We start from the raw sequence: 56,778 nt of genomic DNA on the forward strand, positions 1-56,778 counted from the left end.
CAGTTGCAACCAAGCTCAACGGCGAATCGTTCATCGTTGTTCGTTCGGCTGGTGAAACCGGTCAGCTGTACGGTTCGGTTTCGACCCGCGACATCGCTGACATCATCACTGCAAATGGCTTCAACCTGCACCGCAACCAGGTTGAACTGAAGCAGCCAATCAAGGCAATCGGCGTGCATGACATCGTCATCTCGCTGCATCCTGAAGTCGAAGTTACGGTTTCCGTAAACATCGCTCGTTCGACTGAAGAAGCCGAACGTCAGGCAAAGGGTGAAGACCTGACCTCAATCGAAGCCATCTACGGCATCGAAGAAGCACCTCTTGCTGAAGAAGTCTTCGACGAAGGCGAAGAAGGCGAAGATCAGGCTTAATCTGCCCTGCTCTTTCCTCCAAGGAAGCAATGCTCTTCAGCCATGTTTCCAATGGTGGTAAACTTTATATGATCATGCCCGGCGGTCTCCGTCGGGCATTTTCTCTTTTCAGATCGGAAATTTTGCCTATTCTCTTCATTAGTATTGGATTGGAGAGGTGCTGACGGAAACGTCCGCGTTTGCTCAGGCGAATAGCCAGAAGCCAGCCAGGAATCGACTGACCGAAGGGAATAGCCTGAAAATCTGATGACAGAGCGGCTTGAATTCAGGCAACAAGCCGCCTGCCATGCAACCGCATGGATGTTTGCACTTGCTCCAATCTCAACAAGGAGATGGGGCCAATGTATGGAATGCTGCGTACTGTTCTTTCGCATATGATCAAAATCGGCGACCTGACGGTTACTGATTCTGGTGGAGCTGCTAATCAGTATGGAGACAAGACCGGTAACCCGGTTCATATCCGTTTTAATACACGTCATGCCGAGCGCGCCGTAGCGCTCGACCCTGAACTGAAGCTCGCAGAATGCTTCATGGATGGCGAAATCGATTTTGTTGAAGGCGATATCTATACACTGCTCAAAATCGTCTTTGAGAACACTGGCCCAACGGCTGCCACCGAACCTTGGATGAAGGCAGCGGGCAAATTCCGCGTATTGTTTCGCCGCTTCCAGCAAATGAACACGATTGCTCGATCATCGAGCAATATCAAAAGCCATTATGATCTTTCAGGTGCGCTTTACGATCTGTTTCTGGACCCCGACAAGCAGTACTCCTGCGCATATTTCGATCCACCCAATGCGACACTTGCCGAAGCACAGTTGGCCAAGAAGCGGCACATTGCAGCAAAGCTTCTCGTCAAGGACGAGCATAAGGTGCTCGACATCGGCTGCGGCTGGGGTGGCATGGGTCTTTATCTTGCCCGTTTCCTCAAAGCCAATGTGACGGGTGTCACGCTCTCGGAAGAACAACACGCCATCGCCAATAAACGGGCCATCGAAGAAGACCTTGCAGACCGTGCAAATTTTCAGCTCACCGATTATCGCAATATCGATGATCAGTTCGACCGACTTGTTTCAGTCGGTATGTTTGAGCATGTCGGCGTTGGACACTTCGCCGAGTATTTTCAACATGCGGCACGCTTGTTGAAAAAAGACGGCGTTTTCCTGCTTCATGCGATTGGCCGCGCCGATGGACCCGGCGCGACCAACCCATTCATCCGCAAGTATATCTTCCCAGGCGGCTACATTCCGGCTCTTTCAGAAGTATTGCCACACATTGAGAAAGCCGGGCTTTACGTTACCGACATTGAAATCCTGCGGCTTCATTATGCAGAAACACTGAAAGAATGGCGGCTTGCTTTCATGGAGCATCGCGAGGAGGCAAAAGCACTTTATGACGAACGCTTCTGCCGCATGTGGGAGTTTTATCTGGCAGCCTCCGAAAGCGCCTTCCGCTGGCAAAACATGATGGTCTTTCACATCCAGATTGCTCACAAGCAGGAAGCTGTGCCACTAACGCGAAATTACATCGAGGCGGAAGAAAAGCGATTAAAACGGCTAGACAGCGCGCCGAAAGGGGCCAACAGCGAAACGCAAGCACCCAAAAAACGGGCCAAAGCTCAATAATGCTGAGATACAAAAAAGGGCTGTGTGAACATTCACACAGCCCTTCATGCTTATTCAGCGTTAGGAACACCAGCTTCCCATTTATCCCAATGGGTCGTGATTTCATCGACGACCGGAGCGCCGACGAGGTAGATATTCTTGACCGTTTCCGCAAAACCGCCAGCGGTTTCGCCCGGTGCTGGATCAAGATGCTGCAACGTCGTTTCGCTTGGATTGCCCTGATCGAAGTTCACGGCTCCACGCAAGCTGAGAATACGATCCGTGCCGAACTGGCGCTTGATAACGAGTGTGATCGAAGCTGCTTCCATTTCGGTGATCAGATAGTCATCCGCGCCATAGAGCTTTGAAATATACTGTGCTTCTTTTGACAATCCCGGGCCGTGAAAGAAAGTATCACCCGTCATATGGGTGCCTTCCTTCAAAGACGGTGCTGATTGTGCAGCTTTGTCCGGATAACGCATCCGGTAGGCTTGCGCCTCTGTCGAATCCTCAAGCTTCACGTCTTTTCCAAGACGTATGGCGGCAGCAACAAGATCGGGGTTGAGCTTGAAGACGCGATAGTCCTCATAGCCCTTGCGTGGCATGAATACCGGCTCGCCCGGCTTCCCTTCTTCGGGTGCCCAACGATGTCCGAGGTCATAATCGACAAGCCAGGTCGCCCAGCTCACATCGCCGATGGTTCCGCGCGAAGGCGGTGTACCTGCAACGCCCGACAGAACATAATAGCTCTTCGAGAAGTTAAAAGCCGGATCAAGCAGAATGGCTTGCATGCTGGCGGATGAGTTGACCTTGCCCATGCCAAGAACCGCACCGCAAACACCCTCGTCATTGCAATAGACCGGCTTCAAAGCGCCCTTTACCTCAATAGGCTTCGCGTCTTTCCAATAACGTTCATACCAGTTTTGAAACTCGCCGACGCGATCACCGCTGTTCTCGCCAATTTCAAACATGGCAGCGATGAAAACCTTGACCTTGATGGGCTCGGACGCAGCCGCCGGAAAAGACAGGAACGACAAAGCGGCGATAGCTGCCAGCCATATTGGTAAGAAACGAGAACGCATGAAAGACTCCCTCTGAACACGATATCGGGTTTCGTATCAGCAGCCATTCTGCATCACAACGTTCGTCAAGTCCCGGTGCAAAAGTTTAAACCCCAAACTGTGGATGCCTGTGAATCATGGTATAGCTTATCTCTCCCGGCAGGAATCACCTTGAGGCTGCGTTGCGTTTAGCTTCACTTCAGGTCTAGCTGGGAAGATCAGAGACAGGACCAGAGAATCATGGCGGAAGCGGCGGTACGCAAACTTGATGATGCGCGCGAGCAAAAAGATGCGCTTTATCGTGAAGCACCCCACAATATTGAAGCGGAACAGGCACTCCTCGGTGCTATTCTGATCAACAATGACGCTTTTTACCGGGTTTCGGACTTTCTGAAGCCAACCCATTTCTTCGAGCCTTTGCATCGTCGTATCTACGAAATTTCCACCGACCTTATCCGTGTCGGCAAGATGGCCAATCCGGTTACGATGAAGACCTTCCTGCCCAATGAGGGCAAGATCGGTGATCTGACCGTATTCCAGTATGTGGCACGCCTGGCGACCGAAGCTGTGACCATCATCAACGCCGAGGATTATGGCCGCGCGATCTATGATCTTGCGACACGCCGCGCGCTCATTGGCATTGGCGAAGACATGGTCAACGTCGCCTATGATGCGCCAGTCGACAACGCCCCACAGGAGCAAATCGAGGACGCGGAACGGCGCCTGTTCGAGCTTGCAGAAACCGGGCGGTATGACGGTGGCTTTCAGCCGTTCAAAGATGCGGTCACTACCGCGGTCGACATGGCGAATGCTGCTTTCATGCGCGATGGTCATCTCTCCGGTGTCTCTACCGGCATTCATACGCTTGATGGCAAGATGGGCGGCTTGCAGCCTTCCGACTTGATCATCCTCGCCGGTCGTCCGGGTATGGGTAAGACTTCGCTTGCCACCAACATCGCTTTCAACATCGCCAATGCTTATGAAGCCGAACAGCAGGCTGATGGCACGATGAAAGCCAAGAATGGTGGCGTTGTTGGCTTCTTCTCGCTCGAAATGTCGGCGGAACAGCTCGCAACACGTATCATTTCCGAGCAGACGGAAGTTTCATCGTCAAAAATCCGTCGCGGCGACATTACCGAGACCGATTTTGAGAAGCTTGTTGCCTGTTCGCAGGTCATGCAGAAGATACCGCTTTATATCGACCAAACGGGTGGTATCTCGATTGCACAGCTTGCAGCGCGTGCGCGCCGCTTGAAGCGCCAGCGCGGCCTTGATGTTCTGGTTATCGATTACGTCCAGCTGATGACCGGTTCGTCCAAGGCTTCAGCACAAAACCGCGTGCAGGAAATCACAGAAATCACCACCGGCTTGAAGGCGCTCGGCAAAGAGCTCAATGTTCCGATCATTGCGCTGTCACAGCTCTCTCGTCAGGTAGAAAGCCGCGAAGACAAGCGCCCGCAGCTCTCCGATCTTCGTGAATCAGGTTCTATCGAGCAGGACGCCGACGTGGTGCTGTTCGTGTTCCGCGAAGAATATTACGTCAAGAATCTCGAACCGCGTGACGAATTCGATCCTAAATACGAAGAATGGAAGCAGCACTTCGAAAAGGTGCGCGGCACGGCCGACGTTATTGTGGCCAAGCAGCGTCACGGACCGACCGGCACCGTTAAGCTCGCCTTCCAGGCTGAATTCACGCGATTTGCAGATCTGGCCGAGGGGTCTTATATCCCGGAGCAGTATGAATAAAATCACGATTAAGACGGAGCGTGCCTGATGGCCAAGGCACGTGTTCAGTTCATCTGCCAGAATTGCGGCGCGGTTCACACGCGCTGGGCGGGTAAGTGCGACTCCTGCGGCGAATGGAACACGCTTGTCGAAGAAGGCACCAATAGCGGCATCGGCTCCGGTCCCGGCTCCATGCTTTCCAAACGCAAGGGCCGAGCTGTTGCTCTCACCTCGCTTTCAGGCGACATCGAAGACGCGCCACGCATCATCTCCGGTATCAGCGAGCTTGACCGTGTAACGGGCGGCGGGTTCGTGCGCGGTTCCGCAGTCTTGATTGGTGGCGATCCGGGTATCGGCAAATCAACACTGCTGACTCAAGCAGCTGCAGCTCTTGCAAACCACGGCCATCGCATCGTCTATGTGTCGGGTGAAGAAGCAGTCGCGCAGATACGTCTGCGTGCACAAAGACTTGGCGTGGCGTCCAGCGCAGTCGAACTTGCAGCGGAAACCAACGTCGAAGACATTCTTGCCACCGTTTCCGACGGCAAACGGCCTGATCTGGTCATTATCGATTCCATCCAGACATTGTGGACCGACATGGCCGACTCAGCCCCCGGAACCGTTACTCAGGTTCGGTCGTCCGCTCAGGCAATGATCCGCTATGCCAAGCAAACGGGCGCTGCAGTGGTTCTCGTTGGTCACGTGACCAAGGAAGGGCAAATAGCCGGTCCGCGCGTTGTCGAACACATGGTCGATGGCGTTCTCTATTTTGAAGGCGAAGGCGGGCACCAGTATCGGATCTTGCGCACCGTCAAAAACCGCTTCGGCCCAACCGATGAAATCGGCGTGTTTGAAATGTCTGATGGCGGTTTGCGAGAAGTCTCGAACCCGTCCGAGTTGTTCCTCGGCGAGCGTAACGCGAAATCTCCGGGTGCAGCTGTCTTTGCTGGAATGGAAGGCACTCGCCCTGTTCTTGTTGAGATACAGGCACTTGTTTCCCCCTCATCGCTTGGCACGCCGCGCCGCGCTGTTGTCGGGTGGGATGGAAGCCGCCTCGCCATGATTTTGGCCGTGCTCGAATCACATTGCGGCGTCCGTTTTGGCCAACACGATGTCTATCTCAACGTCGCTGGCGGCTACCGCATCAGCGAACCTGCAGCCGATATTGCTGTGGCTGCAGCACTTGTTTCGTCCATTGCCGGTATTGCCCTCCCGGCAGATAGTGTTTATTTCGGCGAAATCAGCCTTTCTGGCGCTGTTCGTGCGGTGTCACATGCAGTACAGAGGCTAAAGGAAGCTGAAAAACTCGGCTTCCGGCAAGCAGTTGTGCCCGGTGGAAGTAGCGAGCTTTGGAAAGAGCGCAACTTTGGGCTTATGGAAACAACTGCCCTGTCGGACCTTGTTGTGCGCATTGCCGCATCGGGTCCGGGCAAGAAATAACCCTCGCCTGCAAACATCAGGTTGCAGATCATTGAATTTAATGGGATTTAACGGCGGAAGATTTCGTCAACTTTCCGGTGTTATGCTCCCGCAAGTTTGACTGCCCCGCAGGTGCTCGAATGCAAAAAGCCACGCTGCGTATAAATTAAGGACAGGCCAGAATGCCGATTACGTTACTTGATGGAATTCTACTCGGAATAACGCTGGTTTCGGCCGTTCTTGCGATGGTCCGCGGTTTTTCTCGCGAAGTGCTTTCGCTGGTTTCCTGGGCTGCAGCGGCTGCAGCGGCATATTTGTTCTATATGCCCGTGCTGCCATTCCTTCAGCCCTATATCAACAACGAGACCATCGCAAAGATCGCAGCCGCAGGTGCAGTTTTCCTCGTGGTTCTGATCGTTGTTTCGCTGATCACCATGAAGATCGCCGACTTCATCATCGACAGCCGCATCGGTGCGCTTGACCGCACGCTCGGCTTTTTGTTCGGTGCAGCACGCGGTGTTCTTTTGGTTGTTGTCGCTATGCTGTTCTTCAACTGGTTGGTTCCAACCAACCAGCCTGCTTGGGTGAACAATGCGAAATCCAAGCCAATGCTTGATTCCTTCGGCCAGCAGTTGATCGATCTCCTGCCAGCCGATCCAGAATCGGCAATCAAAAAGTTCAAGCCTGGGCAGGAAACTCCGGCACCAGCTGGTGGCCAGCCAGGTGATCAGACCGAGACGCCTGTACCGGACGATACACCGGCTGCAAACTGATCTCGAATACACCTTTTTGAAACCGGCAGCATAAAGCTGTCGGTTTCATCTGTTTTTAGTCAAAGTCTTACACTATATCAGCGGCTGAAACGCACAGCATGCAAGGGATCGCTTTTAAAACGCGGCCTTTTCCTGTAAATGTTGCTTTTAGTAACCGCAATCGAAAGGCCTTGCGGACAATGTTCCAACAATCGCATGACGAAAACTCCTTTATGCTAGACGATGATACGTTGCATGAAGAGTGCGGTGTATTTGGCATTCTTGGCCATGAGGACGCCGCAGCGCTGACCGCTCTGGGCCTGCATGCCCTTCAGCATCGCGGACAGGAAGCAGCGGGTATTGTGTCCTACCACAACCGTCGCTTTCATTCTGAACGGCATATGGGACTGGTGGGCGACCACTTCACCGATGCCTCGACGCTGAACCGCTTGCCCGGCGATCGCGCCATCGGTCATGTACGCTATTCCACGACTGGTGAAACAATCCTGCGCAATGTGCAGCCATTGTTCGCAGAGCTGGAAGTTGGCGGCATCGCGATTGCGCATAACGGCAACTTTACCAACGGCATTACGCTGCGTAAGCAGCTCATCGCCTCCGGCGCAATCTTTCAGGCGACGTCCGACACCGAAGTTGTGTTGCACATGATTGCGCGCTCGCGTCAGGTCTCATCAAGCGCACGCTTCGTCGATGCTATCCGTCAGGTCGAAGGCGGCTATGCCATGCTGGCGCTGACCCGCACCAAGCTGATTGCTGCTCGTGATGCAGTTGGGATTCGCCCTCTCGTTATGGGCGAACTCGACGGCAAGCCAATCTTCTGTTCTGAAACCTGTGCGCTCGATATCATCGGCGCGAAATATATTCGCGACGTCGAAAACGGCGAAGTCATCATCTGTGAAATTCAGAAAGATGGCTCCATCACCACTGAATGCATCAAGGCAGACAATCCACAGCCTGAACGGCTTTGCTTGTTTGAATATGTCTATTTCGCACGTCCGGACTCGGTTGTCGGCGGACGCAGTGTCTATGTCGCCCGCAAAAACATGGGCATTAACCTGGCTGCCGAAGCCAGCGTCGAGGCCGATGTGGTCGTGCCAGTGCCCGATGGCGGAACGCCTGCGGCACTCGGCTTTGCACAGGCCAGTGGCATTCCGTTCGAATATGGCATCATTCGCAATCACTATGTTGGCCGTACCTTTATCGAGCCAACGCAGCAAATTCGTGCCCTTGGTGTGAAGCTCAAGCATTCGGCCAATCGTGCGATGATCGAAGGCAAGCGCGTCGTTCTGGTGGATGATTCCATCGTGCGCGGCACCACCTCGGTCAAGATTGTGCAGATGATCCGCGATGCAGGTGCGAAGGAAGTGCATATCCGCGTTGCAAGCCCGATGATCTTTCATCCGGATTTTTACGGCATTGATACGCCGGACCGTGAAAAGCTGCTCGCAAACCAGCATGACAGCCTTGAGTCCATGTGCCGTTATATCGGTGCGGATTCACTGGCTTTCCTTTCGATTGATGGTCTTTACAAGGCTGTTGGCGGTGAAGCGCGGGATCCGAAGGCACCCGCCTTCACCGATCACTATTTCACGGGTGAATACCCAACCCGCCTCCTGGATCAGGAAGGCGAAAGCAACGTTCATACGTTGTCCCTGCTCGCCAGCAACGGCTAATCATTCATCTTCACGCAGGCGGCCCCAAAGGCCGCCTCGCTTTTATTGTAAATCTCATGACTGAAATTGGGGACTGGAATGAGCATCGACCTTACAGGCCGTCTGGCTTTGGTAACGGGCGCATCGCGCGGCATCGGCTATTTTCTTTCACTTGAACTGGCAAAACGCGGTGCGCATGTGATCGCTGTTGCGCGTACCGTTGGGGGACTGGAAGAACTCGACGATGATATTCGCAAGCTTGGCGGCAGCTCTACGCTCGTGCCGCTCGACATTACCGACATGGAAGCAATTGACCGTCTCGGCGGCTCTATTCATGAGCGCTGGGGCAAACTCGATATCATGGTTGCGAATGCTGGCGTTCTTGGTACGATTTCCCCCATCGGCCATGTTGAAGCCAAGACTTTCGACAAGGTCATGAACGTCAATGTTACCAGCGTATGGCGTCTGATCCGCACCACTGACCCGCTGCTGCGAGCGTCCGATGCAGGACGTGCAATCCTGCTTTCATCGGGTGTCGCCCATTCCTGCCGCGCATTCTGGGGCCCTTATGCGGCTTCCAAGGCTGCTGTCGAAGTTATGGCGCGGAGCTGGGCTGAAGAAACCAAGCAGATGAAACTCAACGTCAACTCGGTCAATCCGGGCGCAACCCGCACGGCCATGCGTGCACAGGCGATGCCGGGGGAAGACCCAGACACTCTGCCAACACCGCAGTCTGTGGCTGAGAAAATCGTCAAACTCGCCGATCCGGCGCTTGATGTATCAGGTAAGCTGTTTGACGTCCGTCAGGACCGCTTCCTCGACTATCATATGCCGTCCTGATTTTTACTTTTCCGGCCTTGCATAAAACCAGGGCCGGATTTAATTTATATGCGTCACAGCGGCTCCAGTTAAAAATAAACCGCTGTAACTATTTATTTTTACGCATTACCCTACGCAAAACAGCTTGGCACTTTTGCTGGAAATGCTTTATTCCGCTCTCGCCGCATCTTTGAGCCTATTTTTAAAGCGGACTTTCCCCCTCGCCTGACCAACGTGTTTCGCTGCGTGCATTTGCGCGCGCTTTTCCCAATTTGATTGGATGAACAATGTCTCACGACTATCAACATCTCATTGTTATTAGCGGTGGACCCGGATCGGGTAAAAGCACGCTGATTGATGCACTCGGACAACAAGGCTTTTCCCGCACGTTGGAAGCAGGCCGTGCCATTATTCAGGATCAGGTCGCAATCGGTGGTACGGCGCTGCCATGGGCTGACCGCGCACTCTTTGCAGAGCTGATGCTATCATGGGAAATGCGCTCTCACAAAGCCGCGCAAGCCTTTGCAGGTCCGGTCTTTTTTGACCGTGGCGTGCCGGATGTGATCGGCTATTTGAGGCTTTGCGAATTGCCTGTACCACCGCATATGTATGAAGCTGCTAAAGTGATTCAATATAACAGAACAGTGTTTCTGGCTCCGCCGTGGTCGGAAATTTTCGGAAAGGACGCCGAGCGCAAACAGGACTTCGAAGAAGCCTTGCGCACGTTCGATGCCATGGAGCAAACCTATAGGGAGCTTGGATATGAAATCGCGCTCCTGCCGAAATCATCAGTTCAGGAGCGCGTGAATTTCATCGGCAAATACCTGCCGTCAGACTTCCTCTGACGGCTGACTTTCAAGAGCAGCCTTGCGATCAGCTGCTTCACGACGATTCCATGCGACCAGACTAAGTGGCAGGAAAGCCACATAGCCCAGAGCAGTCAGCGTCAGCGTGTGCCATGTGAAGCTCATCAGGAAGGCCACATAAATGACGACCGCCAGAATAAGCGGCATGACGATATCGCGGCGCACCAGACTGCCCGCAGACTTGCCATTGTAAACCGGAAGACGGCTGACAAGCAGAAAGGCAATCGCCACCGTATAAATTGCAACGCCGAACGCCAGACCCTTGCTCGGTGTAAGACCAAGAAAGCCCAGATAAACCGGCAGGAGCACCAACATGGCACCGGCGGGTGCCGGAACACCAATAAAGTAATTGCTCTGCCAAGGGGGACGATTAGGGTCCTCCAGCATCACATTGAAGCGCGCTAGACGCAGGCAACAGGCAATCGCATAGAGAAGTGCTGCGATCCAACCGAAAGACCGGGCCTGATCAAGCACATAGACATAGAGGACCAATGCCGGTGCAACGCCGAAATTGACGATGTCAGCCAGTGAGTCCATCTGTTCGCCGAACTTGGACGAGCCCTTCATCATGCGGGCAACGCGGCCATCAATGCCGTCAAGAAAGGCGGCAATCAGCACCATTGTCACAGCAAGCTCGAAGCGGTGCTCAAAGGCCAGACGAATGCCGGTCAGGCCTGCGCAAATGGCAAGCACCGTAATGACATTCGGAATTACTATACGCAGAGGGATCTGCGAAAGTCTTGGGCCGCGGGATGAATCCACGCGGCCATTAGGCTCGAAGGGTGGGAACGGTGTTTCCATCGGCTCAGGCGATCCGCACCACAGGTTCAACGCGCTCGCTTCCGAATTCAGCAAGAACTGTTTCGCCAGCCACAGCCGTCTGACCAACAGCGACACGGACCGATGCACCTGCAGGCAGATAAACATCTACACGTGAGCCAAAGCGGATCAGGCCGAAACGCTCACCCACCGACAGATTGTCGCTTTCACGCGACCAGCAGACGATACGGCGTGCGACCAGACCTGCGATCTGCACAACGCCGACCTTGCCATTGGCACTATCGATCAAAACGGAATTACGTTCATTCTCGGTGCTGGCTTTGTCGAGTTCAGCGTTCAGAAACTTGCCCGGACGGTGAAACATCTTCTCGATGCGGCCACGGACCGGGGCGCGATTGATGTGCACCGAAAACACATTCATGAAAACTGAAACGCGCATAAGCGGTTCTGCGCCGAGATCAAGTTCTGCAGGCGGGATAGCCGGACCTACAAAGGACACCTTGCCGTCAGCGGGACTGATGACGAGATCGTCAGCAATCGGCGTAACGCGCTCCGGGTCACGGTAGAAATAGATGCACCAGATAGTGAGAACGAGACCGATCCAGAACAGCGGGTTCCACAGCCAGCCCAGAATGAGCGAAACCACGAAAAAGCCCGCAATAAACGGATAACCTTCACGATGGATCGGCACGAAAGTGTTGCGAATTGTATCAGACAGGCTCATCGGTTTTCCTTCTGGAACGCGGCATGCTGCAGTGGCACGCCATGCGCTCTAGTGAATTATGTGCGCACCGCTTTGCCGAAAATCTCCCCTGATCAACGGCACGATGCGACAGCTTGGCCCGGTTTTAACTCATCCGGCTGGAAATCGAAACGTATTTCGCAATTTATTCACGACTGTCAGGGTTCGTGAAGACACCCTGACAGTCGTCTGGTTATTCAGCCGCAGGAGCGCCGCGTATGACCACGCCCATATCGTCACTTTCGCGAACCTGACGCAGGCGTTCCTCTGCTTCGTCGGCTTCACGCTGACGGTTCCACATCGAAGCATAGAGGCCATCTTGCTTGAGCAATGCCCGATGCGTGCCACGCTCGGCAATCAGGCCATCTTTAAGTACGATGATTTCGTCTGCACCGATTACCGTGGAAAGGCGGTGAGCGATGACAAGCGTTGTGCGGCCACGGCTGACGATATCGAGCGCCGACTGGATTTCCTGTTCTGTCGCAGTATCGAGTGCCGACGTGGCTTCATCGAGAATGAGGATCGGCGGAGCTTTAAGGATTGTGCGGGCAATCGCCACGCGCTGCTTTTCGCCGCCCGAAAGCTTCAGACCGCGCTCGCCAACCATAGCCTGATAGCCATCCGGAAGATGCTTGATGAAGCCAGAAATCTGCGCCATTTCGGCAGCTTTTTCCACTTCCTCGTCTGTCGCATCCGTGCGTCCGTAGCGAATGTTATATGCAATCGTGTCGTTGAACAGCACCGTGTCCTGCGGCACCATGCCGATTACTTTACGCAAGCTTTCCTGCGTCACATCACGCACATCCTGCCCGTCGATTGTAACGGAACCGGACTGCACATCGTAAAAGCGGAACAGCAGTCGCGAGATTGTAGACTTGCCTGCACCCGATGGGCCGACAATCGCCACCGTCTTACCCGCTGGCACTTCAAAGCTGATGCCTTTGAGGATTGGGCGGTTGGAGTCATAGGCAAAATGCACATCGTTAAAACGGATCGCGGCCTTGTCCACATTCAGAGGTCGCGCATCAGGCTTATCCTGCACTTCCTGCTGCACGTCGAGAAGATCGAACATCTGCTCAATATCGGTCAACCCCTGACGGATTTCACGATAGATAAAGCCGATAAAATTGAGAGGGATGGACAGCTGCATCAACATCGCATTGATGAAGACGAAGTCACCCAGCGACTGTGTGCCTGCCTGCACTTCGCGCGCCGACATCACCATGACAATCGCCATACCAACACCGAAAATCACGGCCTGACCGAAGTTCAGCCAGCCAAGCGACGTCCATGTCTTGGTTGCCGCATCTTCATAACGTGCCATGGACGCATCGAAGCGTTTGGCTTCCATCGTCTCATTGCCGAAATATTTGACGGTCTCAAAGTTGAGCAGCGAGTCGATAGCCTTGGTGTTGGCATCAGTGTCGGAATCGTTCATCTCGCGGCGAATATTGATGCGCCAGTCACTCGCCTTGATTGTGAACCAAGTATAAGCGCAGACGGTCGCAGCCACGACCAAAAGATAAGAAAATCCGTAGGCAAAGGCGAAAATCACCGCGGTCAGCGCAAATTCCAGAATGGTCGGCAACGTGTTGAGAATGGTGAAACGGACAATCGTTTCAATGCCCTTGGTGCCACGTTCAATCACACGCGAGAGGCCGCCCGTGCGCCGCTCCAAATGGAAGCGCAACGAAAGCTGATGCATATGCACGAAGGTTTTATAGGCAAGCTGACGCACGGCATATTGGCCGACGCTGGCAAACAGCGCATCACGAAGCTGGTTCAAACCTGCCTGAATGATCTTGGCCGCATTATAGGCCAGCACGAGCATAACCGCGCCGGTTAGTATAAGCGGAATGTAATTTGGTGCATCAAGCTGACCGTTCAGCGCATTCGTTACCCACTTGAAGAAATAGGGTACGAGGATCAGCACAATCTTCGAAATCACCAGATAGAACGTTGCCCAGACCACCCGCATACGCAGGTCCGGCCGTTCGGTTGGCCACATATAGGGCCAGAGATTTCGCAATGTTTTGAATGTCTCGCCGGAATCGGCAGAAACAGTTTTGGGGGAGCTCATGGTGTTTCTTTCAAATCAGACAGTTTTTTCGCAGCAGCCATTACGAAAGGCTGCGAGATGCGAACGAATGATGGTCAGCTGCTGCCAGTTGACGCTGTAGCGCGAGGTCTGGCGATCGGGCCGGTAGTCGATGAGGCCCGCTTGTACGAGAACTTTGAGATGTTGCGATACGGTGGACTGGGCAAGGTCGAGACGCCCGACAATGTCCTTACAACAGCAGGCATCCTCAAGGATCAGTTGCCTAAGTATGTGAATACGAACGGGATGCCCGAGCGCAGCATATATGCGCGCCGCAAGATCATCATCCACGCCCGGAAAAATATCGGACATCGTTTCAATAGAAATCTTCATCGTAAATCGACGATATACGATTATACTCAAAAAATCAATATAACGCAGCGCCCATACTAATGGACGCTGCGTTCATAAAATGAAGATAACGAATTTATATCAGTTCGAGGAATCCTGCAGGCGGCGCTGCACTTCGTCATCGCCCAGCGGCTGCTGTGGCATGACAAAGACTTGCCCAGGCAGAATCAAATCCGGATTACGTATCTGGTCGCGATTGGCAAGGTAGATCGTGGTGTAGCGTGTACCTTTACCGTAAGTGCGCTTCGAAATAGTCCAGAGATTATCACCTTTGCGGATAATTACCGAGCCTTCCACCTTCTGTAATGGCGCACTGGTAGCAGGATCCTCTGTACCACCATTTTGGCCACTCGTTTCGGATGCGATCGCAGAAACATTCTCGCCAGCTTCGCGACGGAAAGGTACGCGCGCCGTTGCGATCACCCGTCCGCTGCTATCCACCAGATCAGCTCGGATGATATAATCACCAACCGCAAGCGGCTTCTGGCTTTGCACCAGAAAGCGACCTTCAGGCGAAATCGCGCTTGAGCCAAGCATGATATCGTTAGCGTTCACAACAACGGTGGCACCTTCTTTGGAACCCTTGGCATTGCCTGCAACGAAAACCTTGTCGCCTTCAATTTCTACGGCCTCGATAGCAATCGGCGCATCCGGATCGGCTTTCACCTGCGGCACTTGTTCAGTCGTCGTTGTGCCAGCTTCTGGTGAAGATGTTGTCTGCTGTGCTGGCGCTTCTGGCTTGGTGATCAGGCGGCTTGCCTGACCCGGCTCTTCAACGAGGGCCAGAACCTGACCAGTACTGCTATCCGGCACCGAAACGATAGCTGTTTGCGCCGAAGTGGCAACATTACCACCTGCACCACCTGCCCGCAGTACCAACTGGTGATCGCCCGGCTCAAGCGGCTCATCAAGAACAATGGCAAAATCGCCATTCTCACCCGCTTTGGTCGTTCCTAACACCTTTGAACCAGAGATGACCTCGACGGCGACATTGGCTGCAGCCCGACCTGCAATTACGACAGAGCCATCTGGTTCGACGCGCAGAATGTCGAATGCCGGGACGTTTGCCTCTTTCGGAGCTTCTTGAGGCGTTTCGGGGGCAGCCTGTTCAGTGGTCTGCTCTGACTTCACTTCGGCAGGGTTTTGCTGCTCTTGAACAGCCGCAGGCGCTTCAGCTGGCTTTGCTGCGCTGCTCGCTTCAGGAGTCGTCGCCACCACGTTTGAATCAGACGTTGCGCCCTGCTCTTTAACAGAATTCCAATAATATGCGCCCCCGCCTAGAACGAGGACGAGAAGAACACCGATAACCCCATATCTGTAGTTTTGCATTTCGGCCCGGCACCCACATGAGACAATTTAATCACTGGGTTTATCGCCTTTTGCTTTGACCTACAAGAAATCAGAGCAGAATTGCGCAAGTTATGAGGTGTTTATTGCAGAAAAATTACTGTTCAACACAGCTGATTGGCTTTTCCTGCTCTGGATCGTCCATCAGATTATACAAATCCGCGGTTTCGCCCTTGGTCCACCAGATGTAAATGCCGCCGGCATATTTAGCACCAGAGCCTGAAATGACGTTCGCAGCCACCACCGTGTGGTCTTCCATTTCCAGTTCGGCCAAAGAAACATCACCAGCATTATAGTAAGTGGCCGAGACATTCTTATCGCCGCAAGTGTAGAGGACGGAGTTGGTCGTCACCTCGATATCGTCGGGCAACGTGATGTTGATTTCACCTGCCGACGCGCTGGAAGCCGCCAGCGAAAGACCAAGCAATAAAATCCATTTGCGCATGTACAGTTCAGCTCCCTGTCAAAATTCAACCTCTTCAGAGATATAGTTATGCTCGAAAATGTCCAGCTAAACCGACCAATACACTCACACCAAAGCTTGACGCTGAAACGGCAAAAGAGCACAAGAAATCATGTCTGAGATTCGATCCATTTGTGTTTATTGCGGCTCTTCAACGGGCCTGAACCCTATCTATCGTGAGGCGGGCTTGACGCTTGGCCGTTCGCTCGCAGAACACGGCATTCGCCTTGTTTATGGCGGCGGCACGCGCGGCATCATGGGCGCGGTTGCGCAAGGCGTAATGGAAGCTGGCGGCGAAGTCACCGGCATCATTCCGACCTTCCTACTCGACAAGGAAGCAAGCCTCGAAAAGGCACAGGAGCTGACCGAACTCATCATCGTCGGCGATATGCACGAGCGCAAGCATCTGATGTTCCAGAAGTCTGACGCTTTCGTCACCCTTCCCGGCGGCATCGGTACGGTTGAAGAAATCGTGGAAATGATGACCTGGGCGCAGCTCGGCAAGCATCGCAAGCCAATGGTCTTTGCGAACATCAACAATTTTTGGCAGCCGATGCTCACACTTCTTGAGCATATGACAAATGAAGGCTTCCTGCATACTGCGCATCAGGTGAAGCCACTGGTTATCGATCAGGCGGAAGACATCGTTCCCGCAATCCTCGCTGCCAATGGCAAAGCGCATGAAGGCGACCCGAAGATTATCGAAAAGATGTAAGTGCGGCTCTAGCCCACAATTCGTGATTAATTGACAAGGGCGGAGCAATCCGCCCTTAACTGTATCCGGGAGGTATTGATGAAGACAATCGGTCTAATAGGAGGGATGAGCTGGGAGAGCTCGCAGGAATATTATCGCATCATCAATCAGGAAATGCGCGCCCGGCTTGGCGGTGCACATTCAGCTAAAAGCCTGATGTGGTCGATGGATTTCGGCGAGATCGAGCAGCTACAGCATGAAGGCAAATGGGAGGAGCTGACGAAGCTGATGATCGAGGCCGCGCAGAACCTTGAAAACGGCGGCGCGGATTTCATCCTGATCTGCACCAATACCATGCATAAAATGGCTGCTGACGTTGAAAGCGCCACATCGATCCCGCTCATTCATATTGCCGATCCGACTGCTGAAAAGATCAAAGCCGCTGGCCTCACGAAGGTTGGACTTTTAGGCACTGCCTTCACAATGGAACAGAATTTTTATAAAGGACGCCTCGTTTCAAAACACGGCCTTGAAGTCCTTGTGCCTGATGACGCTGACCGTAAGACTGTGCATGACATCATTTATCATGAGCTGGTAGTCGGCGAAGTGCGCAACGCTTCGCGCGAAAAGTATCGCGCGATTATCAACAGCCTCGCAGAACGCGGCGCTGAAGCCATTATCCTTGGCTGCACGGAAATCATGCTGCTCATAGGCCAAGAGGACAGCCCCGCGCCTGTGTTCGACACGACACGGTTACATGCGGAAGCAGCGGTGGATCTCGCCCTTTCTGCTCAGTGATAAAATTGGCCGCGGATATTCGCCATATCAGCAAGCTCGGATTGCTTCCGGTGCGCAGCTATGGCAAAGATTCACAATATTCAACCGTACGGTTGACTAATAGTCTGAATAATATATATTCAACCTTACGGGTGAATAATGAACGATGATGCTCTGTCACATATTCTCAAGGCCGTCGGAGACGTTACACGTCGGCATATCTTGACGCTTTTGGTTCAGGAAGGCGCCTCAAGAGTGACTGCACTCGCCGCTCATTTCGACATGTCGCTCAACTCAGTCTCCAAGCACATCAAGGTGTTGGAAGAGGCAGGATTGGTCACCCGCAAGACTTTGGGCCGCGAGCATTTCATCGCTGCCGAACTTGAACCGGTGCGAGAAGTGGAAGCCTGGTTTGCGGAGCTGAAGTCTGTCTGGGAAATGCGCCTTAAGGCGCTTGAGGATGTACTCGTTTCGAAGGAATAAGAAAATGAGTGAGCTTGAACTGACAGTCAATCGCAGGATCGCCGCCCCCCGGGAGAAGGTCTTCAATGCATGGCTCTCGCCATCTACCCTTGCCCAATTCATGCGGGTACCAACCGACAGCGCCAAACCGTCGGATGTGCAGACGGATGCGGTGAAAGGCGGGCGTTTTTCTATTCTGATGCACACGGTCGACCGCGACGTGATGCATTCAGGTACATATCTGGAGATTGATCCTCATTCGCGGCTATCGTTTACCTGGGGTTCTCCCCATTCGCTGGATGATAGTGTGGTAACGGTCGATTTGACGGAAGTTGACCCGAATACAACAGAAATCACGCTGAAACAGGTCAAGTTCCGCAACCCTGATTCACGCGATGGCCACATCAAGGGCTGGAAGGCTATTCTCGCCAATTTTGACGAATTAGCAGGCTGATTTTATAAAAAAGCCGGGCTGAAAAGCCCGGCATTTTCATTGAAGATTACTTCTTTACCAACGTTACAACCGCTTCGACATGAGATGACCAGAGAAACTGGTCAATCGGCGTGACGCGGGTGATGCGATAGCCGCCCTTCACCAGAATGGCGAGGTCGCGGGCGAGCGTTACAGGATTGCACGATATCGCGACAACCTTCTCAACCTTCGATTTTGCCAGTTCCTGTGCTTGTTCTTCTGCGCCTGCGCGTGGCGGATCAAAGACCACGGCATTGTAAGGCAGCAATTCCTTTGGCATCAGCGGACGGCGGAACAGATCACGCCGTTCGATCGAAACAGGCTTCAGTCCCTGCACGTGGCGCACGCCGCGATCAAGGGCGGCAAGAGCCGGTGCATCGTTTTCAATCGCGTGGACCGCACTCTTTTCAGCAATGCGCAATGCAAATGTTCCGACACCGCAGAAAAGATCTGCAACACGCTTTGCTTTGCCTAGATGCGAAAGGACCAGCGACACCATCACTTCTTCCGCCTCAACCGTTGCCTGCAGGAAGCAGCCAGGCGGAACAGGAACCGGAACCTTGCCAAAATGAATGACCGGCTTTTTTGGCTCTACGATGATTTCGCCCTCGTGCGAAAGTCGCGCGAAGTCCTTTTTCATCATAAGTGCGGTGAGTGCACGGCGCTGCTCATCGCTCAGCTTGCCACATCCACTTGCTGCAAGATCAAGTCCGGATTCGGTTACAGTAGCAGCGAGCTTGAACGGCTTTGAGCCGGGAGCAATCAGTGCGCCCACTTCGCGCAGATCATCAAGCCGGGCAATGATTTCCGGCACCGTGACAGCACATTCAACAATATCGATGATCTCATGGCTCTGGTGGCGATTGAAGCCGAGCAGCACGCCTTTTTCCGTTTTGCGGGCGGCAAAGGTCGCACGGCGACGTGAGCGCGGCTGACAGGCGACCAGTGGGTCCACTTCAATATCGAGCCCTTTGCCTCTAAGCGCCGAGACGACCAGCTCACGCTTCCAAGCGCGATAAGGCTCATCCTGCCAATGTTGCAGGGCGCAGCCGCCGCAATCCTCAAAATGCTGGCAAGCGGGGTCCTGTCGCTCGTCTGAGGTTTCGAGCAGGGCCATAACCGTCGCGCGGTTCTTGTCACGCGCAACATTGGCCACTTCGCCCGGCAGTGTGAAAGGCACAAAGAGTTGGCCATCGGGAAGATTGGCGACGCCATCGCCGCCCGCACCTATCGAGCGGATTGTAATTTGCGTCGTCATTAGTCCTTCTTTCCTGCCAATAGATATTCACGATTGCCGTCACCGCCCTCGATGGGCGATGGGCAGAGACCGAGCGCTCGCCAACCGGGTTGCGTCTCAAGCCATGATCTCAGTTCTTCTGCTATGCGTTCGCCATCTGCCGGGTCACGCAAAATACCGCCCTTACCGATAGCCTCGCGGCCAGCTTCAAATTGCGGCTTCACGAGAAGCGCGCAGATAGCACCTTTTTGCGCAAAGGCCAATGCCGGGGGCAAAGCGAGTTTCAGCGAAATGAAGCTTACGTCCGATACGACACAACCGATATCACGTCCATCAAGGTGGCTGAAGTCCAGCGCACGCGCATTGACGCCTTCCTTGTTGGTGACGCGGGCGTCATCGCGCAAGCGCTCATGCAGTTGGTCGTGGCCAACATCAATGGCAAGCACGTGATCAGCGCCGCGCTCCAGCAGCACTTGCGTAAAACCACCGGTCGACGCGCCGATATCGAGTGCAGTCAGGCCCTTCACATCAAGATCGAAGTAATCAAGCGCTGCTATGAGTTTTAGTGCGCCGCGAGAAACATAGCCGCTGGCCGGATCATCGACTGCGATTTTCGCCGTACGGGCGACGTTCTGGCCCGGCTTGGTGACGGGCTTGCCGTCCACCGAGACTGTACCTCGCTGGACCGCGTCGCGCGCACGTGAGCGCGTCGCAAACAACCCAAGCTCGACCAGCAACTGGTCAAGCCGCAAGCTTTTATCAGACGAGATATCAGGCACGGAACGACGCGGTCAGCTCTTCGCGACCGAGTGCTGCAAAAACCGTATTCACAATGCCTGCCCGGTCGAGACCAGCATTGGCATACATGACTTCCGGCTTGGCATGATCCTGATAAACATCAGGCAGCGTCAGGACACGAACTTTGAGGCCGCGATCCAGCAGACCATCGGTTGCAAGGAATTGCAGGACATGCGCCGCGAAACCACCAGCAGCCCCTTCCTCAACAGTCACCAGCACTTCATGTTCGCGCGCAAGACGGCGGATCAGATCATGATCCAGCGGCTTGGCAAAACGCGCATCAGCAACAGTGGTCGAAAGACCAGCAGCGCCCAATTCATCAGCGGCGCTCAGGCACTCCTGCAAACGCGTGCCAAAGGAAAGAAGTGCAACCTTCGAGCCTTCACGCACAATGCGGCCTTTGCCGATTTCAAGAGAAGAGCCGCGCTCCGGCAGTTCGACGCCGACGCCATCGCCACGCGGATAACGGAAAGAGATTGGGCCTTCGTCGTAATCAGCAGCCGTGCGCACCATATGACGCAATTCCGCCTCGTCAGATGCAGCCATCACCACGAAGCCCGGAAGGGCTGCGAGGAAGCCAGTATCGAAGGAACCGGCATGGGTTGGGCCATCGGCACCGACCAGCCCAGCGCGGTCAATCGGGAAGCGCACAGGCAGGTTCTGGATCGACACATCGTGCACGACCTGATCATAGCCGCGCTGAAGGAAGGTCGAATAGATCGCGCAGAACGGCTTATAACCTTCTGAGGCCAGGCCAGCGGCAAACGTTACAGCATGCTGTTCAGCAATGCCCACATCGAAAGTGCGCTTTGGAAACACTTCGCCGAAGAGGTCCAGCCCCGTGCCGGTTGGCATCGCAGCCGTGACCGCGACGATCTTGTCGTCGTGACGCGCTTCTTCGATCAGGCTGGTGCCGAAAATCTTGGTATAGCTTGGCGCATTTGCAGGCGGCTTCGACTGCTTGCCGGTGATGACGTCGAACTTGTTGACGCCGTGATATTTATCGGCAGCAGCCTCTGCAGGCGCGTAGCCTTTGCCCTTCTGCGTCACCACATGGATGAGCACAGGACCTTCCTGCGCATCACGAACATTTTTCAGGATCGGCAGCAGGTGGTCAAGGTTATGTCCATCGATGGGACCGACATAATAAAAGCCCAGTTCTTCAAACATCGTACCGCCGGTAAAGAAGGCACGCGTGAATTCTTCCGATTTACGGGCTTTGTCCTGCAAAAATTTCGGTAGTTTCTTAGCAATCTGCTTGGCGGCTTCACGCACGCTGCGATAGGTCTTTCCAGAAACAAGGCGCGCCAGATAAGCGCTCATCGCACCGGTTGGCGGCGCAATCGACATATCGTTGTCGTTGAGGATGACGATAAGGCGCGCATCGAGCGCACCGGCATTGTTCATCGCTTCGTAAGCCATACCAGCCGACATGGAACCGTCGCCGATTACCGCAATCACATTGCGCTTTTCGCCAGAAAGATCGGCGGCAACGGCCATGCCAAGGCCCGCAGAAATAGACGTGGAAGAGTGTGCCGCGCCAAACGGATCGTATTCACTCTCGGCGCGTTTGGTGAAGCCGGAAAGCCCGCCTTCCTGACGCAATGTGCGAATACGGTCCCGGCGGCCCGTCAGAATCTTATGCGGATAGGTCTGATGACCGACGTCCCAGATGATACGATCATGCGGCGTGTCGAAGACATGATGCAACGCTACAGTAAGTTCAACCACACCCAAACCTGCGCCCAGATGCCCGCCTGTTGTGGAAACGGCATCGATCATCTCGGCGCGCAATTCCTGCGCAAGCTGCGGCAGGTCCGCTTCCGGCAATGCACGCAAAGCATCCGGCGTGGGTGCCTTGTCGAGCAACGGGGTTATGGGTCGGGACATTACTTACCCTATCTATCCGGTTAGGTGTTTAAAGCGCGTTTTGATCTGGTTTAATCTGATCGGCGCTCCAAGCGTGGTCGGTATAACAGTATCGAGCCTCAGATCAAGCAGGGCGGGACATCGTGTCCTATGCAACGGGATGCAAAATCATTCAGGCAAAGGTACGAATTCGTCTTCGTCACCGGGCACTATATCGAAGCGGCCCGTGCGCCATTCTTCTTTTGCCTGTTCAATGCGTTCTTTGGAAGACGACACGAAATTCCACCAGATATAACGCTTGGAGCCGAGGGCCGCACCGCCAAAAAGCATGAAATGTGCGCCTTCCGGCCCGGCTCGCACGATAATATCATCGCCCGGTCGAAATGCCAGCAGACGGTCAGGCGGAAACACCTCGCCACCAATGCCAACATTGCCACGCAGTGTATAAATTGCGCGTTCTTCTGTGGTGGGTGGAATATGGAACCGCCCACCCGGCAGCACTTCAATATCCGCATAGAGCGTTTCAGCGTGTTGGATCACCGGCGAGTTAACGCCATGCATCGAACCAATGATTAGACGCCCTTTGAACTCACGATCCTCCATCAGCGGCAAATCCGGCGCGTTGGTGTGGAAGAATTCCGGGTTGATTTCTTCAAACTGCTCCGGCAGGGCAAGCCATGTCTGCACACCCGAAATCGATAGCGGACCGCTACGCTCTTCTTCAGGCGAGCGTTCAGAATGGACAATCCCCCTCCCCGCCGTCATCAGGTTCACATCACCGGGCTGGATCACCATTTCGGTGCCAAGGCTATCACGATGCCGGATATGGCCATCAAAAAGATAAGTCACGGTCGAAAGGCCGATATGTGGATGTGGACGAACATCAAGTGCATCGCCATCCCGCAGAACCGCCGGTCCCATTCGGTCAAAAAAGATGAACGGCCCGACAAGACGACGGCGAACCGTGGGAAGCGCACGCCGCACCTCCAGCCCGCCAATATCGCTCGTCCGCGGGATAACCAGCGTTTCGATGGCATCCACGGTGGTCTTGTCGCCAAGAACCGGATCAGGGCATGGAAAGAAACTCATGAAGCCACTACCAAATAAAAATGCACCAGCGGAGAGCGCCGGTGCTGCCGTCATGTCGAATATGATAGCCCTTAGAGCGGTTCCAGTTAAGATTGAATCATTGAAACCGCTCTAATTATTTGCTTTGGCGCATTTCCATACGCAATGCCGGTTCCCGCTTTTGCGGGAAATGCTTTAACGATTGTGCAATAGTCGCGACAATTCGTTCGTATCAGGCACCTGACCGTTGGTCGTCAGCTTGTCCACTAGTCCCGGAAGAACCTGCGAGAGCTGATTGAGCAGTTCCTGCTGGTCAATGCCGGCGTGGGCCGCGATTTCGCTCAGTGTCTTCTGACCAAGTGCATCGCCTAGCTGGCCCGGCTCAATCTGGTGATTGTTACCCTGCCCTACCCAGGAATCCACTTTTTCCCCAAGACCTGCCTGTTTCAGCTGGTCGAGCAAGCCACCAAGACCACCACCGAGCGGACCGGGTGCCGCAGGCGCAGAGGATGCCCCGCCACTTGCAAGCGTTCCACCAAGCAAGCCACCAAGGCCACCTAGAATACCGCCGAGTAGACCACCGCCGCTATCTGCCTGCTGAGGTGCGGACTGGTCTGGGATGGACGCAGGTTGTTCAGGCTCCTCGCTGTGCCCTTTCAGCATCTTGCCGACCAGAAGCGCACCGAGTGCAATCAGAACCGGCTTGGCAAGGCTGCCGCCGGGGATCGGCGAATTCTTGGAATTGTCGTCATAGCTTCCCATCACGCGATACTCCCTGTTGGACGCTGTGATTTTCTCACATGCGATAAGTTAAGGTGAAATAAGTTTCTGCTTTTGACAAGCATTATACCTTGCCAAATCGAAACTATTGTGAAAATTTTCTAACTGCCTGATGCAAAAACTTATTTGCGCAATAGGAGATATTAGATGTCTGTTATAAGCTGGATTATTCTAGGTCTGATCGCCGGCTTCATCGGCAGCAAGATTGTCAATAAAAGCGGCCAGGGACTGTTCTTCGACATTGCGCTAGGCATTGTCGGGGCAATCGTTGGCGGCGTTCTTTCTTCATCTCTTTTCGGTCGCGGCGTCACTGGCGCCTTCGATCCAATCAGTCTGATTATCGCCATTATCGGTTCAATTATAGTTTTGTGGGCTTACCACAAGATCACCGGCAAGCGTTCCATCGGCTGAAAAAACCATTTATATATGCTGGCTCCGGTTCGCGCCGGAGCCTTTTCATATCTTGTCTTCTGAAAGTGCCACCTTTTAATGATGAGCTTCATCGAGCCCTACATCACCGCCTACGGCGCGCTGGCACTTTTTATTATTGTCTATTTTGAATCTTTCGGCGCACCGCTTCCCGGCGAAAGCGCTCTTATCGCTAGTTCTCTTCTGGCTCTTCATGGCACGCTGAATATCGAAATGGTTATTCTGGCCGTATTTGTTGGCGCAGTCTTAGGCGACTGCACCGGCTATGCCATTGGACGCTTTGGTGGAAGAGCACTCATCCTTCGCTACGGAAATTATGTGAAGCTTACGCCCGAACGGTTCGACAAGTTCGAGAAGATGTTTGAGAGCAAAGGTATCTACGTGGTCGCAACGGCGCGCTTCGTCGTACTTCTAAGGCAATTGAACGGCATTGTTGCAGGGTCCGTGAAAATGAATCCGCTGCATTTTTTATGCGCCAATGTGGTGGGTGCTGCCGGGTGGACGCTTGTGTGGGGACTTGGCCCCTATCTTCTGAGCGGCGTGCTTGCGCCCTACGCCGCTCAACTCAAGGCAATGTTTTAATTATTCAGCGTCCAGCGGTTCAGTGCCAGCAGGCTGACCATCGCGACCGATGCGGATTTTCTCGACCTTGTCTTCAGCTGATTTCAGTAGCGTGTCGCAATGCTTCTTCAGCGCTTCGCCGCGCTCATAGATGCGGATAGATTCTTCCAGCGGCACGTCGCCCCGCTCCAGATCATCGACGATCTTCTCAAGCTGCTTCAAGGCGTCCTCGAAGCTCATAACTGCAATGTCGGTGTTGGACGGTTCGGTTACCATTGTTTATCCTTTCAACAGCCGCGTAATATGAGAAGACGCGGACTGCGACAAGCCCTCAAGATCATATCCACCTTCAAGCACGCTCACCAGTCGGTGATTGCAGAACCGTTCTGCACGTTCCATGAGCTTGCCCGTCGCCCAATCGAAATCCGCCTCATCTAGATTGATCTCGGCCAGCGGATCGCGGAAATGCGCGTCGAAGCCAGCTGAAATAAGGACCAAATCAGGCCGGAAGTTGTCCAAAGTGGGCAATACACGACTATTAAATGCCTCACGAAATTCGCGACTACCGGTATTGGGCGAAAGTGGTGCATTGACGATGTTGCCTACCCCAACCTCATCTTTCCTGCCCGTGCCTGGAAAAAGAGGAAACTGATGCGTCGAGCAGTAGAGAACGCTTGGATCGTCTTTGAAAATATCCTGTGTACCATTGCCGTGATGCACGTCCCAATCGATGATTGCGACGCGCTCGGCACCGTGATTGCGCTGCGCATGACGGGCAGCGATAGCAACATTGTTGAAAAGGCAAAAGCCCATTGCTGTTGAAAGTTCGGCATGATGACCGGGAGGACGCGACGCGACAAACACATTGTCCGCCTGCCCGGAAAAAACATCATCGACAGCAGCGTTCGCGGCACCAATCGCCAGAAGGGCAGCTTCCCAGCTTTTCGGGCTCACATAGGTATCCACACCGAGTTTATTGATTGGCTGCGGTGCTTCTTCGTCGTCAATCGGGTCCGGTATCTCATTCCGGACCGTTTCGACATAACTCCCGGGATGCGCGAGCAAAATGGCATCTTCCGAGGCCATTTGCGCTTCCACACGATCAAGACGATAAAAATCCGGCCCTTCCAGCTCGCTCATCAATGCACGAATGCGATCGGGCCGCTCGGGATGACCGGGCGGCACGTTATGTTCAAGATAGATTGGATGCCAGTAAAGCCGTGTGGTCATGTACTCACTTTAGAGTGCCGTGCGCCCTTCTGGGCGCTACACAAGATCGCTCTATGCTATTGATGCTACAGCATCGCGACATTCAGATGATTTCAGTGCGCGCGATGTTGATACCGAAACCTTCGAGCCCGACATAGTGACGCTCACGCGATGCCAACAGCGCGATCGAAGTGATACCGAGATCCTTCAAAATCTGGGCTCCCAAACCGATCTGACGCCACTCTTCCTCGCGGGCTACGGCCTCGGCATGGGCTTCATGTTCACCGAGCAGAGCTTCGCGTGCACGCGCATCACGATGATCACGACGCACACCAACCGAGCCTTCACGCAGATAAACCAGAACGCCGCGGCCTTCCTTGCCCATACGTTTCATGATCTCGTCGAGATTGTTGCCACCTTTTCCAAACACATCGCTCAGCACATCTTCGCGATGCAGGCGGACAGGCACATTTTCGCCATCACGAATGTCACCAAAGACCACCGCCACATGCTGCATAGGCTCCCATGGGAGTTCGTAAGTATAAGCATGGGCCTCACCAGCACAGGTGTCTATTTTAGCGTCACCAATCCGCTTGACGAGTGTTTCCTTACGCTGACGATAGGCGATTAGGTCAGCAACCGTCACGCGATGCAGCTTGTGCTGTTCAGCAAAAGCCGTCACATCAGGCCCACGCATGACAGTTCCATCATCATTAATCAGTTCGCAAATGACGCCGATGGGTGGCAGATTTGCGAGCTTGCAGAGATCGACAGCCGCTTCGGTATGGCCGGAGCGCATCAGCACTCCACCTTCACGCGCAATGAGCGGGAAAATATGGCCTGGGCGTACAAAATCAGCAGCACCAGCATTGGGATTTGCCAGATTACGCACCGTGAGCGTGCGGTCGTCAGCCGAAATGCCGGTCGTCGTGCCATGGCGATAATCAACCGTGACAGTGAATGCAGTTGTATGAGCGGATTCGTTTTCAGCGACCATTGGCGCAAGATTGAGGCGCTTGGCTTCTTCACGTGGCATAGGCGTGCACACGATGCCAGACGTATAGCGCACGATGAAGGCCATCTTTTCCGGCGTGCAATGCACTGCTGCAACGATCAGATCGCCCTCGTTCTCACGACCGTCATCATCCATGACCACAACGATTTCGCCACGCTCGAAAGCCCGCAGCGCATCAACGACCTGTTTCTGATTATAGCTCATTTCAGCCTCAATGGTTGTACCACAGCTTCAGTCGAAAACCGGCCCTCAGTTCCTGAAACTATTCTCTTTATACCAAGGCACTAAGATGCTGACGCATCACGCCTCGAAAATGTTCAGTCGCCATAAAGGCTTAATCAATACCCAATGAGTTGCACCCCGGGGTATTGGTCTTACCCGTCACACGCGGCCTGTCTGACCACGGTGGCGCAAATAATGATCAGCAATTGCGCAGGCGACCATAGCTTCGCCAATTGGCACCGCACGGATACCCACGCAAGGATCATGACGGCCCTTGGTCATTACATCAACTTCCCTGCTGTCCTTATCGATGGACTTGCGCGGAGTGAGGATCGATGAAGTCGGCTTGACCGCAAAACGCGCAACAACTGGCGCGCCCGTCGCGATACCGCCCAGAACGCCGCCCGCATGATTGGACAGGAACATCGGCTGTCCGTCATTGCCGATACGCATTTCGTCAGCGTTTTCTTCACCGGTCAGGCGTGCGGCCTCAAAACCATTACCGATTTCAACGCCCTTGACGGCATTGATCGACATTAGCAGGCTTGCGATATCCTGATCGAGCTTGCCATAGATCGGCGCGCCGATGCCTGCTGGCACGCCTTCAGCCACGATTTCAATAATCGCGCCAATGGAAGAGCCATTCTTGCGAATGCCGTCCAGATAATCGGCGAAAACCTCAACCGAACCGGCATCAGGCGTGAAGAACGGATTGTTATCGACTTCATCCCAGTTCCAGCGCGTGCGGTCGATGTCGTGAATGCCCATCGAGACCAGCGCGCCGCGCACCTCAAGACCTGGAACAACTTTTCGAGCAATCGTCCCAGCAGCAACACGTGCTGCCGTTTCACGCGCAGAGGAACGTCCACCACCGCGAAAGTCGCGAATGCCATATTTGACGTCATAGGCGTAGTCGGCATGGCCCGGACGATACTGCCGCGCGATATCGCCATAATCCTTGGAACGCTGATCAGTGTTTTCGATCATCATCGAAATCGGCGTGCCGGTGGTAGTCATGGTCACGCCATCATCGCCAAGCAGAACGCCAGACAACACGCGTACCTGATCCGGTTCGCGGCGCTGGGTTGTATATTTCGACTGGCCGGGCTTACGCTTGTCGAGATAGGCTTGGATTTCGGCTTCAGTGAAGGTGATGCCGGGAGGGCAGCCATCCACCACACAACCAAGCGCCAGACCATGGCTTTCGCCCCAGGTTGTTACGCGGAAGAGATGACCAAAACTGTTATGAGACATTGCTAAGCCCGATTAAGGAATGCGCCTTTTCAGGCAGGATACGCGCTGGTTTTATTGGCCTTTTCAGCCATGGTCAAATTATAGCTCGGAATAGGTTCATCGAGATCGCAAAATTTCCTTCGGATCATCCACATACCGCATTCTTTTTGACACATTCCGCCCACTAAAATGGGGTCAATAATCACATTGCGCTGCCCATTTTCTATCCGTACAGTCAGACTATACAACCAGAGGGAAAGTGATTGCGCAAAATGCAATTCGTGTCGAATCAGTCAAAGGACAGACTGGCACACAAAAGGAGGATGACAGCCATGCAGTATGTGGTGGGACTGATCTTCATCATTGCCTCGCTTTTCTCGACCGTCGCCATGGCGGATGATGTCGAGGGCAAGATCACTGGTATCAATCAAGACAAAGAAACTATCACGCTGGATGATGGCAAAACCTATAAATTGCCCGGCGAGTTTGACTATTCCGCGATTTCCAAAGGTATGAAGGTCATCATTCTCTATGATGAAGCTGATGATACCCGCTTCATTACCGACATTCAGGAAGCGCCGTAAATATCATTTCACCTCAAGCACAATACCCGTGTCGTATTGGCGAACAAAATCGACGCGGGTTCCGTTCCAGTGATAGCTGTAATGCCTCCCCTGGACGGGAATCGTTATAACATTCGGCCAGAAAATCCCGATGCAAAAGCCACCGCGCATCCGCACGCTCGGCCAGAGAAGTCCCTGACTTCCCTGAGCGCGCAGTTCTCGCCCCTCGACATGCGAAGCCGTATAATCGACCGGATCAAGCACGTCCGGCACCTTGCTCACATCATCGAGTTCCCGATCGACACTCCCAATCAGCGCCCGAAAGTCTGAAGTCCATCCGGGCTCTTCATTTGTTGCGCGCATGAATTTTTCATGATGGTGGATGGTTTCAGCAACCGCCACATTTTCACGGTCCGCAGCATAATAAATACCGTAGCTTCCGTCGCTAAAGCGACCGGGTCGCTGCGTGGAGCAATGCACGAACGGCGCCATCACGTAAGATGCGCCGTGGCCCGCTACTCGCCGGTCGGCAGGCACTTTTCCAAGATCGCCAATCTCGAAACGAATACGCGGATTGGTCTTTTCTTCAACTGAAGCCAGAGCCTCCCAATCGCGGGGATCAGCAATATCTTCAAACAGATCAATGGGGGGGATGGATGGAGCGGATGATGCGATAAGTCTGCGGCCAGTGAACTTGGCGCTTTACAGCCAGCTCACTTACCATGCGCCGCGCTCCGCATTTAGCCAGTCGCGAAGGGCAGCAAGATCGGAAATTTCACCACGCAGCATGAGATCAAGCGCCGAAAGCCCGCCAAAAGCGGCATTGGGCTTTCTGATCCAGGCGTAGCCGCGCGCGGCATCACGAAACAGATAACGCAGGCCTTTGTGAATGCCCATAAGATGCGCCATCCGCATCCGCAAATCGCGATCGATGCGACCGATAGTACCTTCTTTCCAACGCGCCCATGTGCGCGCTGACATATCGCCCAAGAGCGTACAGGCCTCCGTGTCCGACAGCTTCCAAGCCTTAAGCAAGTTGACCGTGGTGCGTGCAAGTGCGCCCGCTTCCTCGTCAGTGATCACGCTTATCAGACCGCCTGCGGGCGTTATGCTGATTGGTTGAAGTTCCATCGCTCACCTTCCTTATGGCGGAAAGATAGCATATTTTTGCCAAATGGCAATAAAGGCGTTTTATGACCTACGACCCTATGCCTTCCGAAGCCATCCGCTGCGGATGACCTGTGCCCATTCCTCCCTATTCGCTTGCTCGGCAAGCGTGATCATACGTGTGGTATCATAAGGAATACTACGGAACGTGACCTGCCATCCCAGAGCACCATCTTCGATAATGGCATAGGAGGCATTCGGTGTTCCTGTCTCGACAATATGCGGCACCGGTTGATCATCATCATAGCCGGGGCACCCCACACTTCCTGGATTGACGATCTGGCGACCGTCACTCAAACGCACCACGCGCGGCGTATGCGTATGACCGCAGAGGATAAGCGAAGCGGCAACATCTTCTGCCTCCGCTTCGATTTCATCACGACCACGCAGAACGACATCGCCGGTTCGTTTGACCGTTTCTAGCCAATAAGTCATGTCGCTCGTCGGCGTACCATGACAGATAAAAATTCGCCCGTCCGCGAGTGTTAGGGTTGCGGGCAAATTGCGCAGCCAAGCAAGATGCGGCTCTTCAAGTTGCTCAAAAGCAACGCGATCCGATGGCCCCATCTCGGCGATAGACTTTTCGACCAACCAGCGGTCATGATTGCCACGAATGGAGATCATCGCGCGCGCCATCAGCTTATCCGCCGTCTCACGGGCTGCGAGCGGCCCGCTCAGATGGTCACCTAGATTGATAATGGTTTCGATACGCAACGCATCGATATCAGCGAGTACAGCTGCCAGCGCATCGCTGTTGCCGTGAATATCAGCAATAACTGCAAAGCGTTTGAAGAGCATACTATTCTCGCAAGGTGAGCTTTCAGTGCGGGTATTACAACGCCTCTTCACAGACCTGAAAAGTTACCCGGCTTTTTAAACCCACTCAAGCTTGCCGTTTTCAAACTTCAGAATCTTATCCTGCGGAATGGAGAGATTTGCGGCGGCGTGACCATCCATATCGCCATAGAGATAGAACAAGGTGCGGATGCAGCCGCCGTGCGTCACGCAAACGGTTGGCCATTCCACGGCCTCAACCCAGCGACCAATCCGCTGTGAAAGCCGCATGTAGCTTTCGGCAGTATCTCCCGGTGGGATGAAATTCCATTTATCGCGGGCACGGGCTTCAACGAGATCGACGCTTTCCTTGGCAATGTCTTCCATCATGAAGCCTTGCCAGTCGCCGAAATTCACTTCCATCAGTTGTGGATCGGTGCGGAAGTCGTATGGGTCGAGCCCCGTGCGCAAACGAATACGCTCCATAGTTTCGCGCGTACGGCGCAGCGGGCTTGCCACGAAATCGTAGCCTGCCCCATTGCCGATAAGCGATTTCAGCACATCGCCGTTTCGATCAGCCTGCGTACGGCCATGGGCGTTGATATCAATATCGAGCTGCCCCTGTATGCGCTGCGAAACATTCCAGTCGGTTTCACCGTGACGCGAAAAGTAGATGATCTCCCGAGCCAAAACCCTACCTCTATCTGCCGCTTGATTTCATCGTTTGATGCGCAGTGTTGCGCATGTGCTCTTTCTCGATAGCCTTCCCGCACGGGAAAGACATAAGAAAAATCCCGAAAAGTCGGTCAACTTTTCGGGATTTGGTATTATCTGGCTCAGTCCTTGACGACCGAGATATCCGGCGCATCGACCGCCTTCATGCCAATGACGTGATAACCACTGTCGGCATGATGTACTTCTCCGGTAACCGAGCGAGACAGGTCGGAGAGGAAGTAGAGACCAACGTCGCCTACTTCATCGATGGTCACGGTACGGCGCAGCGGCGCGTTATATTCATTCCACTTGAGAATATAACGGAAGTCGCCAATGCCGGATGCAGCCAGCGTCTTGATCGGGCCAGCAGAAATCGCGTTGACGCGAATGTTCTGTGGTCCAAGATCGACTGCGAGATACTTTACGCTTGCTTCAAGTGCTGCCTTTGCAACGCCCATGACGTTGTAGTTCGGCATAACTTTTTCAGCACCGTAATAGGTCAACGTCAGAATAGAACCGCCCTCAGCCATCAGCTTTTCTGCACGGCGCGAAATTGCCGTAAGCGAATAGACTGAAATCAGCATCGTGTTCTGGAAATTGGCTTCGCTTGTGTCGACGTAACGGCCAGTCAGTTCATCCTTGTCGGAGAAACCAATCGCGTGCACGACGAAGTCGAGCTTGCCCCACTTCTTTTCAAGTGCTTCAAAAACAGCATCAATGCTTGCACCGTCAGAGACATCGCAATGTCCAGCGACGAAAGCGTCCAATTCTTCAGCCAGTGGCTCGACGCGTTTCTTCAACGCATCACCCTGATAGGTGAATGCAAGTTCCGCTCCAGCTTCACGAGCGGCCTTGGCAATACCCCAGGCGATGGAACGGTTGTTGGCTACGCCCAGAATCAATCCGCGCTTGCCCTGCAACAAACCAGACTTTGCGGTCATTAAGGGTCCTCATTGAAATATAATCAACTAGATGCCCTATCGCACAGGCTTGCACAGGCTTCAAGCAATTGCGCGTAAAAAGCCGGGTATTGTGATTTTATCGCACAGCACAGTTGTGCTCGTGCATCGGCTGCGGGTGGGAAATGTGCCAGCATAGATGGTTTCCAGGGCTGAATGCAGTAACCGCTTCCAGCCCCGGTGCCGTTTAGTCAGTCTTGCGCTTGCGCAAAAACTCTTCCAGCTCCGTGTCACCGCCTTCCGGCAGCATAATACGGACGTGAACATAAAGATCGCCATGGCCACCGGCCTTGAGCGGCAAACCTTTGCCTTTCAGCCGCAGTACCTTGTCGGAACTGGACCATGCAGGAACCTTGACGGCTATGCGGCCATTGAGCGTATCCACTTCCGCTTTGCCTCCAAGAACCGCATCGGCAAGCTCGACAGGAAGATCAACGTGCACATCGCGGCCTTCAAGTTTGAAGCGCGTGCTCGGCTTGAAGTGGATCGTCACCAAAGCATCGCCCGGCGTGCCGCCCACAATGTGTTCGCCTTGCCCTTTAAGCCGGATGGTCTGACCATCCTCAACAAACTGCGGCAGCTTGATCTTCAGATGTTTACCGTTCGGAAATACGGCTTCAACCTTGTCGGCACCAGCTGCCTGTTCAAGCGTGATGTTGATAGACGCAGCAAGATCACTGCCCTTGACGGGTCCGCGCTGCTGACGTGCCCCACCGCGAGCACCGCCGCCAAAAGCACCGCCGAACAGATCGTTCAATATGTCTTCCGCACCGCCAAAGCCGCCTTGCTGACCACCACCGGCACCACGAAATTCAAAATTGCCGCTCCCGCCACGCTGGCGAAAACCGGCGAACGGATCGCCACCGGCACCACCAAAACCGCCCTGCCCGCCGAAACCCTGCCCACCGAACCCCTGAAAGGCTGGCTTGCCTTCGGCATCAATTTCGCCTCGATCAAATTGGCCACGCTTGTCTTTGTCGCCAACAATCTCGTAAGCCTGATTAATCTCCGAAAAACGCTCCTGCGCCTTTGGGTCATCCTGGTTCTGATCCGGATGGTGTTTTTTGGCCAGCTTGCGAAAAGCCGATTTTATTTCTTCGGGCTTCGCCGTTTTGGCGACGCCCAACACGCTATAGGGATCGCGCATAAAAGTCCTCATTCAGGAAAAATGACTGTAATCTCAGTCTTTAGACTCAGTTTGCCATAATATGCGCACTAAGCTCAGAAACTTCCAGAGTTATAGAGGACTGTTTCCCAGAAAGCTTAAATTGGTGCAAAAGAAGTCAGGGTCCACTGGCCGCCGCGCTGCATGCACGTCTCACCACGATAAATGGAAACGCCGTCAAATGCTTCGCGCGAAGTTTCAAACTTCCGACATAGGCCATCATCGGATTTTGTCTCGGCAATCGTAGTGATCGTTCCCTGACTGCCGGTATCGGGATTGGCCCAAGGCACCGGCTTTTTACCCCATTGGGTGAAATCAAGCGCAGAGACGACACTCTTAATCGTAGACTGATCCGAAAGCTTGCCGGTATCTGTTTCAACCTTTTGGGCTGGCTTTACTGAACCGGTGATCGTCGAAGAATCAGGCACCGCTTTTTCGATACTGAACCCGCCCATGGCGCAACCAGCCAATGACATCACAACCATAGCAAGAGCTGCATGGCGTAGAAGCGCCACGCTTAAAACTGCAGAGTCGTCATATTTTTCGCGGCGAGCGGATAAAGCAGCCAACGGTCTTCCCTTAAATACACCCTAAAGATGTAGCGAATATGGGGGATATGGAGTTAACAAGCGGTTCGCGGGCAAGGTAAACAAATCAATACCAAAGGACAACGGTATAAAACTGGCGGGCACAGCTTCCTTCGTTCAAGCTGTTTCCCGGCATGCAAACAACTGAAATGCGATTTGATCTAATGGTGTTTAACGGGCATCGAAGCCGAACCCGTTTCACACTTTTCGGGATACGCTTTAAATCTGCCATGTTTGGATTTTCAGATTGCACGAATATCGAACCGGGGAGGAATATGTGATTTCCCGTCGTGGGTTACTGATTGGTGGTGCAGTTTTGGCCACCGCGCTAAACATGCCTGTTTTGTCCGCAAGGGCACAAAGCACCCGGATTCCGCTCTGGCCAGCCTTCCCGCCCGGTGGTGGCGGCCCCAGTGGTTCTCAGCAAATCAGTGCAAAAGGCGCAATCACTAACATTGCCGCGCCAAGTCTTGAGGTTTTCGCGCCCAAACGTCCAAACGGTGCAGCGATGATCCTTGCAGGGGGCGGCGGATATAAGCGCATCGAGGAAGGCAAAGAGTCCAATCCTGCCGCTCGCTGGCTTGCAGAAAGAGGCATCTATGCTTTTCTGCTGACCTATCGCTTGCCGATTGAGGGCTGGACGAATGGACCGCTTGCACCACTACAAGATGCGCAACGTGCTTTTCGTGTTGTACGTGCGCAAGCTTCAAACTGGAGTATCGATCCAAACAAGATCGGCGCGCTTGGCTTTTCAGCAGGTGGCCATCTGATGGGCCTCACCGCCACGCGCTCGGCTTTTCCGTCTTACCAGCCCATCGACAGCATCGATGTACAATCCGCACGGCCAGATGTTGCGGCACTCATTTATCCCGTCATCACGCTCGCAGCGCCCTATGACCACACCTCAACACGACGCTCACTCGTGGGGAAACACCCCACAGATGAAGCAGTGAAACAATGGTCGGTCGAGAGCCATGTGGGCAAGGATTGCCCTCCGATCTTTCTCACACAGGCCGATGACGACCCCATTTCAAATCCGGCCAACAGTCGCATCATGCAGCAGGCTTGTGAGCAAGCAGGCGTAGCGGTGGAATTTCACGCAATCGCATCAGGTGGCCACGGTTTTGGCATGGGTCGCCCTGGCACTCCGACGGCAGAGTGGCCGATCTGGTTTGAAAACTGGCTCCGCGCGCAAAACATGCTTGTGTAATCTGCCGCAACAAGCGGGCATGGACAAAGCTTACGAATTGGACGAGGTTCCTAACCACAAACAAGCGAACATGCTTTCCAATCGAACTGCGAAACAAACAAATGACCAGCGCCACCGACGATTTTACCCAAAGCTCAGAACCGTTCAACCTCTTCGCTGAATGGCTCAATGATGCAACCAAGAGCGAGCCGAACGATCCGAATGCACTGGCTCTGGCCACTGTCGATCCAGATGGGCTGCCCAATGTGCGCATGGTGTTGCTCAAGGATTTCGATGAGCACGGCTTCGTCTTTTACACCAATTATGAGAGCGCAAAGGGACAGGAAATCCTGTCTGCCGAAAAAGCTGCAATGTGCTTTCATTGGAAGTCGCTGCGCCGTCAGGTGCGAGTGCGCGGCCCTGTAGAAAAGGTTAGCGACGCAGAAGCCGATATTTATTATGCCTCACGCCCGCGTGGTAGCCGCATCGGTGCCTGGGCATCCAAGCAGTCGCGTCCGCTTGAAAGCCGCTTTGCACTGGAAAAGGCTGTTGCTGAATATACGGCCCGATATGCAATTGGCGAAATCCCTCGCCCTGCTCATTGGTCTGGTTTCCGCATTCGCCCAACTTCCATTGAGTTCTGGCATGACCGTCCATTCCGTCTGCATGATCGCGTGTTGTTCACGCGACCCACGCCGGAAGGCGACTGGAACAAGGACAGGCTCTATCCATAGTCGAACAACAAAAAGGCCACCGTTTCGGTGGCCTTTTTGACCTTCTAGACCAGCGGCTTGACCGCGACCCAGAGGCTTCCAAGTACAAGACCTAAGAAAATAATAAGCCCGACGATGTTGTTCGATTTGAACAATCTCAGGCACTGGTCCGGATTATCGATATCGAGCACGATGATCTGGCGATAAAGATGTGCACCTGCGGCAAGCAGACCTGCCAGCGCGGGCATTGGTACCTGAGCCACTGCAAAAGCTGCCGCGAAAAACCCGATCGCACCACCATAAAGCACCATGAGCGCCGTCTTGGTATGCTTTCCGAAAAGGCGCGCAGTCGAGCCAACACCGACCAACGCATCATCTTCCTTGTCCTGATGTGCATAAATGGTGTCATAGCCGATCACCCACAGAATCGCGCCGATATAAAGCAGCACAGGTGGAAGCGCGAGCGAACCTTCGACTGCCGCCCAGCCCATCAGCGCACCCCATGAGAAGGCAAGCCCAAGTACCAGTTGTGGCCAATTGGTAAAACGCTTCATGAATGGATAGGCCGCGACGATCAGCAGCGAGCCAACTCCAAGCCCGATAGAGAACCAGTTGAACTGCAACACAACGACCAGACCAACCAGAGCCTGCAAGACCAGAAACAGCTTGGCCTGTTTGCGCGTCACTTGCCCTGACGGCAGTGGCCGCGACCGGGTGCGGTCGACCTTATCGTCGATGTCCTGATCGGCAAGGTCATTATAGGTGCAGCCAGCACCGCGCATAGCCACAGCTCCAATAAAGAACAGTACCAGATGCCACGGCGACGGCATAACTGCCCATGCGCCATCGCCCGGTTGTGCGCCGGCCCCTGCAACAAGTGCTGCTGACCACCAGCATGGCCACAACAGAAGCTGCCAGCCGATTGGCCGGTCCCAACGCGCAAGCTGTGCATAAGGCCAGAGCCAGGGTGGCAAAATACGATAAACCCAATGGCCTGATGGCGCGTCCTTTACCCGTCCGCGGTTTTCCCGCGACTGGACATCCGACTTTGCCTCTAAATGCTGCATGACTGCCTGCTTTCCTGAAACTGCGACGGTCTAGGGATTTGAATTTGGCGCTTGAATTCCGGCTGATTGGAACACAGTTTCAAACGTCACATTCGAAAAATCCACTAGATATATAAACTCGCTACTGGTCCTTTGATTCCGATATTTGCCCAATGCTTGTAACCGAGGGATACAAATGTCGAAAACAGGCCACCAGTCCGCTTTTTATCGAAAAATTGCGGCACTGCCCTTGCTCGCACGCGCGATGGGCAATAGAGACCCGAAGTAACTACAGCATCGGCCCAAAAATCGGAATGGATTTTTGGAAAGCACGATGCGTAGATCCATTAGTTCAGAGTGTCCTTTGTGCGCCCAAGAGGACGCACGGCGCTCTAAGTGGCTATTTACTTATCTCACGCGCAGGGAGCAAGGCATGAAAGTTCTGTTGATCGGTTCTGGTGGCCGCGAGCACGCACTGGCATGGAAACTTGCCGCTTCTCCCAAGCTCGAAAAGCTCTATTGCGCGCCCGGCAATCCCGGCATTACCGAATATGCGGAACTTGCCGCACTTGATGTAACCGACCACGCAGCAGTCATCGCCTTTGCCACAGATAAGGCTATTGATCTTGTCATCGTTGGTCCGGAAGCACCGCTCGTGGCAGGCCTTGCTGACGATCTGACTGCTGCCAACATTCGGGTTTTCGGACCCTCGAAGCTTGCAGCTCAGCTTGAAGGCTCCAAGGGCTTTACCAAAGACCTCTGCGCGCGCTTTGATATCCCGACCGGTGCCTATGGTCGCTTCAACAATGCGCCAAAAGCCAAAGCCTATATCCGAGAAATGGGCGCACCTATCGTTGTCAAAGCGGACGGCTTGGCTGCCGGCAAGGGCGTAGTCGTTGCCATGACGCTCGATGAAGCGCTCGACGCTGTCGACGCCTGCTTTGAAGGCGCGTTTGGTTCAGCCGGTGCCGAAGTCGTCGTTGAAGAGTTCCTCGACGGCGAGGAAGCAAGCTTCTTCTGCATTTGCGATGGCAAGACGGCACTGTCACTCGGCTCAGCACAAGATCACAAGCGCGTCGGCGACGGCGATACGGGCGTAAACACCGGCGGCATGGGAGCCTATGCTCCTGCCCCTGTAATGACGCCCGAAATCGTTGAGCGTACCATGCGCGAGCTCATCGAGCCGACCATGCGCGGCATGGCAGAAATCGGAGCGCCATTCTCCGGCGTACTCTTCTTGGGGCTGATGATTGGCAAAGATGGCCCCAAGCTCATTGAGTACAACACCCGCTTCGGTGATCCTGAATGTCAGGTACTGATGATGCGCCTTGAAAGTGACCTGCTCGACCTCATCAATGCTGCCGTTGACGGCAGGCTTGATCAAGTGTCGCTTGAATGGAAAGACCAGCCCGCGCTTACAATCGTCATGGCTGCAGAAGGCTATCCGACCAACGTGAAAAAGGGCAGCACCATTCGCGGCCTTGACAAGCTCGAGGGCATTGAGGGCCTAAAGGTTTTCCATGCAGGCACTGCAGAAAAAGACGGCGAACTTATTGCGAATGGCGGGCGCGTACTCAACGTTACAGCGATTGCCGAAACTGTCGCGAAAGCACAGGCCAATGCCTATGATGCCGTGAAGAAGATCGACTGGCCGGAGGGGTTCTACCGCTCAGACATCGGCTGGAGAGCCGTCGAGCGCGAACGCTCGGGCAATTAGTTCAGGCTATATGAACACGGTTGCGTCCTGCCTTTTTGGCTTGGTAGAGCGCGGCATCGGCGCGACGCATTGTTTCATAAAGACCTTCGTCCTCGACCTGCTCTGCCACACCAAAGCTCGCAGTTGGACCCCAATCAGGGGATTTTCCTTCGAAGCGCAGTTCACATAATGCCTGGCGCAGGCTTTGCGCCAGGGCTTCAGCAACTGTCATATCACTATCCGGAATGAAGACCACAAACTCTTCTCCACCCATGCGCGCTGCCACGGCTGATCGGGGCAATTGTGATTTGAGCAATTTGCCAAAGGCTGCGATAACCCGGTCGCCACCATCGTGCCCATAGGTATCATTGACGCGTTTAAAGAAATCCAGATCGCTCATGATCACTGAATAGCGAATACGCGCGCCCTTGCGCACCAGCACCCGCGAAACATGGCGATCAAAGCCGCGGCGATTATAAATCTGCGATAACTCATCGACTTCTGACTGCTCGCTCGCCTCCCCCACCATATGCGAAACCGTGCTTAGCAGCAGAAGCAGTCCCCGCGCGACCTGCACGAACACGCCTATCGACAGCGAGACAAGCACATGGAGCGTATTAACCTCATCCTCGGGGCGCATGTCAGAGCCTGGCGAGGCAATGAGCAAGGCTTTCGACAGATAATGGAGGCAACTGAAGATCGCGAGCGCTATCATCAGTTTATCAACCAGCCGCAGCATTCCAGAGCGATAGATCACCCGGATCATCAGAAGCTGAACGAGGCAAAGTGGTAGCTGATAGAGAAAACGATGCAGGAAAGATGTCCGCGGCAGATCGTAGATCAAAACATTACACACAATGGCAGCGACGAAGAACCCACCAATGAGCTTCCAATCAATCTTCTGCCTGTAGATGCTTTGCAAGCCAATAATTATCGCGAGAAAGGTAGCCATCAGAAGCGCAAATGAAACGGGCACGAGCACCCGTGGATTGGCAGCAAGCGGAATCCAGTAACCGGAGATTGCGACAAGCGCTGCAGATATCGACGCAAGCGTGAACCAGCGCGGGGCAGAGTAATTCCGTTCCTGAATGGCAACGAAAGCGAATGTCAGGATAAAAACGCACGAAACCGTCAGATTAACAGTCAGAAAATACGGTACGAGCGTCATATAACGGTCCCTTTGAACATGCTTATATTCTAAATGAAGACCAAGAAAATTTCGTTAAACGGCGGAATTCCCATATGCCATTGTTCTGGTTGCGGTTTACAGATCGTCATCCGTTAGGCTCGAAAATTATATAGTTGCAACGTTCTTTCGTAATATTCAGTTCGCACTATTTTATATTGATAATAGTATTTTTATGATTTTTGGAAAAGTGTCTTGTAAATGCCACGAATGCCGCATATATATCGGGCATCGATTTTGTTTTCGAATGTTGCGGCGCGATTTCGCCACCCGGTATTTCTTTCAAACTCGTGAAATTCGGCGATGGATTTCGATCCATTATATATTAACCGTGCGATTTGAAAGGAATTCAACATGGCAAACGGAACAGTAAAATTCTTTAATTCAACCAAGGGCTTCGGCTTCATTCAGCCTGATGACGGCGGCGTAGACGTGTTCGTACATATCTCTGCTGTTGAGCGTTCGGGCATGCATTCGCTGAACGAAGGCCAGAAGGTTAGCTTCGACGTGGTCGCAGACCGCCGTTCGGGCAAGAATGCAGCTGAAAACCTGCAGGCTCTCTAATATTTTTTGGGCGAGGTTCTAAACAGCTTCGCCCAGATAATAGAGCCAAGAGATTTGTCTCCGACCTTTGACCACGGATGTACTGGCACTGATCGTTGAGACAATATGAAGGTCGGGTATTGCCCGGCCTTTTTTATTTTTTACTGCTGTATTTGTTAGGCGCCTTGCGCCCTAGCGGGCGTACAAAGGTCGCTCTAACAGCTCAAATTTGCCGCTTAGCATCACCTTCGATCCGATATGATGTAAGGCGTTGTGCAACGGAAAGTGGCGCAGTCAAATATAGCGAAGCTGTGGTACAGCAACTATTGGAGAACCGTCCATGTCAGATAACGAAAAAGAACAACTGACCAAAGATACGCTCTTCAAGTCCAATCCTTCGAGAATGGAAGCGAAGAACGCGACGACCGACAAGGCCGCTAAAGCCATTCTACAGGGCGAACGCGATGCCGTAGATGCAAAGACAGCGCGGCTACGTGCGGCGCGCCTCAACCGCGACCAGGCTGAATAACATCACAGCCACTCTTGAAACTATCAATAACTTCATCGTGTGAATATTGACGTTTACGTAATAAGCCGATAGCTCTTACTCATGACCAGCCATCAGGCTGAACGGATTGCCAGAGATTTACGGGCAATTCGGAGCCTTTTGAGGAAAAGGTTTTTAGGAGGAAAGATGTATCGCGCGCCGGTTTCTGAAATTTCCCATACGCTTATGAAGGTCGCAGGCCTCGAAAAAGCTATTGAGGATAGTCGTTTTCCTGAATTTTCTGCCGATTTGGCGGAAGCTATTCTGGAAGAGGCTGGCAAGTTTGCCGCCGAGCGCGTCGAGCCGCTTCGTATCCCTGGCGACAAACATGGCGCCACGTTGAAAGATGGCGTTGTCACCACTGCTCCAGGCTGGAAAGAGCTTTATGCCGACTGGATTGCAGGAGGTTGGAACTCGCTAACTGGCACGCCGGAATATGGCGGTCAAGGCCTGCCGACAATGATGTCGGTGGCGGTCAGCGAAATGTGGAACTCCGGCACACTGGCTTTTGCCATCGCTCCCACACTCACCATGGGTGCGGTTGAAGCGCTGGAGAAGCACGCATCAAAAGAGCTTAAAGATATCTATCTCGAAAAGCTCATCACCGGCGAGTGGATGGGCACAATGAACCTGACCGAGCCGCAAGCTGGCTCTGATCTCGGTGCTTTACGTGCGCGCGCAGAGCGGAGCGATGATGGCAGCTATCGCATCTTTGGCCAAAAGATTTTCATCACTTACGGTGAGCATGACCTGACCGAGAATATCGTGCATCTGGTGCTGGCACGCCTGCCCGATGCCCCTGCTGGCACGAAGGGCATTTCGCTGTTTCTTGTGCCGAAGTTCCTCGTCAATGAAGATGGTTCGCTTGGCCGCCGTAATGATCTTTTCTGCTCAGGCCTTGAACACAAAATGGGGATTCACGCCTCCCCTACCTGCACTATGATCTATGGTGACGGCTTTGCGAAGGGGGAAGAACCCGGAGCAGTTGGCTATCTGATTGGCGAAGAAAATCGCGGTCTCGCCTGCATGTTTACCATGATGAACAATGCGCGTCTCCTGGTTGGTATTCAGGGCGTTGGCGTAGCGGAAGCTGCCTATCAGCAAGCATTGAATTACGCCAAGGAACGCAAACAAGGCCGTGCTGTTGGTGCTGATCCCAAGCAGGGCATGAGCCCGATCATCAAGCACCCCGATGTGCAGCGCATGCTGCTCACCATGAAGGCGTTGACGCAAGTTGCCCGCTCCATCACTTATTCCTGCGCTCACGCAATTGACATGAGTCATGCGACCGAGGGGGCAGACGCACAATTCTGGTCGGACCGTGCTGGCCTTCTCACGCCTTTAGCCAAAAGCTTTGCAACCGATGTCGGTGTTGATGTGGCCTCGCTTGGTGTGCAAATCCATGGCGGTATGGGCTTCATTGAAGAAACGGGTGCGGCGCAGCTACTGCGCGATGCCCGCATTACTCCAATCTATGAAGGCACAAACGGCATTCAAGCTATCGACCTCGTGCTACGCAAATTGCCAATTGGCAACGGCGAACATATCACGGGCTTCTTTGCCGAATTGCAGGATGAGGCTGACAAGGCCAAGGCCTCAAACCGTCCTGAACTTGGTGAAACAGGCGCGCGCCTGTCCGTTGCCATTGACGAAGCCCGCTTAGCCACCGACTGGCTGCAAAAGGCAGCAAGCGAAGGCCGGACAGAGGAAGCGCTCGCTGGAGCCACACCGTATCAGCGTCTGTTGTCGCTAACCGTTGGCGGTGCGTATCTCGCACGTGCAGCTCTGACCAGCGATGATGAAGGCCGGGCAGCCCTTTGTCGGTTCTTTGCTGAAAACATGTTGGCGGAAGTTAGTTCCTTGAAAGACACCGTCATCACCGGCGCATCGAGTCTCGCCGCCGCCAAATCTGCACTGGAGGCGTGAGCATGAGCGAGCATATTCTGATTGAGCGTCAAGGTTCCGTGCAGATCATCCGGCTTAACCGGGCTGATAAGAAGAACGCCATCACGCGTGCGATGTATGCCGCGATGGCCAAGGCGCTTGTTGATGGCGATGCAGACGACGCCGTGCGCGTGCACGTGTTTCTCGGCGTTCCGGGCGCTTTTTCATCCGGCAACGACATGCAGGATTTCATGGCTGCCGCCTCTGGCGGCAATATGGGCAATGATATCATGGATTTTCTCGCAGCCCTTTCGGGTGCGAAGAAGCCGATTGTCTCAGGCGTTGATGGCTTAGCCATCGGGATCGGCACGACTATTCATCTGCATTGCGACCTAACATTTGCCACCAATCACGCCTTGTTCCGGACGCCCTTCGTCGACCTTGGGCTTGTGCCGGAAGCAGCGTCCAGCCTACTTGCACCGCCATTGATGGGCCACCAGAAGGCATTCGCACTATTGGCGCTGGGACATGGCTTTGATGCACAGGCAGCCCTTGAAGCCGGCATTGTCTTTAAGGTTGTCGAAAGCGGAGAGCTGGAAACGGAAGTGTTAAAGGCTGCTGAAGAAATAGCCGCCAAACCTCCACAGGCCATGCAGATTGCGCGTAGACTGATGCGAATGCCTGCTGAACCCGTCGCTGATCGCATAGCACGGGAAGCCAGGCACTTTGCCGAGCGGCTCACCTCGAACGAGGCGCGCGAAGCCGTAATGGCGTTTCTCAGTCGTAAGAAATAATCCGAACAAAAAATTACCCGGATGGGGTTACCATCCGGGTGGCTTGCTGGAGGTCAGCCAAGTTGGTTGCTCCGGCATCGGCGGTTTTTGATATCTGGAAAGGTCCTTCGTCTTTCCAGACGACCACCGAGCGGGGCGTTATTCCTTAGATAGTGTAGAAATCTGACGAGAACGTGTTCACACGCGAATGTGATGAATTCTGGGTTTCATTTCAGTTTCTGGCAATAATCTCACGGCCTTCAATCACCATGCGAACACCCAGCGAACCGGTCTTGCGACGAGCAAGGAAGCGCGGGCGACGGCGACGTGGTTCCTGCCCCTGACGACGAGCCTGCGGCTCAGAGGTGCGCACAGGTCCAGTGCTTTCATAAAGCGGACGAGCAATACCATCTTCTTCAACCAGCATCATCGGCAGATTGAAAGTTGCTGCCCATGCGCGCCAGTCAGCAGCAACATCGGTTAGGTCATGAGCAACGAGCAGTGGCACTGAAAGCTGCGGATCTTCATGCATCAGTTCAAGCGTTACGGTGATTTCACCGAACTCATCTTCCACAGCGCGGGCAGCCACACCAACAAACGCATTGATCGGCAGCGCGATCGACATTGGCAGGCCGCTCGAAGGCAAAACCTGCCGGATGACAGCACCACGTTCGCTGATGGTGAAGGTTACGTCTGCATCGCAATCTTCTGCCGCATAAGTCACTACCTGCGGAAGGTGAAACGGATCGAGCCGAAGTTCCTGACCTGCCCATTCTGGCTTCTTAAGTCCGCTGCTCATCATTTTCGACGCCTCTGTCTATCTCTGCCTGTTTTTTGAGAGCCAGTTATTCCGGCTTCTCTTTTGAGCGATGTTCGCTCTTGTTGATTTGGAGAATAGACCGCGTTTATTACCGATGCGCTTAACGCGTTAGGTTAACTTTTCCCTGCTTTTTCATTTGGTTACCGCTTTACAACCAGGTGTAAGAAGTCAGTAATTCTTGCTAATTTACGTTTACATAAATGAAAAGGCGGACAGTTTCCTGCCCGCCTCGGTTTTGTCATATTTGTTGAAATTACAGCACTTTACCCGGGTTCATGATGCCCAGCGGGTCGAATGATTTCTTAATACGACGCATCAATTCGAGCGCCACTGCCTCCTTGAAGAAGGCGAGCTCTTCGCGCTTCAACTGGCCAATGCCATGCTCGGCTGAGATCGATCCGGTATAAGACGCAACAATTGTATGAATGCGGTGATTGAGATCGTGCCAGCGATCAAGGAAAGCCTGCTTGTCAGCACCCACCGGCTGCGACACGTTATAATGCAGATTTCCATCGCCAATATGGCCAAAGCAAACGATGCGCGAACCGGGAATCATTTCCAGCGTTGCAGCATTAGCTTCATGAATGAATTCCGGGATTTTTGCGACTGGCACCGAGATATCGTGCTTGATCGAGCCGCCTTCAGGCTTCTGCGCCCAGGACATTTCCTCGCGCATTTTCCAGAACATCTGTGCCTGCGCCACGCTTTCGGCAATGGCCGCATCCTGAATAATGTCGTTCTCAAACGCTTCGGTCAGAATGGTTTCAAGCGTCGTGCGCGCATCTTCTTCCGAGCGCGTTGAAGAAATATCAACCAGCACATACCAGTCGTGTGGGCTTTCGAGCGGATCGCGTACGCCGTCCACATGGGCAACGGTAAACTCAACGCCGACGCGCGGCATCAGTTCAAAACCGGTGAGCGACGGGCCTGCGTGTTCGGTCGCAAGCTGGAACAGGCGCAGCACGTCTTCCGGGCTGCGTAAGCCCGCATAGGCGACGCCCTTGCCCTTTGGCTGCGGGTAAATCTTCAAAACGGCTGCGGTGATAACGCCAAGCGTGCCTTCAGACCCGACAAACAGGTCTTTCAGGTCATAGCCGGTGTTGTCTTTCTTTACATAGCGCAAATCGTTGAGGATTTCGCCGCTTGGCAAAACCACTTCGAGACCGAGGCAAAGTTCGCGCATATTGCCGTACGCCAGAACAGCAGTACCGCCAGCGTTTGAACCAAGATTGCCGCCAATCTGGCACGAGCCTTCCGCACCGAGCGACAGCGGGAACAGACGGCCCACTTTCTGCGCTTCGTCCTGAAGGTTTTTCAGGATAACACCGGCTTCCACCGTCACCAGATTGCCGACCGGATCAACCGAGCGCACCTTGTTCATGCGGCCAAGCGAGAGAACAACCGTGGTATTGCATTCATCCGGTGTCTGACCGCCAACGAGACCGGTATTGCCGCCCTGCGGGACGACCGGGGTCTTGGTTTCATTGGCGAGTTTCAGGATCGCCGAAACTTCTTCCGTGGAGGCTGGACGCAGCACCAGCGGCGAACGGCCCTGATAGAGATCGCGCTGTTCGATCATGAATGGCGCGATATCTTCCGGCGCGGTCAGCGCATTCTTTTCGCCAACGATGGCTGCAAAACGTTCGATCAGGGCGGTGTCGAGCATGTGCTTCTCTTAAATGTTGGGGGAACTAGCGCGGAGCTGCCGCGCGTTTAAGACGATCATTGATGGCCTCACCGAGACCATCAAAAGGAATGGGTTCAACGGCAATTGTGCGAGCGGCGCTTGCATCAAGCCTGCGCATGAAATCAAACAGATTGCTGGCCGCTTCGCGCAAATTGCCCGATGGGCTTAGGTTCAAGACGGCAACTGCCTTATCAGCATCGGCCACGCGCTTTGGCCCAAAAGCCAGAAGCGCCTCGCCTTCATCAACGCTTGCAACATCGAGACGAACGGCAGCATTGGGGGCATAATGGGATTCCATCATACCTGGTGCCTGAATTGCGGCCTTATGCTCAGCACGTTCAAGCTTCACACCAATCAGCGCTTCGATCTCCTCAGCAGCCAAACCGCCGGGGCGCAGCAGACGCACACGCTCGCCTTCAACCTTGATGATGGTCGATTCCACACCCACGCCGCACGGACCGGCATCGAGGATCATATCGATCTTGCCGCCGAGATCATCAGCCACAGCCTTAGCCGAAGTCGGGCTGATCCGGCCCGAAGTATTGGCGCTTGGTGCAGCAACCGGGCTATCGAGTTGCTTGATAACATCGCGCACTTTTCCGGTTGGCATACGGATGGCGAGGGTATCAAGCCCCGCCGTCACCAGCGGATGGATAGGGCGCGACGTGTCCTGCTGAGCTTTCAGCGGCAGAACGATGGTGAGCGGCCCCGGCCAGAAGGCTTCGGCGACTTTGCGCGAGATCGGGTCGAAAGTCACATAGCGCTCGGCCATGGCAATGCTGTCGACATGGGCAATAAGCGGGTTGAACTGCGGGCGGCCTTTAGCGGCGAAAATACCGGCCACGCCTTCGCCATGTGCGGCATCGGCCGCAAGGCCATAGACCGTTTCCGTCGGGATTGCGACAAGCCCACCGCGCGTGAGTACTTCGACTGCGCGCGAAACAGCATTGTCATCAAATGTCACGATCTCGGCCAAAGGCTTCAGCCCTTATTCATTGTTGCTGCGCATTTTCGCGCACGTCGTAGCTACACAAAGCGTCGCTTTTGAGCAAGAGACTCCAATCAGCACTTCATGCAAGATCGGAATGAGTTATGAAAAAGGCCGCCTCAAAGGCGGCCTTTTTAGTCTTATCCGGCGATTTTCGAGAAATCAGCCACCTTGCTTGTGGCGGTGCGGATTTGTTCAAGCAGTGCAAGGCGGTTGGCGCGAACATTTTCGTCCTCGTCATTGACCAGCACTTTTTCAAAGAAAGTGTCCACCGGACCGCGCAGCTTGGCAAGTGCCAGCATCGCACCACCGAAGTCTTCGCGGGCAATGGCTTCTTCGGCTTCCTGAGCTGCGAGGTTTACAGCCGCATGAAGCGCCTTTTCCTCATCGAGCTTCAGCAGAGCCGCATCGACGCTTGAGGCAACCTTGGTGCCCTTCTTCTCTTCTGCTGCCAGAATATTGGCGGCGCGCTTGGTGCCAGCCAGCAGGTTCTTGCCGTCTTCTTCGTTGATAAAGACGATCAAGGCCTCCAGACGACGCGCAACCAGCAGAAGATTGTCGGCATCCGCGGTCAGAACCGCATCAATTGCGTCGTGTCGTGCGCCTTCGTCTTTCAGGTAGACCTTGAAGCGGTCGTGGAGGAAGGAGAGGAGATCAGGTACAGTAACCTTCGTGTGCTTTTCCAGATCTTCTTCGATCTTATCTGTCTCTACCAAACTCGATTGTCTCGAAAGAGCGGAGATTAACGACTTTTCATCATCGTACGCTCCAATCTCAAGTCCCTTGTCATTTGCTGCTCGGATGATTTGCGCAGCGTCATATATTTCTTTTTCAAACTGCAACTTATAGAGACACATCCAATGCTTTCGGGCGATCTTCGACAGAGATAACCTTATGTCATTTTCAAGAATTAGTCTGATGACGCCTAATGCTGCACGGCGTAACGCATAAGGGTCTTTTGATCCCGTCGGCTTCTCTTCAATTCGCCAAAAGCCAATTAAAGTGTCGAGTTTGTCAGCAAGCGCTACAGCAACGGCAACCGGGTTCTTCGGCACAAAATCCGACGGACCCTGCGGCTTGTAGTGTTCTTCAAGAGCCGTAGAGACGGATTCGTCTTCACCCTGAAGAAGCGCATATTTGCGGCCCATGGCGCCCTGAAGTTCGGGGAACTCGCCGACAACTTCCGTGGTCAGATCGGCCTTGGCGAGAACTGCCGCACGTGCGGCAAGCGCAGGATCGGCACCGACCAGCGGTGCAATCTGGCTTGCCAGTTCGCGGATGCGTTCAACGCGTGCACCTTGCGTGCCTAGCTTGGCATGGAAAGTCACGTTGAGCGCATCCAGACGCGCCATGCGCTGATCGAGCGGCTTTTTCAGATCAAGGCCGAATTTCTCGCCAGATAGCACGAGCTTGTCGAGATCAGGCAGATCGTGCTGATCGGTGTGCCAGAAATAGAGTGCATCGGACAGGCGTGCGCGCACAACTTTGCCGTTGCCATAAGCGATTTCTGTGCCGCCATCGCGGGCTGCGATGTTCGAGATCAGAATGAACTTGTTCGACAGTGCTTCCGTTTCGCCCTGCTTGCGGGTGACGAAGCATTTCTGGTTGGCGCGAATGGTAAGGCGGATCACTTCCGGCGGGATTGCGAGGAATTCTTCCTCAAACTCGCCCATCAGCACGACCGGCCATTCAACCAGACCGGACACTTCTTCAAGCAGACCTTCGTCTTCAACCAGATCGAGGCCAGATGCGAAGGTCAGATTACGCGCATCTTGCAGAATGATTTCCTTGCGGCGCTCGGCGTCGAGCACTACGAAAGCTTTTTCAAGCTTTTCGACATAATCATCGAAACGGCGCACTTTGATCGCCTGACCATCGCTTAAGAAACGATGCCCATAGGTAAGATTGCCCGACTTGATACCGTCAACATCAAACTCGACCACAACCGTTTCTTCGGTTTCAGGGCCGAAGGTGCAGAGGATCGATTGCAGCGGACGCACCCAGCGAAGCGCACCCGGCTTTGACGAGGCCGCACCCCAACGCATGGACTTTGGCCATGGGAAGTTGCGGATTACCTGCGGTACGAGCTCCGCAATAATTTCTTCCGCAGCGCGACCCGGCTTGGTCAGATGAGCGACGTAGAAATCGCCCTTCTTTGGGTCGGAATGCACATGAGCCTGAGAAACATCGGTCAAGCCCGCCTTGCGCAAAAAGCCCTGAATGGCTTGTTCTGGAGCTGTGACGGATGGGCCCTTCACGTCTTCATGCACGTCTTTCGAGCGCACGGTCAGACCGCGAACATCGAGCGTCAGGCGACGCGGGGTCCAATAGGCGGTCGTGGCTTCATAGGTAAGGCCAGCTTCCACCAAACCATCGGTGATCATCTTCTTGAAATCGCCCGCAGCCTTGCGCTGCATACGGGCCGGGATTTCTTCGGAAAAGAGTTCGAGCAACAAATCAGGCATAATAATTACTCGCCCTCACGCTTGAGATTAAAACCACCGGCATCCGTCAACAGGAACGCTTCGCCGCACTGACGCGCGAGATTACGCACGCGCAGGATATAGCTCTGGCGCTCCGTAACCGAGATCACGCCGCGCGCATCCATCAGGTTGAAGACGTGGGATGCCTTGATGCACTGGTCATAGGCCGGGAATACGCACTTATGCAGCGAGCCTTCGCCCGTGCTGCCTGCCTTCAAGATCGCAGCGCATTCGTGCTCTGCATCGATGAAATGCTGATGCAGGATTTCCGTATTGGCCATTTCGAAATTGTAGCGGGAATATTCCTGCTCGGCCTGCAAGAAAACATCACCATAGGTAAGTTTTTCTTCGCCTTCGAGGCCGTTGAAGTTGAGGTCATAGACATTGTCCACGCCCTGCACATACATGGCGAGGCGCTCAAGACCATAGGTCAGCTCACCTGCAACCGGCGAGCATTCAATGCCGCAAACCTGCTGGAAATAAGTGAACTGCGACACTTCCATGCCGTCACACCAGCATTCCCAGCCAAGGCCCCATGCGCCAAGCGTAGGGCTTTCCCAGTCGTCTTCCACGAAGCGCACATCATGCAGCGTCGGATCAAGACCGATTGCGCGCAGCGAACCAAGATACAGATCCTGAAGGTTCGGCGGCGATGGCTTGATGATGACCTGATACTGGTAATAATGCTGCAAACGGTTTGGGTTTTCACCATAGCGGCCATCCTTTGGACGGCGCGATGGCTGCACATAGGCAGCTTTCCAAGGCTTTGGCCCGAGCGAACGCAGCGTTGTCGCCGGGTGGAACGTACCCGCCCCCACTTCCATGTCGTAAGGCTGCAAAATAGCGCAACCATGTTCCGCCCAATAGTTATGGAGCGTCAGGATCAAGCCCTGAAAGGAACGGGTGGGGTGCATATGTGCTGGCAACGTACTGGACACGGGGTCAGGCCTTGTTATTGAAATGATGGCCCGGTCTAATTTGTCCGTCACGCAGGGTCAAGCATGCGAGCCATTGCGCGCGGTAAAATCAGCGCGCAATGAATGATTTGGGGATGGTTTGAACCCTATCTGCGTTAGTTTGCAGCAGGTTTTTCCGTTTCAGGCTTTGCCGGTTCGGCTTTCGGTGCCTCTTCAGCCGGTTTTGGATCAACAGCCTTTGCTTCGGAAGGCTTAGCGTCAGCGGGCTTTGCTGCATCCGCCCGCGAAGGATTGGTTGGATCAGCAAGGCCAGACTTCAGTTTTTCTTCGATCTTGGCGAGTTCTTCCGGCTCCGGTTTACCGGCAATCGCGTGGTTCCACTGGAACGTCGCCTCAAGCTGACGATCCGCACGCCAGTACGCGTCACCAAGATGATCGTTGATGGTCGGATCTTCCGGGCGCAGCTTGACGGCCTTTTCAAGTTCAACGACTGCTTCCGGGTAACGACCAAGCTGATAATAAGCCCAGCCAAGTGAATCGACGATATAGCCATCCTGCGGGCGCAACTCGACGGCCTTCTTAATCATGAGCAACGCCTCATCGAGGTTCTCACCGCGATCAACCCAAGAATAGCCAAGATAGTTCAGCACTTGCGGCTGGTCAGGATAAAGCTCCAGCGCTTTCTTGAAATTCGGCTCTGCCTGATCCCATTCTTTCAAACGCTCATGCGCGATGCCACGCTGATAGAAGACCGGCCAGTGCTTGCGTTCAGGCGACTTGATCTGCTCAACGGCCGCATCATAGATTTTTGCAGCATCGGCAAAGTTCTTGTCCTGCGCATAAACGCCGCCCAGTGCCAGATAGGTGCGAATATCGGTCTTGTCGCGGTTGAGCAAGGTTTTCAACTGCTCAATCGCCTCGCTTGTCTTCTCGTTTTCGGCAAGATTAAGCGCTCGCTGCATTTCTGCATCGCGCCTATAGGGCGATTTTTCAGGAACGCGCGCATAATACTCGACAGCCCTTTCCGGCTGGCGCAGCTTCGCCGAAATATCGCCAAGCTGATAAAGCGTGGCATCGTTATCTGGGCGCAATGGCAGTGACATTTGCAGATAAAGCTTGGCAAAAGCTTCCGCGCCACCACGGTTGATCGCCGTACCAAGCGTATAAAGCACTTCGCCGACACCCTGCTGCGGCGTCTCGATCAGGCGAGGATATTTCTGTCCAGCCTCAATCTTTTCGCGCATCTCGGTGATGGTCATGCGTCCATTCAGAAGCTCTTCAGCATCTTTCAGAATCTTGATTGCGCCGTCCTTGTCACCCTGACGCAACTTGAAGGAGGCATAAGCCATCACAATGCGTTCATAGGTATCAGGTGCGGCACTACCGCCCGGACGATCATCGATCGCCTGCTGGTAATAGTTACGCGCATCCTGCTTCTGACCGGCAATGTCGGCGATAAGTGCTGCATTATAAATGCGGAACAGGCCATACCACTCAGGGCCGTTGATCTTCACAACATCGGTGAGCGCACGCTTCGGATTGCCCTGCCCGACCTTCACCCATGCACCCATAAGGCTTGTCGCGAGCTGATCCATATCGGACTGGATCGACAGCATCAGGAGTGGGCCAGTCTTGCGATATTGCTTTCTGGAAATAGCGTCGATTGCCAGAGCAACGCGCGAAAAGCGTTCAATCTCAGGCTGATTCTTCAGCTCTTCCGCAAGCGGGAGCGCATCTTTGAAACGGCCTTCCGTCAAAAGAGCAAGAAGCAGGTTTTGCTTGATAATATCGTTGCCGGGATCAAATGCCATAGCCTGACGATAGAAGTCGACGGCAGCACCAATATTGTTATCGGCTTCTGCCGTGCGAGCAGCAAGATAAGCGCCTGCAAACGAACCGGCACGCACTTGCGACACAGGATCGGGATTGGTTTTAGCCATTGCCGCATTTGCTGGCAGCGCTAGTCCCGCTAGAGCCAAGAGAAGCAATCCGTAAAGCGGACGACGTTTCAATCCCTGCCGCATAAAGCCCAGTCCTCTTTCCAATTCCGTATAAGATCCCCTATTCAGAGGCACCTCAAGCATGGCCTTTTTGGGGTCCTTGCGCAAGAAAAGCATCCGTGATGGATGCTTTTCTTTTCATTCTTACCTTGCATGTCGTTCTCCCGAAACCGCTTCCCACTTTCGGGCAATATGCTCGAAAAAGCATCCGTGACGGATGCTTTTCTTGTTGATTTTGCTCATCATTTCGTCAAGTCGAAGCCTGTTCGAAATTTCAGATTGCGACCGAGTTCACTCTACGCCCTCATCTCAGCAGGCGCATAGCGCCTTGTTAAAGGGCGAGGCTCCAGCGTGTTCTCTCTCGCCTTGCAAGACGCCGCCTTTAGCGGCTCATCAAGATGAGGGAGAGAGAGACCGCTCGATCAAGAATCAATTCACGCGGCTGATGCAGAAATCGATCACTTCGATCAGCGCATCTTTCTCAGGTGTGGACTTCAAAGGCGCCAAGGCGTCACGGGCAATTTCACCAAAATGCCGTGCACGCTGCACTGTATCGGCAATCGCACCGTGCTTCGTCATCAGACCAATGGCCTTTTCAAGTGACGCGTCGTCGCTGGCACCTTCTTCGATTGCGTTCTTCCAGAATGCGCGTTCTTCATCGCTACCCCGACGATAGCTCAGGATAACCGGCAAGGTGATCTTACCTTCACGGAAATCGTCGCCAGTGTTCTTGCCAAGATCGGCAGCCGAGCCGCCATAATCCAGCGCATCATCAACGAGCTGAAAGGCGAGGCCGAGATTAAGACCGTAATCGCGAAGGGCTGCACGATCCGAACGCTGGGCCTGAGCAATGATTGGACCAACTTCAGCCGCAGCTGAGAAAAGAGCGGCAGTCTTTGCTTTGATCACAGCCAGATATTCGTCTTCGGTGGTTTCCATGTTCTTGGCTGCAGCAAGCTGCATCACTTCGCCTTCAGCGATAACCGAGGCGGAAGTTGCAAGAACATCGAGTGCATCGAGTGAGCCGACATCGACCATCATCTTGAAAGCCTGACCGAGCAGGAAATCTCCAACCAGAACACTGGCCTGATTGCCCCAGATCATGCGTGCCGTACTCTTGCCGCGACGCAGATCGCTTTCATCGACCACATCGTCATGCAGAAGCGTTGCCGTATGCATGAACTCGACAGAAGTCGCCAGACGGACATGGCCGTCGCCTTCATAGCCAAACATGCGGGCTGCTGCGAGCGTCATCATTGGGCGCAGGCGCTTGCCACCAGATGAAATGAGATGGTTAGCCACTTCCGGAATCATCTCGACATCGGAACCTGCACGGGACAGGATCATTTCGTTCACGCGGCCCATATCGGCCTTCGTGAGATCGACCAGAGGCTGGACCGATCCTTCCTGTTTCTTTTGCCCGTCGAGATTCAAAACCACACCCAATGTCGTTACTCCTAGCTGCTGACCACACTATGTGTGCGGATCAGAATGCTCAAGACGCTTAAAAGCCCCCTGCACGCCCAAGCTTTTCATTCAGAGCCTGTTCACCATTGAAGGAAGCAGTTGTCAATGCGGTCTATTGATTACACATTGTCGAAATGATCGAACTTATGCGCACAAATGATTCCGTATTGCTGTCCGTCGCCGAAGCGCTGATGAAAGAGGCGGGCATCATCTATTTCATTGCCGACACGAATATGAGCATCCTCGAAGGTTCGCTTGGCATTATACCGAGGCGGTTTCTGGTCGAAGAAGACAGGCTGGACGAAGCCCGGCGTTATCTCATCGACGCTGGCTTGGAACACGAATTAAAAGACCATGGCAAATAACATTTCCGAGCATCAGCCTGACACGGTAGGTGAAACGCTCGATGTGTTCCATCGTGGTGCATTTCATCTCGTGCAACCCGCAATCAAAGGGCATCGTTCCGGCGTAGACGCAATGATTCTCGCAAGCAGCGTCCCGCAAAGTTTTTCAGGCCAACTCGCTGATCTTGGCAGTGGCGCAGGTGCTGCGGGGCTGGCTGTCGCCGCTCGCTGTAAAAACGCACGCGTCACACTTATAGAGCGTTCCGGCTTCATGCTGAACTTTGCGCACAAAAGTGTCCGTCATCCGCTCAATGCAGCCCTGTTGGATCGCGTCGATATTCTCGAAGCCGACGTCTCACTGACTGGAAAGGCACGCGCTGCCGCTGGCCTTATCGATGATAGTTTCGACTTTGTCATCATGAACCCGCCTTTCAACGAGGCAAGTGACCGTTCCACGCCCGATCCCGTAAAGGCCGAAGCGCATGTCATGCCAGAAGGCATGTTTGACCAGTGGTTGCGCACGGCATCAGCAATCCTCCGCCCGGGGGGGTGTGTATCTATTATTGCGCGCCCGGGTTCACTCGCACCAATACTGGAAGCGCTCACTGGTCGATTTGGCGGGGTTAAAATCATCCCGGTATTGCCGCGTCCCGACAGTGCGGCTATTCGCATTGTGATTATGGGCATTCGCGGTAGCCGCGCTGGCCTCTCGCTGATGCCGGCACTCATTCTTCATGGCGATGCAGGCAATGATTTCACAGAGCGCGCAACCGCTATCAATAACGGGCAGACTTCGCTGCTTTAAAAAACGCTTACAGCGATTCCAGTTGAGATTGAATCGCTGGAACTGCCGTAACTAACTGTTTTACGCATTGTCCGACGCAAAACCGCTTCGCACTTTTACGGGAAATTCTTTAAAGACGAGGCTTCTATGGAAATCAGACCAGTCAGAATTGATGATGCCGATGACATGAGCAAGGTGCTTAAAGAAATCATCGACGCGACCGGACGGCAGCGGCAATATGACCGTGATCATGTCATCGAACTCTATATTTCCGACCCGAACCGCATAGAATGTCATGTGGCGGTTGCTGATGGTGAAGTATTGGGGTTCCAGTCGCTGAAACATGCGACCGAAGGCAATCCATATGGCGTCGCTGTCGGCTGGGGCATTATCGGCACTCATGTCAGCCCGCGTGCAGCGCGCAAAGGTGTCGGATCGGCTTTGTTTGCCGCAACACGCCAAGCTGCAACAGTTGCAGGGATTATCGATATCGACGCGAGTATCGGCGACAACAATGACATGGGGCTCGCCTATTACGAAGCGATTGGTTTTCGTACATACCGAACCTCACCGGGCAGAATCTGTAAGCAATATAAAATGGAAAATTGAAGATATGCTGCTGATCGTTGGAACAGTGCGGGTATCGGCCGAAAACTTAGATGAAGCACGTCCTGTGATGCAGCGCATGATCCAAGCAAGTCGCGCGGAAAGTGGCTGTATTGAATACGCCTATGCTCAGGACATTCTTGATCCCGGCCTCATCCATGTAAAAGAACTCTGGCTGGATCGGGTTTCACTGGACAAACATTTCACTTCTGGCCACATAGCAGACTGGCGTTCCGAATGGCCAAGACTGGGCATAGCGGATCGAAATCTCATGCTCTACGA

The 56,778-nt window shown here is 53.9% G+C and carries 56 protein-coding genes and 3 pseudogenes (2 of these 59 only partly in view); 26 read left to right on the forward strand and 33 right to left on the reverse strand.

Annotated features, from left to right (window positions below):
• Both rplI and OIV19_RS14975 read left to right on the forward strand, forming a co-directional pair.
• Positions 1–371, forward strand: the 3' portion of a protein-coding gene (rplI, locus tag OIV19_RS14970) for a 50S ribosomal protein L9 (RefSeq protein ID WP_264232132.1). It extends 199 nt beyond the left edge of the window; the window shows 371 of its 570 coding nt (coding positions 200–570); the start codon falls outside the window, past its left edge; the stop codon is at positions 369–371.
• A gap of 341 nt (positions 372–712) precedes the next feature.
• Positions 713–1,996 carry a cyclopropane fatty acid synthase gene (locus tag OIV19_RS14975; RefSeq protein ID WP_151091355.1) on the forward strand — a complete coding sequence of 428 codons (1,284 nt, stop codon included), beginning with the start codon at positions 713–715 and terminating at the stop codon, positions 1,994–1,996.
• 50 nt (positions 1,997–2,046) lie between these two features.
• Here OIV19_RS14975 and OIV19_RS14980 read toward each other — a convergent pair whose 3' ends face one another.
• Positions 2,047–3,057, reverse strand: coding sequence for a purine-nucleoside phosphorylase (locus OIV19_RS14980; protein ID WP_264232133.1), 1,011 nt, complete (start codon positions 3,055–3,057; stop codon positions 2,047–2,049).
• A gap of 219 nt (positions 3,058–3,276) precedes the next feature.
• Between OIV19_RS14980 and OIV19_RS14985 the strand changes: the two genes are divergently transcribed.
• From OIV19_RS14985 to OIV19_RS15010, 6 genes are all read left to right on the forward strand, one after another.
• Positions 3,277–4,782 carry a replicative DNA helicase gene (locus OIV19_RS14985; RefSeq protein WP_095446168.1) on the forward strand — a complete coding sequence of 502 codons (1,506 nt, stop codon included), beginning with the start codon at positions 3,277–3,279 and terminating at the stop codon, positions 4,780–4,782.
• Between the two features lie 27 nt (positions 4,783–4,809).
• Positions 4,810–6,201 (forward strand): DNA repair protein RadA, encoded by a 1,392-nt coding sequence (gene radA / locus OIV19_RS14990; RefSeq protein ID WP_095446167.1) that lies wholly within the window; start codon positions 4,810–4,812, stop codon positions 6,199–6,201.
• A 161-nt stretch (positions 6,202–6,362) separates the two neighbouring features.
• Positions 6,363–6,953: a CvpA family protein gene (locus tag OIV19_RS14995; RefSeq protein ID WP_151091353.1), complete on the forward strand. Its 591-nt coding sequence runs from the start codon at positions 6,363–6,365 to the stop codon at positions 6,951–6,953.
• A gap of 179 nt (positions 6,954–7,132) precedes the next feature.
• Positions 7,133–8,623 (forward strand): amidophosphoribosyltransferase, encoded by a 1,491-nt coding sequence (gene purF / locus OIV19_RS15000; protein WP_264232134.1) that lies wholly within the window; start codon positions 7,133–7,135, stop codon positions 8,621–8,623.
• Positions 8,624–8,701: 78 nt separating this feature from the next.
• Entirely contained in the window at positions 8,702–9,442 is a 741-nt protein-coding gene (locus OIV19_RS15005; protein WP_264232135.1) for an SDR family NAD(P)-dependent oxidoreductase, read from the forward strand.
• A 266-nt stretch (positions 9,443–9,708) separates the two neighbouring features.
• Positions 9,709–10,266: an AAA family ATPase gene (locus OIV19_RS15010; protein WP_264232136.1), complete on the forward strand. Its 558-nt coding sequence runs from the start codon at positions 9,709–9,711 to the stop codon at positions 10,264–10,266.
• On the opposite strand, the gene pssA is transcribed toward OIV19_RS15010, so the two are convergent.
• The 6 genes from pssA to OIV19_RS15040 all read right to left on the reverse strand — a co-directional run bounded on the left by pssA (position 10,252) and on the right by OIV19_RS15040 (position 16,050).
• A complete protein-coding gene (gene pssA / locus OIV19_RS15015) occupies positions 10,252–11,088 on the reverse strand; it encodes a CDP-diacylglycerol--serine O-phosphatidyltransferase (RefSeq protein WP_095446163.1) in 837 nt (278 codons plus the stop codon). The two genes, OIV19_RS15010 and pssA, sit on opposite strands and share 15 nt — an antisense overlap.
• Before the next feature lie 4 nt (positions 11,089–11,092).
• Complete coding sequence (locus OIV19_RS15020) at positions 11,093–11,791, reverse strand: phosphatidylserine decarboxylase (RefSeq protein ID WP_264232137.1); 699 nt, start codon at positions 11,789–11,791, stop codon at positions 11,093–11,095.
• Between the two features lie 211 nt (positions 11,792–12,002).
• Positions 12,003–13,889, reverse strand: a complete 1,887-nt coding sequence (locus OIV19_RS15025; RefSeq protein WP_095446161.1) for an ABCB family ABC transporter ATP-binding protein/permease — start codon at positions 13,887–13,889, stop codon at positions 12,003–12,005.
• 15 nt (positions 13,890–13,904) lie between these two features.
• Complete coding sequence (locus OIV19_RS15030) at positions 13,905–14,240, reverse strand: ArsR/SmtB family transcription factor (RefSeq protein ID WP_095446160.1); 336 nt, start codon at positions 14,238–14,240, stop codon at positions 13,905–13,907.
• A gap of 99 nt (positions 14,241–14,339) precedes the next feature.
• Positions 14,340–15,587, reverse strand: coding sequence for an Ig-like domain-containing protein (locus OIV19_RS15035; protein WP_264232138.1), 1,248 nt, complete (start codon positions 15,585–15,587; stop codon positions 14,340–14,342).
• A gap of 115 nt (positions 15,588–15,702) precedes the next feature.
• Positions 15,703–16,050 (reverse strand): MliC family protein, encoded by a 348-nt coding sequence (locus OIV19_RS15040; RefSeq protein ID WP_191793056.1) that lies wholly within the window; start codon positions 16,048–16,050, stop codon positions 15,703–15,705.
• A 130-nt stretch (positions 16,051–16,180) separates the two neighbouring features.
• Here OIV19_RS15040 and OIV19_RS15045 point away from each other — a divergent pair, with 130 nt between their 5' ends.
• The 4 genes from OIV19_RS15045 (at position 16,181) to OIV19_RS15060 (ending at position 18,455) form a co-directional block, all read left to right on the forward strand.
• Positions 16,181–16,783, forward strand: a complete 603-nt coding sequence (locus OIV19_RS15045) for an LOG family protein (protein WP_095446157.1) — start codon at positions 16,181–16,183, stop codon at positions 16,781–16,783.
• A gap of 78 nt (positions 16,784–16,861) precedes the next feature.
• Positions 16,862–17,560: an aspartate/glutamate racemase family protein gene (locus tag OIV19_RS15050; protein ID WP_264232139.1), complete on the forward strand. Its 699-nt coding sequence runs from the start codon at positions 16,862–16,864 to the stop codon at positions 17,558–17,560.
• Between the two features lie 138 nt (positions 17,561–17,698).
• Positions 17,699–18,022 (forward strand): ArsR/SmtB family transcription factor, encoded by a 324-nt coding sequence (locus OIV19_RS15055; protein WP_095446155.1) that lies wholly within the window; start codon positions 17,699–17,701, stop codon positions 18,020–18,022.
• A gap of 4 nt (positions 18,023–18,026) precedes the next feature.
• On the forward strand, positions 18,027–18,455 hold the full coding sequence (locus tag OIV19_RS15060) for an SRPBCC family protein (protein ID WP_095446154.1): 429 nt from the start codon (positions 18,027–18,029) through the stop codon (positions 18,453–18,455).
• A gap of 46 nt (positions 18,456–18,501) precedes the next feature.
• Here the strand turns inward: OIV19_RS15060 and OIV19_RS15065 are convergent, their stop codons facing one another.
• From OIV19_RS15065 to OIV19_RS15085, 5 genes are all read right to left on the reverse strand, one after another.
• A complete protein-coding gene (locus OIV19_RS15065) occupies positions 18,502–19,731 on the reverse strand; it encodes a class I SAM-dependent RNA methyltransferase (protein WP_264232140.1) in 1,230 nt (409 codons plus the stop codon).
• Positions 19,731–20,489, reverse strand: a complete 759-nt coding sequence (locus tag OIV19_RS15070; RefSeq protein WP_264232141.1) for a TlyA family RNA methyltransferase — start codon at positions 20,487–20,489, stop codon at positions 19,731–19,733. The genes OIV19_RS15065 and OIV19_RS15070 overlap by 1 nt, the downstream gene beginning before the upstream one ends.
• Positions 20,482–22,398 (reverse strand): 1-deoxy-D-xylulose-5-phosphate synthase, encoded by a 1,917-nt coding sequence (dxs, locus tag OIV19_RS15075; RefSeq protein WP_264232142.1) that lies wholly within the window; start codon positions 22,396–22,398, stop codon positions 20,482–20,484. Before dxs ends, OIV19_RS15070 begins: the two co-directional genes overlap by 8 nt.
• 147 nt (positions 22,399–22,545) lie before the next feature.
• Positions 22,546–23,466, reverse strand: a complete 921-nt coding sequence (locus OIV19_RS15080) for a pirin family protein (protein ID WP_151091482.1) — start codon at positions 23,464–23,466, stop codon at positions 22,546–22,548.
• A gap of 174 nt (positions 23,467–23,640) precedes the next feature.
• Entirely contained in the window at positions 23,641–24,207 is a 567-nt protein-coding gene (locus OIV19_RS15085) for a YidB family protein (protein WP_095446150.1), read from the reverse strand.
• A gap of 165 nt (positions 24,208–24,372) precedes the next feature.
• Between OIV19_RS15085 and OIV19_RS15090 the strand changes: the two genes are divergently transcribed.
• Together OIV19_RS15090 and OIV19_RS15095 are read left to right on the forward strand one after the other, a co-directional pair.
• Positions 24,373–24,636, forward strand: a complete 264-nt coding sequence (locus OIV19_RS15090; protein ID WP_024896155.1) for a GlsB/YeaQ/YmgE family stress response membrane protein — start codon at positions 24,373–24,375, stop codon at positions 24,634–24,636.
• A gap of 81 nt (positions 24,637–24,717) precedes the next feature.
• Entirely contained in the window at positions 24,718–25,236 is a 519-nt protein-coding gene (locus tag OIV19_RS15095; RefSeq protein ID WP_264232165.1) for a DedA family protein, read from the forward strand.
• On the opposite strand, the gene OIV19_RS15100 is transcribed toward OIV19_RS15095, so the two are convergent.
• From OIV19_RS15100 to aroC, 4 genes are all read right to left on the reverse strand, one after another.
• The gene (locus tag OIV19_RS15100; RefSeq protein WP_007873761.1) at positions 25,237–25,491 is read right to left on the reverse strand and encodes an exodeoxyribonuclease VII small subunit; all 255 of its coding nucleotides are present in this window, start codon (positions 25,489–25,491) and stop codon (positions 25,237–25,239) included.
• Between the two features lie 3 nt (positions 25,492–25,494).
• Positions 25,495–26,445 carry a histone deacetylase family protein gene (locus OIV19_RS15105; protein WP_264232143.1) on the reverse strand — a complete coding sequence of 317 codons (951 nt, stop codon included), beginning with the start codon at positions 26,443–26,445 and terminating at the stop codon, positions 25,495–25,497.
• A gap of 82 nt (positions 26,446–26,527) precedes the next feature.
• The gene (ribB, locus tag OIV19_RS15110; RefSeq protein ID WP_264232144.1) at positions 26,528–27,643 is read right to left on the reverse strand and encodes a 3,4-dihydroxy-2-butanone-4-phosphate synthase; all 1,116 of its coding nucleotides are present in this window, start codon (positions 27,641–27,643) and stop codon (positions 26,528–26,530) included.
• Positions 27,644–27,820: 177 nt separating this feature from the next.
• Positions 27,821–28,915: a chorismate synthase gene (gene aroC / locus OIV19_RS15115; protein WP_264232145.1), complete on the reverse strand. Its 1,095-nt coding sequence runs from the start codon at positions 28,913–28,915 to the stop codon at positions 27,821–27,823.
• Positions 28,916–29,226: 311 nt separating this feature from the next.
• On the opposite strand from aroC, the gene OIV19_RS15120 reads away from it, so the two are divergent.
• Positions 29,227–29,478, forward strand: coding sequence for a DUF1344 domain-containing protein (locus tag OIV19_RS15120; protein WP_095446146.1), 252 nt, complete (start codon positions 29,227–29,229; stop codon positions 29,476–29,478).
• Between the two features lie 3 nt (positions 29,479–29,481).
• Here the strand turns inward: OIV19_RS15120 and OIV19_RS15125 are convergent.
• From OIV19_RS15125 to OIV19_RS15155, 7 genes and pseudogenes are all read right to left on the reverse strand, one after another.
• Positions 29,482–30,181 (reverse strand): annotated as a pseudogene (locus tag OIV19_RS15125) (RES family NAD+ phosphorylase).
• A complete protein-coding gene (locus OIV19_RS15130; protein ID WP_264232146.1) occupies positions 30,175–30,588 on the reverse strand; it encodes an antitoxin Xre/MbcA/ParS toxin-binding domain-containing protein in 414 nt (137 codons plus the stop codon). Before OIV19_RS15130 ends, OIV19_RS15125 begins: the two are co-directional and overlap by 7 nt.
• A gap of 75 nt (positions 30,589–30,663) precedes the next feature.
• Positions 30,664–31,422 carry a metallophosphoesterase family protein gene (locus tag OIV19_RS15135; protein WP_264232147.1) on the reverse strand — a complete coding sequence of 253 codons (759 nt, stop codon included), beginning with the start codon at positions 31,420–31,422 and terminating at the stop codon, positions 30,664–30,666.
• Between the two features lie 75 nt (positions 31,423–31,497).
• Entirely contained in the window at positions 31,498–32,088 is a 591-nt protein-coding gene (locus tag OIV19_RS15140; RefSeq protein WP_264232148.1) for a histidine phosphatase family protein, read from the reverse strand.
• A 146-nt stretch (positions 32,089–32,234) separates the two neighbouring features.
• Positions 32,235–33,053, reverse strand: coding sequence for an enoyl-ACP reductase FabI (fabI, locus tag OIV19_RS15145; RefSeq protein WP_095446141.1), 819 nt, complete (start codon positions 33,051–33,053; stop codon positions 32,235–32,237).
• Between the two features lie 205 nt (positions 33,054–33,258).
• Positions 33,259–34,218 carry a DnaJ C-terminal domain-containing protein gene (locus OIV19_RS15150; RefSeq protein ID WP_095446140.1) on the reverse strand — a complete coding sequence of 320 codons (960 nt, stop codon included), beginning with the start codon at positions 34,216–34,218 and terminating at the stop codon, positions 33,259–33,261.
• A gap of 116 nt (positions 34,219–34,334) precedes the next feature.
• Positions 34,335–34,805, reverse strand: a complete 471-nt coding sequence (locus tag OIV19_RS15155; RefSeq protein ID WP_244923275.1) for an RT0821/Lpp0805 family surface protein — start codon at positions 34,803–34,805, stop codon at positions 34,335–34,337.
• A gap of 295 nt (positions 34,806–35,100) precedes the next feature.
• Between OIV19_RS15155 and OIV19_RS15160 the strand changes: the two genes are divergently transcribed.
• Together OIV19_RS15160 and pdxH are read left to right on the forward strand one after the other, a co-directional pair.
• Complete coding sequence (locus OIV19_RS15160) at positions 35,101–36,033, forward strand: alpha/beta hydrolase (RefSeq protein WP_264232149.1); 933 nt, start codon at positions 35,101–35,103, stop codon at positions 36,031–36,033.
• Between the two features lie 86 nt (positions 36,034–36,119).
• Positions 36,120–36,746 (forward strand): pyridoxamine 5'-phosphate oxidase, encoded by a 627-nt coding sequence (gene pdxH, locus OIV19_RS15165; protein WP_264232166.1) that lies wholly within the window; start codon positions 36,120–36,122, stop codon positions 36,744–36,746.
• Between the two features lie 44 nt (positions 36,747–36,790).
• On the opposite strand, the gene ubiA is transcribed toward pdxH, so the two are convergent.
• A complete protein-coding gene (ubiA, locus tag OIV19_RS15170) occupies positions 36,791–37,792 on the reverse strand; it encodes a 4-hydroxybenzoate octaprenyltransferase (RefSeq protein ID WP_095446137.1) in 1,002 nt (333 codons plus the stop codon).
• Between the two features lie 412 nt (positions 37,793–38,204).
• On the opposite strand from ubiA, the gene purD reads away from it, so the two are divergent.
• Entirely contained in the window at positions 38,205–39,488 is a 1,284-nt protein-coding gene (purD, locus tag OIV19_RS15175; protein ID WP_264232150.1) for a phosphoribosylamine--glycine ligase, read from the forward strand.
• Position 39,489: 1 nt separating this feature from the next.
• On the opposite strand, the gene OIV19_RS15180 is transcribed toward purD, so the two are convergent.
• Positions 39,490–40,635 (reverse strand): GGDEF domain-containing protein, encoded by a 1,146-nt coding sequence (locus OIV19_RS15180; protein WP_095446135.1) that lies wholly within the window; start codon positions 40,633–40,635, stop codon positions 39,490–39,492.
• A 372-nt stretch (positions 40,636–41,007) separates the two neighbouring features.
• On the opposite strand from OIV19_RS15180, the gene OIV19_RS15185 reads away from it, so the two are divergent.
• The 4 genes from OIV19_RS15185 to OIV19_RS15200 all read left to right on the forward strand — a co-directional run bounded on the left by OIV19_RS15185 (position 41,008) and on the right by OIV19_RS15200 (position 44,421).
• A complete protein-coding gene (locus tag OIV19_RS15185; RefSeq protein WP_024896137.1) occupies positions 41,008–41,217 on the forward strand; it encodes a cold-shock protein in 210 nt (69 codons plus the stop codon).
• Positions 41,218–41,536: 319 nt separating this feature from the next.
• Positions 41,537–41,725 carry a hypothetical protein gene (locus OIV19_RS15190; protein WP_095446134.1) on the forward strand — a complete coding sequence of 63 codons (189 nt, stop codon included), beginning with the start codon at positions 41,537–41,539 and terminating at the stop codon, positions 41,723–41,725.
• Between the two features lie 165 nt (positions 41,726–41,890).
• On the forward strand, positions 41,891–43,669 hold the full coding sequence (locus tag OIV19_RS15195; protein WP_264232151.1) for an acyl-CoA dehydrogenase family protein: 1,779 nt from the start codon (positions 41,891–41,893) through the stop codon (positions 43,667–43,669).
• A gap of 2 nt (positions 43,670–43,671) precedes the next feature.
• On the forward strand, positions 43,672–44,421 hold the full coding sequence (locus OIV19_RS15200) for a crotonase/enoyl-CoA hydratase family protein (RefSeq protein ID WP_151091333.1): 750 nt from the start codon (positions 43,672–43,674) through the stop codon (positions 44,419–44,421).
• 211 nt (positions 44,422–44,632) lie between these two features.
• Here the strand turns inward: OIV19_RS15200 and OIV19_RS15205 are convergent, their stop codons facing one another.
• The 8 genes and pseudogenes from OIV19_RS15205 to OIV19_RS15240 all read right to left on the reverse strand — a co-directional run bounded on the left by OIV19_RS15205 (position 44,633) and on the right by OIV19_RS15240 (position 54,741).
• On the reverse strand, positions 44,633–45,202 hold the full coding sequence (locus tag OIV19_RS15205) for a DUF6101 family protein (protein WP_095446131.1): 570 nt from the start codon (positions 45,200–45,202) through the stop codon (positions 44,633–44,635).
• A 271-nt stretch (positions 45,203–45,473) separates the two neighbouring features.
• Positions 45,474–46,886, reverse strand: coding sequence for an FAD-binding oxidoreductase (locus tag OIV19_RS15210; RefSeq protein WP_264232152.1), 1,413 nt, complete (start codon positions 46,884–46,886; stop codon positions 45,474–45,476).
• A gap of 25 nt (positions 46,887–46,911) precedes the next feature.
• Positions 46,912–47,883, reverse strand: coding sequence for an L-threonylcarbamoyladenylate synthase (locus OIV19_RS15215; RefSeq protein WP_264232153.1), 972 nt, complete (start codon positions 47,881–47,883; stop codon positions 46,912–46,914).
• Between the two features lie 152 nt (positions 47,884–48,035).
• Positions 48,036–48,554 (reverse strand): annotated as a pseudogene (locus OIV19_RS15220) (DALR anticodon-binding domain-containing protein); the annotation flags it as partial.
• Positions 48,528–50,360: pseudogene (glyS, locus tag OIV19_RS15225) on the reverse strand (glycine--tRNA ligase subunit beta); the annotation flags it as partial. The pseudogenes OIV19_RS15220 and glyS, both read right to left, overlap by 27 nt.
• Before the next feature lie 5 nt (positions 50,361–50,365).
• Positions 50,366–51,292 (reverse strand): glycine--tRNA ligase subunit alpha, encoded by a 927-nt coding sequence (locus OIV19_RS15230; protein ID WP_264232167.1) that lies wholly within the window; start codon positions 51,290–51,292, stop codon positions 50,366–50,368.
• 158 nt (positions 51,293–51,450) lie between these two features.
• Positions 51,451–53,319 (reverse strand): tetratricopeptide repeat protein, encoded by a 1,869-nt coding sequence (locus tag OIV19_RS15235; protein WP_264232155.1) that lies wholly within the window; start codon positions 53,317–53,319, stop codon positions 51,451–51,453.
• 405 nt (positions 53,320–53,724) lie between these two features.
• Complete coding sequence (locus tag OIV19_RS15240; RefSeq protein ID WP_264232156.1) at positions 53,725–54,741, reverse strand: polyprenyl synthetase family protein; 1,017 nt, start codon at positions 54,739–54,741, stop codon at positions 53,725–53,727.
• A 155-nt stretch (positions 54,742–54,896) separates the two neighbouring features.
• On the opposite strand from OIV19_RS15240, the gene OIV19_RS15245 reads away from it, so the two are divergent.
• The 4 genes from OIV19_RS15245 to OIV19_RS15260 all read left to right on the forward strand — a co-directional run.
• Positions 54,897–55,127 carry a putative signal transducing protein gene (locus OIV19_RS15245; protein WP_151091330.1) on the forward strand — a complete coding sequence of 77 codons (231 nt, stop codon included), beginning with the start codon at positions 54,897–54,899 and terminating at the stop codon, positions 55,125–55,127.
• Positions 55,117–55,911, forward strand: a complete 795-nt coding sequence (locus OIV19_RS15250; RefSeq protein ID WP_264232157.1) for a tRNA1(Val) (adenine(37)-N6)-methyltransferase — start codon at positions 55,117–55,119, stop codon at positions 55,909–55,911. The genes OIV19_RS15245 and OIV19_RS15250 overlap by 11 nt, the downstream gene beginning before the upstream one ends.
• Positions 55,912–56,037: 126 nt before the next feature.
• Complete coding sequence (locus OIV19_RS15255; RefSeq protein ID WP_095446123.1) at positions 56,038–56,499, forward strand: GNAT family N-acetyltransferase; 462 nt, start codon at positions 56,038–56,040, stop codon at positions 56,497–56,499.
• Between the two features lie 4 nt (positions 56,500–56,503).
• Positions 56,504–56,778 carry the 5' portion of a putative quinol monooxygenase gene (locus OIV19_RS15260; protein WP_264232158.1) on the forward strand. The gene runs 25 nt beyond the window's last position, so the window shows 275 of its 300 coding nt (coding positions 1–275); it begins with the start codon at positions 56,504–56,506; the stop codon falls past the right edge of the window.

It is taken from the genome of Brucella sp. HL-2, assembly GCF_025846885.2.
Lineage (GTDB): Bacteria > Pseudomonadota > Alphaproteobacteria > Rhizobiales > Rhizobiaceae > Brucella > Brucella quorumnocens.

What these genes read in the sequence shown, in the direction of transcription:
- OIV19_RS14975 (WP_151091355.1), top strand. Translation starts at nt 713, where the DNA reads ATGTATGGAATGCTGCGTACTGTTCTTTCGCATATGATCAAAATCGGC.
- OIV19_RS14980 (WP_264232133.1), bottom strand. Translation starts at nt 3,057, where the DNA reads ATGCGTTCTCGTTTCTTACCAATATGGCTGGCAGCTATCGCCGCTTTG.
- OIV19_RS14985 (WP_095446168.1), top strand. Translation starts at nt 3,277, where the DNA reads ATGGCGGAAGCGGCGGTACGCAAACTTGATGATGCGCGCGAGCAAAAA.
- radA (WP_095446167.1), top strand. Translation starts at nt 4,810, where the DNA reads ATGGCCAAGGCACGTGTTCAGTTCATCTGCCAGAATTGCGGCGCGGTT.
- OIV19_RS14995 (WP_151091353.1), top strand. Translation starts at nt 6,363, where the DNA reads ATGCCGATTACGTTACTTGATGGAATTCTACTCGGAATAACGCTGGTT.
- purF (WP_264232134.1), top strand. Translation starts at nt 7,133, where the DNA reads ATGTTCCAACAATCGCATGACGAAAACTCCTTTATGCTAGACGATGAT.
- OIV19_RS15005 (WP_264232135.1), top strand. Translation starts at nt 8,702, where the DNA reads ATGAGCATCGACCTTACAGGCCGTCTGGCTTTGGTAACGGGCGCATCG.
- OIV19_RS15010 (WP_264232136.1), top strand. Translation starts at nt 9,709, where the DNA reads ATGTCTCACGACTATCAACATCTCATTGTTATTAGCGGTGGACCCGGA.
- pssA (WP_095446163.1), bottom strand. Translation starts at nt 11,088, where the DNA reads ATGGAAACACCGTTCCCACCCTTCGAGCCTAATGGCCGCGTGGATTCA.
- OIV19_RS15020 (WP_264232137.1), bottom strand. Translation starts at nt 11,791, where the DNA reads ATGAGCCTGTCTGATACAATTCGCAACACTTTCGTGCCGATCCATCGT.
- OIV19_RS15025 (WP_095446161.1), bottom strand. Translation starts at nt 13,889, where the DNA reads ATGAGCTCCCCCAAAACTGTTTCTGCCGATTCCGGCGAGACATTCAAA.
- OIV19_RS15030 (WP_095446160.1), bottom strand. Translation starts at nt 14,240, where the DNA reads ATGAAGATTTCTATTGAAACGATGTCCGATATTTTTCCGGGCGTGGAT.
- OIV19_RS15035 (WP_264232138.1), bottom strand. Translation starts at nt 15,587, where the DNA reads ATGCAAAACTACAGATATGGGGTTATCGGTGTTCTTCTCGTCCTCGTT.
- OIV19_RS15040 (WP_191793056.1), bottom strand. Translation starts at nt 16,050, where the DNA reads ATGCGCAAATGGATTTTATTGCTTGGTCTTTCGCTGGCGGCTTCCAGC.
- OIV19_RS15045 (WP_095446157.1), top strand. Translation starts at nt 16,181, where the DNA reads ATGTCTGAGATTCGATCCATTTGTGTTTATTGCGGCTCTTCAACGGGC.
- OIV19_RS15050 (WP_264232139.1), top strand. Translation starts at nt 16,862, where the DNA reads ATGAAGACAATCGGTCTAATAGGAGGGATGAGCTGGGAGAGCTCGCAG.
- OIV19_RS15055 (WP_095446155.1), top strand. Translation starts at nt 17,699, where the DNA reads ATGAACGATGATGCTCTGTCACATATTCTCAAGGCCGTCGGAGACGTT.
- OIV19_RS15060 (WP_095446154.1), top strand. Translation starts at nt 18,027, where the DNA reads ATGAGTGAGCTTGAACTGACAGTCAATCGCAGGATCGCCGCCCCCCGG.
- OIV19_RS15065 (WP_264232140.1), bottom strand. Translation starts at nt 19,731, where the DNA reads ATGACGACGCAAATTACAATCCGCTCGATAGGTGCGGGCGGCGATGGC.
- dxs (WP_264232142.1), bottom strand. Translation starts at nt 22,398, where the DNA reads ATGTCCCGACCCATAACCCCGTTGCTCGACAAGGCACCCACGCCGGAT.
- OIV19_RS15080 (WP_151091482.1), bottom strand. Translation starts at nt 23,466, where the DNA reads ATGAGTTTCTTTCCATGCCCTGATCCGGTTCTTGGCGACAAGACCACC.
- OIV19_RS15085 (WP_095446150.1), bottom strand. Translation starts at nt 24,207, where the DNA reads ATGGGAAGCTATGACGACAATTCCAAGAATTCGCCGATCCCCGGCGGC.
- OIV19_RS15090 (WP_024896155.1), top strand. Translation starts at nt 24,373, where the DNA reads ATGTCTGTTATAAGCTGGATTATTCTAGGTCTGATCGCCGGCTTCATC.
- OIV19_RS15095 (WP_264232165.1), top strand. Translation starts at nt 24,718, where the DNA reads ATGAGCTTCATCGAGCCCTACATCACCGCCTACGGCGCGCTGGCACTT.
- OIV19_RS15100 (WP_007873761.1), bottom strand. Translation starts at nt 25,491, where the DNA reads ATGGTAACCGAACCGTCCAACACCGACATTGCAGTTATGAGCTTCGAG.
- OIV19_RS15105 (WP_264232143.1), bottom strand. Translation starts at nt 26,445, where the DNA reads ATGACCACACGGCTTTACTGGCATCCAATCTATCTTGAACATAACGTG.
- ribB (WP_264232144.1), bottom strand. Translation starts at nt 27,643, where the DNA reads ATGAGCTATAATCAGAAACAGGTCGTTGATGCGCTGCGGGCTTTCGAG.
- aroC (WP_264232145.1), bottom strand. Translation starts at nt 28,915, where the DNA reads ATGTCTCATAACAGTTTTGGTCATCTCTTCCGCGTAACAACCTGGGGC.
- OIV19_RS15120 (WP_095446146.1), top strand. Translation starts at nt 29,227, where the DNA reads ATGCAGTATGTGGTGGGACTGATCTTCATCATTGCCTCGCTTTTCTCG.
- OIV19_RS15130 (WP_264232146.1), bottom strand. Translation starts at nt 30,588, where the DNA reads ATGGAACTTCAACCAATCAGCATAACGCCCGCAGGCGGTCTGATAAGC.
- OIV19_RS15135 (WP_264232147.1), bottom strand. Translation starts at nt 31,422, where the DNA reads ATGCTCTTCAAACGCTTTGCAGTTATTGCTGATATTCACGGCAACAGC.
- fabI (WP_095446141.1), bottom strand. Translation starts at nt 33,053, where the DNA reads ATGACCGCAAAGTCTGGTTTGTTGCAGGGCAAGCGCGGATTGATTCTG.
- OIV19_RS15150 (WP_095446140.1), bottom strand. Translation starts at nt 34,218, where the DNA reads ATGCGCGATCCCTATAGCGTGTTGGGCGTCGCCAAAACGGCGAAGCCC.
- ubiA (WP_095446137.1), bottom strand. Translation starts at nt 37,792, where the DNA reads ATGCAGCATTTAGAGGCAAAGTCGGATGTCCAGTCGCGGGAAAACCGC.
- purD (WP_264232150.1), top strand. Translation starts at nt 38,205, where the DNA reads ATGAAAGTTCTGTTGATCGGTTCTGGTGGCCGCGAGCACGCACTGGCA.
- OIV19_RS15180 (WP_095446135.1), bottom strand. Translation starts at nt 40,635, where the DNA reads ATGACGCTCGTACCGTATTTTCTGACTGTTAATCTGACGGTTTCGTGC.
- OIV19_RS15185 (WP_024896137.1), top strand. Translation starts at nt 41,008, where the DNA reads ATGGCAAACGGAACAGTAAAATTCTTTAATTCAACCAAGGGCTTCGGC.
- OIV19_RS15190 (WP_095446134.1), top strand. Translation starts at nt 41,537, where the DNA reads ATGTCAGATAACGAAAAAGAACAACTGACCAAAGATACGCTCTTCAAG.
- OIV19_RS15195 (WP_264232151.1), top strand. Translation starts at nt 41,891, where the DNA reads ATGTATCGCGCGCCGGTTTCTGAAATTTCCCATACGCTTATGAAGGTC.
- OIV19_RS15200 (WP_151091333.1), top strand. Translation starts at nt 43,672, where the DNA reads ATGAGCGAGCATATTCTGATTGAGCGTCAAGGTTCCGTGCAGATCATC.
- OIV19_RS15205 (WP_095446131.1), bottom strand. Translation starts at nt 45,202, where the DNA reads ATGATGAGCAGCGGACTTAAGAAGCCAGAATGGGCAGGTCAGGAACTT.
- OIV19_RS15210 (WP_264232152.1), bottom strand. Translation starts at nt 46,886, where the DNA reads ATGCTCGACACCGCCCTGATCGAACGTTTTGCAGCCATCGTTGGCGAA.
- OIV19_RS15230 (WP_264232167.1), bottom strand. Translation starts at nt 51,292, where the DNA reads ATGCACCCCACCCGTTCCTTTCAGGGCTTGATCCTGACGCTCCATAAC.
- OIV19_RS15235 (WP_264232155.1), bottom strand. Translation starts at nt 53,319, where the DNA reads ATGCGGCAGGGATTGAAACGTCGTCCGCTTTACGGATTGCTTCTCTTG.
- OIV19_RS15245 (WP_151091330.1), top strand. Translation starts at nt 54,897, where the DNA reads ATGATCGAACTTATGCGCACAAATGATTCCGTATTGCTGTCCGTCGCC.
- OIV19_RS15250 (WP_264232157.1), top strand. Translation starts at nt 55,117, where the DNA reads ATGGCAAATAACATTTCCGAGCATCAGCCTGACACGGTAGGTGAAACG.
- OIV19_RS15255 (WP_095446123.1), top strand. Translation starts at nt 56,038, where the DNA reads ATGGAAATCAGACCAGTCAGAATTGATGATGCCGATGACATGAGCAAG.